Below are 54,135 nucleotides of genomic sequence, written 5' to 3'. Positions count from 1 at the left end.
ACCCTGAACGTGAGCCTGCCCTATCGGGGCGGCACCGATCCGTTGAACCTTCTGATCGATAGCACGGGCATCAAGGCCGAGGGTGAAGGCGAGTGGAATGCCCGCAAGCATGGCGGCCCGAAACGCCGGATTTGGCGCAAGATACACATTGGAATCGACGAAGAAACGCTGGAAGTTCGCGCCGTCGAAATCACCACCAGCAATGTCGGTGACGCGCCAATGCTGCCAGAGTTGCTCAATCAAATCCCAACCGATCAGACCATCGGGTCAGTGACCGCCGACGGGGCCTATGACACGCGCAAATGCCATGATGCGATTGCTGCTCGGAATGCCCATGCGGTCATCCCTCCGCGCAAGAACGCAAAGCCATGGAAACCAACAACTGCTGGGGCAATCGCCCGGAACGAAGCGGTCAACGCCTCACGTTACCTCGGTAAGGCCATCTGGCGACGGTGGAGCGGATATCACCGCAGAAGCCGTGTCGAGGCAAAGATGAACTGCATCAAACTGCTTGGACAATCCCTGATGGCAAGAGACTTCGACCGGCAGGTCGCAGAAATTCAGGTCCGTGCCGCGGTCCTCAACCGCTACACCGCTCTTGGCATTCCCGTCACAGAGACCGTAGGATAAATCCGTCCGGGGAAAGGGGAAGCACGGCCCTCAACTGATTTGTGCAACAAAGCCGTTTTGTGTCTAACTTTTGAAATTACCGATCAAAACAAGATTCAAAACATTGAAACCAAACAGTTTCATAGAGCGCATTGCGCGATCCAATTAGGTGGGCATGCAGTCAAGGTATAGTACGACAATGCCCGTGATGCAAAGGCGTTCTAGTACCTCAAAAGGCTGATGTAGAGACAGTCAATTGTCAGCAGGGACATCTTACCTTCACAATTCGAAAATGAACGGCTCATTGCTGCCTTTGACCAGCACGCATCATTGCCGCGTTTGCAGCCCGCTTAGCGGTCATTCGCAGCGAAGCAAGTCTGATCGGATTCAGTGGTGGAGACTCATGCTGAACCCGTACTTGGTGCTCCAGCAGGCACGAGTATGCATTGACGTAATGGGGGCTAATCCAAGTAGATCGCCCGATGTCGCCTGCAATCTCGCCGATCTGGCTTCCCACGGAGGGAACGGGCTCAAGGCTTGGATAGAAGAGATGAGGCCTGACATGGCGTTTAATTGCCAACGTGGCTGACCTGAAGAACGGCGACTGACGTTGGGAATCGAAGCACTCCGGCCGCAGCGATTTGGCAGAAAAGCTATTGAAAATAAGTGGTTTTCTTTAGCGCGACTTTAAACAGTATTGCGAGCGGCAAGACTACAACAAAGAGCCAAACAAGCGAGAGAAACGCTTCGCTGAAGGTCAGCAGTGCAACTTGCGACCTGACTGATTGCTGAATAGCTGCCAACGCAGCACCATCAATTAGACCAGGATCAAGGCCACGGCCGATGAAACCCTGAGACACGAACTCGGTTCTTTGCTGAAGTGCCGGATTGGATGGATGGAGATTACTGCCTAAAATCTGGAGATTGAGTGTGTTCGTCCGCTGTATGTATGTGTCTAAGCATGCAATGCCGATTAACCCTCCCAATTGACGCCCAAGGTTAAACAAACCTGTACCGGCGGAAACCAATTGCGGTGGCAATCCGATCAGTGTGACTAGCGTCAGACTCAAAAATAAGAAGCCCAGTCCCAGACCTCGCAACAACAGTGCGAACCACATGTCATGTGATCCGCTTTGCGGGCCTGATCCGGACAGCATCCACATGGACGTCATCACAAGAAGGACACCGATCGGGATGAATATCACTGGATTGGCACCGCGTGATGTCGTGAACCAACCGGCTATCAGCAGAGCCAACCCGATGGTCAAACTGGAAGGAAGAAGAAGCCGCGCGGTCGTATCCGACGGTAGGTGTAACACATTCAGCGCAAAAACCTGAATGAGGAAGGCGCTGCCGAACAGAGCAAAGCCAGCCACGAGACTGACCGCAAAGCCAAAGGCGAATTCCGGGTTGCAAAACACATCGTATCTGAACATGGCGCGGCGCGGTCGCATGTTCATTCGGACCACAAAGGCGATCAACCCAACGAGCGCCGCAGCAACCCACCAGCGCATGTGGGTAGTGTCGAGCCAGTTCCAGCGTGCACCTTCCGACAACGCATAACCCATTGCAGTCATTGCAATGGCAAACAGCCCCAGGCAGACCCAATCAAACTCCAACTCATCGTACTTCTGTGCAGGCAGGTAGTGCCGCACGGCAAACAGAATGAGTGATGCGGCCAACGCCACGCAGGCACTGAGGGCAAACATCCACCTCCACGAACCCCCAGCGATGAGTTCTCCGTGTAAGGCGGGTGCGGCAGATGCAGGCGCAACCACAACTCCAAAGGCAAACACAGCCTGGATCAGACCCTGCCGGCTTTTGGGAAACAGCTGGAAGAGAATTGTTTGGCATGACACGAGAAGGGCAGCACCCGTTGCGCCTTGCAAAATTCGAGAGGCCACAATGCTCATGATACCGGGACAAATCGCACATAACAGGGACGCTACGATACTTCCAACCAACGCAAACCAAAGGATAGGTCCAGCCCCGGCTCGATTGACGGCCCATGCGCAGGCGGGAAGAAGGGTAAGCTTTGCGGCCACAAAGGCGGTATTCAACCAGTTTGCAGTATCCTGAGTGACGGACAAGCTTTCCATGAACTGATGGCGGGCCATACCGTAAACTGTGCTGTTCAGCGCATCCACAGTAACCGCAAGCGTCAGTCCGACCACCACCAGCGCGAGAGCATATGCGTCCGGTCGATGACCGCTCGGGTTGGCCTGCAAACAAGTCAAGTTTGGATCTGAAGGCTTTCGGGTATCGAAAGACGTAGACTTGGCACCATGGTGGCTGACTTGCCTGTCTTCACAACCAGAGCCAGCTTCATCCATCTTTCTGGGTCCAGGAAGGCTCTGTGGAGATCTTGGTTACCGCTTCACTTGATGTTTTGCCCTCAGCTCCTGAGTGGGTATCAACGCGGACTTTGGCGGACATTCCAGCGCGAAGTCGGCTGAAAAGCGGGCTTTCGGACGCTATTGAAATTTTTACTGGTATCCTTTGGACAACGCGTATGAAGTTGCCAGTAGCGTTGTCAGACGGCAAAAGGCTGAACTCTGCTCCGCTGGCCGGGGCAATACTGTCTACATGTCCCGGAATTTCCTGACTTCCAAACGCATCAACGCGAATTGCAACCAATTGACCTGGAGCCAAGTTCTCCAGTTGAGTTTCTTTGAAGTTGGCCACAACCCATTTTTGTTCATCCGACACAACAGCCAGAAGTGGCGACCCGGCTCGCACAAACTGCCCCGGTTCGACATGCAGGTTCCCGACAAGCCCGTTTATTGGCGAGCGGACAATTGTGTCTTCAAGAGAGATTTCAGAGATCTGAAACAGTGCAGACGCTTGTTCGACAGACGCATCAAGTGCAGCTGCCTGGGCATCTAAAACACGAAGCTTTTGCTGGCTGGCCTTCAAAGCTGCTTGGGCCTGCTCGACGGATGATCGCGCCCTGACGGCGGTGGCGGTAGCGGTTTCCAGACGTGCTTCGGTTGCCCAGCCCTCATCTATCAGGCTTTTTGCCCTACGCAGATCCTTATTGGTTCGCTCGGCTTCAGCCAGCGCGGCATCTTTTCTGGCGCGGGCTTCGTCGGTTAACAGGACCTGCATGTGGCGTTCTTCATCAAGCCTTGCTCGGGCAGCCTTTGCGGCTGCCAATGCGGCTTTTGCTTGCCTGACATTTGCTTGATGGTCGATTGGATCAATACGAAGTAGAACATCTCCCGCTGCAACTCTTTGGTTGTCAGTGACGGCAACCTCAACGAGGTACCCTGCCACTTTTGACGCGATCGGCACTTTGTCGCTACGCACATAGGCGTTGTCGGTCCGGGCATAGTTGTTGCGGGTCTGCCAGTAGTTGTATCCACCAATAGCTGAGGCGAGGCATAGGGTTGCGGCACCCATGACGGCAATCTTCTTTGAAAGCCTAAGGACCATGTCAATCTTTCTCCTCGGAACCGGCATGTGCCGATGGATGGGCACAAAAGGGTACGAAACCGTACCGTTGTACTATATGGTACGATACCGTACCATTGCAAGCTCTCGTATCGCGTTCTGGAGGTCAATTTTGAGCGAAACACCAACAGCTTTGACAGCACGGCAAAAAAAGAAGCGAGAAGAAATAATTGAAATCGCGTCGGAAATATTTCTCCGGGAAGGGTTCGGTCGCACCAGCATGGATCAGATTCATGCCCGACTGGGCGGTTCCAAACGGACTCTCTATAGCCATTTCCCCAAAAAAGAGGCTTTGTTTCACACAATTGTCGAACGGATTTCGGGACGGGTCTTTGCAGCATTGCAGCCAAAACCGGCGGAGGGTGCATTTGAACGGGCTCTATTCCGGATGGGATACGAATATCTGAGCGTTCTTCTGTCGTCCGAGGGCATTGCTTTGTATCGTATCATGACGGCGGAAGCGCATCATTTTCCGGAGCTATCCCGGGATTTTTTTGTGCGCGGTCCTGCCGTTGCAAGTAAAGGATTGGCGCGCTTCTTTGAAGCCAATCAAACGGCAGGCAACCTTGTAACCTCAGACGCCCGAACAGCGGCAGAACAGTTCTTGGGTGCCGTTCGAGGGGATGTGCATCTTTCAGCAGTGCTGGCGGGTGAACAGCCTTCCCAAGTGGTTTTAGAAGACAAGGTGGCGTGCGCGGTTAGATTGTTTGCCAAAAGGCCGGGTATTGAAAAAGCTTCTGACTCTCCAACTCAATTGTAGTCGTTCAAGAAGCGGCATGGATAAAAGCGCACTGCCCCGAACCGGTTACTTTGGCAATGCGTCTTACTCAGAACAGCATCAAAGCCTGGGAGACTGCGTCCGCCCTTGCAGTTCCTCGAATGATCATCTAGCGATACAAAACCTGTCGAAGGAGATTTATGCGCAGAAGCCGAACCTGAACCGCAGCTGCGGTGGCAATAAGTGCCAGTTTTGGCACTGTTTCTCTGTGCAAAATTTCTGCAGGAATATCATGGAAAACATCAATACACGCATCCGTGCCTATATGGCGTCGGACAATGAAAAGCTTTCGACAATCTGGCTTGATGCCTCTCTTTCGGCGCATGCCTTTATTGGAGAAGAACGGCTGCGTGAGCAGCAAAGACTTATCGAGACGACGTATCTCCCCGACTCGGAGACCTGGGTGGCCTGTCAATCGGGGGAGCCGATTGGCTTCATCAGCCTGGTGGACAGTTTCATCGGCGGCTTGTTTGTCGCGCCGCATTACCAGATGCAGGGAATCGGTCGGATTCTGGTCGGCCATGCAATGGCCCTGAAGGAGGAGTTGCGGTTAGAGGTTTACGTGGACAACCACCGGGCACTTGCCTTCTATCAGACGCTTGGGTTCGAAGAGCTATCAAGACGGGCAATAGATGATGATGGATTGCCCTTCGAGACTGTCCAGTTGCGACTGAAAAGCTGACGAAAGAGCTGGGCGACGACATACAACGTCCCGCCCAGCATTTCCCAACCACACCAAGCTGTCATCATACCTGGGGTAGATAGACCGTTTAGTATCGCCCGCTTTCGAACAATCTGAGCCGCGGTTTATGCCGTGCACGGTAAAGGTATCGGGCCCAGAGTGCAAACACGGGTGTCAGCATACCGGCATCGATCTCGATGCGATCATGCAATCGGCTGCCGGTCTCGATCTTCGTGACCTTAAGGCTGTGCAGCCATGTCTTTACACCGGCACCCCGTTCGGAAGAGCGAAGGATCATGCGCTGATTGTCGCATTCCAACACCTCCATGCGATAGGGTTGCGCAGGGAGTTTGCCGAAGAGCGACACCATCACTTCAAGCCTCTGCCCAGTTTGGGTGCGCCCGGCTGGCAACCCCTCAAACGAGACCAATCCTTCCATAACCTCGCTCAGCGCCGCGTAATCGGTGGCCAACGTCCACAATCTTGACGCGCTTACGGGATAGTCGTTCTGTAAAGTGACAATCCTCATGCGAGCCTCGTCAGTTCCTGCGCGCAATACATCTGATCTCGATGCAAGCGCCTTCCCGGACAAAACCCGCGACTTCAATCGCTGTCCATGCAGGGAACGGTTCCGACACATATTTCGCCCGTATGTCTTTGAACGCATTTAGATGATCACGCAGACCAACGTGATAGCTGGTCATCTCCACCAGATGTTCGAAGCCCAGTCCGGCTTCGGTCAGCACCATCCCGATCTTCTCAAAGACCGCCTCAATCTGATCGGTCGGGTTGTCAGCCAGCAAGCCGTCCGCATCAGCACCTGTGAGGCCGGTCATGAAGACAAAGCCATCGTGCTCAAGCCCCGGTGACATCATCCAGTCCGTCACGTAGCTTTGGAGGCTTTTGGGGACAATAGGTTTCGGCATGGTCTACCCTTCCAGGTGCATTGTGTCTTTGTAGATGTTATCGCAGTGCATCAGGGTTCTAGCTGCCAAGCAAAAGAAGTGCTGAACAGACGAACCAGACAAGCCAGTGTGGCAGTCGCCACAGGCTGACCGCAGTGTTGCACAGGACCTTCATCTGGACGATCCAAACCACGCCCCACAAAAAGAACAGCACTCCGAAAAACAAGATCGCCGGACGCTCCAACGGACCCAGGTTCAGGACGGCGATGCCGAACAGCGCCGCCGCCACCACCAGAAGATCGACAGACAGCATCTGAAAGGCGCACATGGCCTGAACCCAATTGGCGTTGCGTTGCGTCTCCGATCTGGGTGGGGCGAGTGTGGCAGTCTCTTTTGTACCGATGACGACATGAGCCAGAAAGGCGGCCAGCGTAATGCAGGCAACGATGAAAACCCAAATGTTCAAGTGATATCTCCGCTATGTGAAACGTGGCAAGGCGAGTCAGTCGTTGGAGGCCGATGCTGGCCGTAACCCGGCGCCAAGCATTGAAATTGCCTCGCGGACCAAACGCCTGTGCCGTCGCCTTGTTATGTCAAACAAACTCATATGCAATACTACTCCATCCATCATGCTGGCCAGCGCGCGGCCCATCGAGGCGGCATCATAGTGCTCTGCAACCTGCTTTCGGTTTTGAAGATGTGAGATCTGGTTGGCGTAGTGGGCGCCCAGACGATCAAAAAACCGGGCCACATGCTGCGAGAAATCCTCCGATGCAAAACTTGGGCCGAACACCTCGAAGAAGACACGAAGAAATGAAGCCTGCTCGGTCGGGATATCCATCGTTCGGTTGAGCTCGTCGAGAAAGGCATCAAGCGTCTCGCAAGTCTGGCCTTGTGTGATCCGGTCTTCCAACATTGCAAAATGGCGATCGACAATTGCCGTCGTCATCGCGTCCTTGCTGTTGAAATAGATGTAGAGTGTACCTTTGGCCAAGCTGGCAGCGCGTGCAATATCGCTCATCGATGACGCATGATAACCCTTTTCAACAAAGACCTTCAGGGCGGCATCGAGGATTTCACCTCGCATTTTCGCTTTGTCCACGACCTTGGGCATTCACCTGCAACCCTTGCTGCTTTCTTTCGTGCCCATCATAGACACAGAATTATTATGACCGGATGGTCATCTTTGTCGCATCCACTTTAATGACTGGTTGGTCATTATAAATCAATTCTGAAAACGACCTCGCCATCATTTTTTGCTGCGACGGTAAACACAAAACCCAAAGTCATGGGTAAATCACAGGCTCTAAGGAGAAGACATGCAAACCGCACCGATCAACTGGACTTACTCAGGCAGCATTGATCCGCTTTGCGGGACAGGGGCCACAGTGGCTGAACGTGTCCTGGCATATGGTATGGCCACTATTTTCACCGGCATCATTCTGACTACGGATTAGACCCATGATGTGCCCCTCGCCGAGGGTTGGAAAATCGCGCTGCTTGCATTTTTCGCGTTTGACATCGCCGGTGGCGCGGTCGCAAACATGCTCAACTCTTGCAAACGGTTTTATCACACGGACCTGCAACCAGGTGAGGGCCTAAGCGCCCGGCTGGCAAAGAATCCGATGCTGTTCACCGCTATACACATGCACCCGATCATCATCGCCTACTTTTTGAACCGCCACCTCCTGAATGCGGCGATCTGGTATGCGCTGCTTCTCGTCAGCGTGACAACATTGCTGGTGATGCCCCTATATCTGCGCCGTGCAGCTGCAACAGGCCTGACCGTGCTTGCCCTGCTTAGCGACCAGCTTCTTCTGCCGCTTGGGGACGGGTTGGAATGGTTTATCCCCTGTCTTTTCATAAAGATGGTTCTCGGCCATGCGGTCCAGGAAGAACCATATGGAGCTGGTTAACAGCAATGTGGGCCATCGTTCGCAAGAGATCAGATCACATCAAGCCGAGCGAAGGAGCATAATGTACCAATCCGAGCAGCATTGGCACATCTGGAGCTCACATCAAGGCAGCCTAAACGAAAACCAAATCTGGGCTGCCTTGCTTAGATCAAGATGCTAAGCGCTTCGTACCCAGATTTGACGCAGAACACGGAAAGAGATCGCCGATGCCAAACCACATCCTTGCTCCAGTCCTCAGCACTGACCGCTTTATCCTAAGAGGTCACCGGACCAGCGACTTCGATGACAGTGCTGCGATGTGGGCTGATCCAGAGGTGGTTGCCATGATTTCAGACGAGCCATCCACCGAAGTGCAGTCTTGGACTCGACTTCTGAGCTATACTGATCACCGGTAGCATCTCGGCTTTGGATATTGGGTCGTTGAATGCAAGAATACCGGCGTATTCCTTGGAGAGGTTGGGTTTGCCGGCCACCGACGCGATACGGCGCCTTCCCTGGGTGGAAATCCGGAGGCAGGCTGGGTGTTCAAAACGAACGCACAAGGTAAAGGCTACGCCACCGAGGCCGTTACAAGGATGTTGAAATGGGCAAATGAATGAATGGAGTTCGATCGAACATCCTGCATTTTTTATCCAGAACACTCCAACTCCATCAGGGTTGCTGAAAAGACTGGATTCTCGAACAAGATCATGGGCACCTATGGCACCCTCGAGACGCTTTTCATGCGACGAGCGCGCCAGTTTCGCTGATCTACCGGATGCATTAACAAGGGGCGGCCACTGGTCAACGTTGTGCTCTAAAGATCCAGGGACAGGGCGCCTGGTAGTGATGACACGCATGGGGCATCGGTGGCGGCTTCAGTTGTTTCTCTGCCTTTCTGATAGCTGGACGTCCGCTTCTGCGAACTCCATAGGCACTTACCATGTCTGCAGCGAATGTCTGCTGTCCGCCGTTCGTGCACAAAGCGTGGACGTCAGTTGGCTGACTGAGATTACTCTGGAGGTGACACGTTTCGCGCGACCAGAGGCAACATATCTGACCAAAAAGGCAAAACTATGTGATCATTTACAATTGGAAGTTTGGTGGAGCCTAGGGGAGTCGAACCCCTGACCTCTTGCATGCCATGCAAGCGCTCTCCCAACTGAGCTAAGGCCCCATCCGGCCGCCGGGGCACTGGTGCGCCTTGCGGTGTGAGAGGTCGTTTAAGCCGACTCTGTTGGGGCTGCAAGAGGAAAATGGGCGGGGCCTGCGTTTTTTGGTAAAATTTCAATAGCCGGGGCGAGCCTGGCAATTATACGCAAAGGTTGGGGCAGGGGGCGTTGGAAGGGGCCAGTCTGCCCATCGCGCCTGAGACGGACCAAAGCCTGGCGCAGACCAAAAAAGAGGAGGCGCGGGGCCTCCTCTTGTCGAGCCATCTGACAGGCGGGCCGGGTGCGGCGGCCCTGCGTGTCCAACAGGTCTTAGGTTTCGTCGTCGGGTGCGGACATGTCGGTCAGGTCGTCCAACGACACGTTGTCCTCGTCGTCGTCATCATCCAGGATGTCATCTCCCAGATCCACATCAACCGCGTCATCGTCATCATCCAGAACGACATCTTCGGAGTCTGTGTTCTCTTTTGCTTTTGCGCTGGCCGCATCTTCGGCATCCGCTTCGATCATGCGCGATTTGCCGGTGTTCAGCTCAACGATCTCGCCCGTATAAGGGCTGACGATCGGGTCCTTGTTCAGGTCGTAAAAACGCTTGCCGGTGGTCGGGCAGACGCGTTTTGTACCCCATTCTTCCTTGGGCATGTGATGTCCCCTTGATTATGCTGTGAGTCGTATCGACGATTCAGGTGCCTTGCCATATGCAGGTTTGACTGTCAAAGCCTTTGCGAACAAGGGACATCGAATGAGCAACCAACACCTTCTTGGCGACCCGCCGATCCCGCTGACCCTGCGCCGCTCGGCGCGGGCGCGACGGATTTCGCTGCGCGTGTCAGCCCTGGACGGACGGGTGACCGTGACACTGCCCGAGCGGCTGCGGACCGAGGCGGCGTTGGAGTTTGCCTCTGAGAAGGAAGACTGGATCCGCAAACATCTGGCACGCCAGCCTGCGCAGGTACAGGTGGGGATTGATACGCTGCTGCCGGTGGATGGAACCCAGCGCCGGGTGGTGGCCGCAACGGGGCGTCGGGTGGAATTGGGGCCTGACACCATCGCCGTGCCTCCCGCCGCGCTGCATCGCAGCCTGGAACGGTATCTGCGTGAGTTGGCCCGCGACCGGCTGGCAGAGGCCTCGGATTTCTATGCCGCCCGTCTGGGGCGCAGCTACGCGCGGATCACCCTGCGCGATACTCGGTCACGGTGGGGGTCCTGTACGTCAGATGGGGGGCTGATGTATTCGTGGCGGCTGATCCTGGCGCCGCCCGATGTGCTGCGCTATGTGGCCGCCCATGAGGTGGCGCATCTGGCCGAGATGAACCATTCCCCAGCCTTTTGGAACCACGTGCACAGGCTGTTTGGCAATTACGAACCCGCCCGCAATTGGCTGCGCAGCCACGGTGGAGAATTGCATCGGTTCCGCTTTGACGGGCCTGAGCGGTCAGGGGAATAAGGTGACCGGATCACCGTCGACCCATTGCGGGTATTTTGTCATGATCCCAGAAAATCGATCCGAGGTCAGGAACCGCTCCAGCCAGCCCTGCAGCGCGGGCCAGTCTTCTGCGTCAAACCGGGCTTTGTCGATAAAGGCAAACTGGCGAACAAAGGGTAGGATCGCATAATCTGCAAGCGTCGGCCGGTCAAAGATCCACGTGTCGATCTGCTCATCCAGCCGGGCCAGAAACGCATGCGCCACAGCCCGGTGATCCTCGGGGTCTTCACCTGGATAACGGGTGGCGTATTTGGTCCGGTCCAGCGCGTGTTTGAACGGGCCATCGGCTTCGGTGATCCAGCTGTGCCCGGCCTCTGGCATCTCCAGCCAGCCCTCGGGGTCTGATTGGGCCAGGGCCCAGGTCATGATGTCAAAGCTTTCATCGATCACCTGCGATCCCGCCACCAGACAGGGCACCGTGGCCGAGGGGGAGGCCGACAGGAAGGCTGTGGGTTTGTCGCGCAAAACCACTTCGCGTAGTTCAACCGCCACGCCAGAGGCCGCCAGCCCCAGGCGGGCGCGCATCGCATAGGGGCAGCGGCGAAAGGAATACAGGATCGGCATCTGGGTCATCACCCCTGTGATCTAACGCAGGTTTCGCGGGCAGGCAACGCGGTCAGGGCTCACAAAACCGTCCCCGTCGCAGATTGCGGTTGACCCGCGCCAGATTTGTGATCACATGCAAGGCCATGTTACGTACTGCCCGCAATTCCACGCACCCGACCGAAGTCACCGCTGCCGCGCATGACCGCGTCTATCGCGCCTTGCGCACACGGATCATGCACGGCGAGATTGCTCCTGGTGCGGCCCTGACCCTGCGTGGGATCGGGCGGGAATATGAGGTCTCGATGACGCCCGCGCGCGAAGCCGTGCGCCGTCTGGTGGCTGAAGGGGCGCTGTTTTTGTCCTCGTCGGGCCGGGTGTCGACACCCGAATTGAGCAATGAGCGGATCGAGGAACTGGCGGCCCTGCGCGCGTTGATCGAGGTGGAACTGGCCTCACGCGCTTTGCCTCGGGCCCATATGGCGCTGATCGATCGGATGCAGGATATCAATTCCAACGTGGCTGAGGCCGTCGCGAAACGCGATGCTGTGGGGTATATTCGCACCAATCTGGAATTCCACCGCACGCTGTATCTGCGGGCACAGGCCCCAGCCATGCTGGCGATGGCGGAAACCGTCTGGCTGCAGCTGGGGCCCACCATGCGGGCGCTTTATGGGCGCCTGCGCCGGACCGAGCCACCACAGGACCATCGCTTGATCATCGCCGCGCTCAAGGCAGGGGATGAGCCCAGCCTGCGGCTGGCGGTGCGCTCGGATGTGACCAAAGGGCTGCGTTTGCTGGCGGGGTAGAAACCCCAACGGTTCACTTTGCGCGTAAATATTCCAATGCAGCGCAGCTTTGTCGCAGCATGTCCAAGGATGCGCCAGCACGCGCCATGATCCGATGCCCGACATATTGGTTGACCAACAGATGGGCGAGGCTTTGGGCATTCTGGGGGTGGCTGGAGTCTTCTATTGCGGAACAAAACCCACCATGCATGCGTCCGAGTGCGCTGGCTACAGCCGCTCCAATCTCTGGGTCAATGGCTGCAGGGCCCGCGGCAGCCGAACACAGAAGGCAACCGCGTCGGTCCCCCTGTTCCACCACATCCGTGATTGCCCGAAACAGCTCTTGGATCCGGACCCAGCCATCAGTGCCCGGAGCGGTGAGCAAAGAAACCGCCTCATTGACTGCTTTTTCATCATATTGCTCCAGAACACGCAGGTATAACGTCTTCTTGTCAACGAATGCCTTGTAAAGGCTCCCGCGTGTCAGCTTCATGCCCTCCAGAAGATCGGGCAGGGATGCATCATCATAGCCCTTTTCCCAAAACACATCGAGCGCCCGCGCCAGTGCTGTGTCGATGTCAAACTCCCGGGGTCGTGCCATGTGCTACCTCGTCTCACCCATTAATTCGGAACCATTTGGTCCACTATCACGCAAATGCGATTTGGAACTGATTGGTTCCCAATGTTATGCATCCGGTACAGAGTTTTCAACCGGCAAACATTTGCCTCAAGTCAAAGTCAGGACCACGATATGAAATCGGTTTTTGTAAAATCCCTGGGCATCGCTGCGGCTGCGATGATCGCCTTTGCACCGCTCGCTGCAACTGCAGGCCAGTCCAAAACGCATGGTGAGTTCACCGGTGCCAGCGATCACGTCACCACTGGCGGTGTAAAGATCATCAAAACCAAAGACGGCGGCGCGGTTGTGATCCTGGACAGCGATTTCAGCCTGGATGGCGCCCCGGACCCACGTGTGGGCTTTGGCAAAGACGGTGAATTTGTCGACACCGCAGACCTTGGCGCGCTGCAGAGCAAGACCGGCACCCAAGTCTACATCGTGCCCGCCAGCGTCAATGTAAATGACTTCAACGAAGTCTATATCTGGTGCAAGAAATTCTCGGTTCCGCTGGGCGTTGCCGCGCTGAAGTAAGCTGCGACCTTTAACAGTTGGACAGGGGAGGGCGAGCCCGCCCCTGTCCTCCCGGTCTTGCAAGGCAGGTCACCCGCATGACCCTGACCTGCAAGGCCGGAGCCTCAGGCAGAATGCCGGTTCCAAGCCACGCCCTCTGCCAGCTTGTACCCCCACGGCAGGCCCCGGTTACGCCAGCCATTCACGGCCCGCGCGCCATTGCCGTTCTTGTCACCTTCAAACCCTTCGGTCAGGTTCCAGACATTGGTGAACCCAGCCTTGATCAACAGGCGTGCAGCTGTGGCCGAGCGGCTGCCGGACCGGCAGGTTACAAACAGCGGCGCGGATTGGCTTTTGCCTTTGCTGCGGAACAATGCCTCAAATTCGGCAACCACATTGGGGTTTGCCGCCATCTGGTACTGACCGCTTTGCGGATGCACCGCATGGGTGGCCACATTCAACGGGATGATCTTGTCCAGCCCTTGGGGGTGGCCGACAAAGGTAATCTCAATAGGGTCCCGCACATCGACAAACAGGATCTCGGGATCTTGCACCATTGCCTGATGGGCGGCCGTTGGCGACAGATAGAGCCCAAGGGGGGTGGTTTTCGACGCTTTAAGCGTGCTTGCCTGAATATCCGAGGTGATCACCCCCGCCATTGCCCCGGACGCTGCCAAGGCAACACCTGCGCCAATAAACCCCCTGCGTGACATCTGATCCATGTCCTGCCCCTTTGCTCTGCGTTTGCGCATTCCGGCGCATTTCCGTTTCCGTTGGCCACAGGCATATCAGGGGCAGGTCCGCGCCCCATGTGACTCTGTCACCAAGGGGGTGCGCACAGTTTTGTGAGCGGGGAGGGCTGGCCCGTCGCAAAAGGTCACGGAAAAACCCGGCACAGGGCCGGGTTTCACAGATGGTTAGCTTTGGACCGTGACGAAGGGTGCGTTACGCCGCCAGCCCTTTGGAGCCGATTGCGATAAACTTCTCGCGCCGGTCTTTGATCAACGCGGCTGCGTCCATGTCGCTCAGTTCCGCCAGCATATTGGTGATGGCCCCGCGCACCGCCGCCAGCGTGGCTGTGGTGTCGCGATGTGCGCCGCCCATGGGTTCGGAAATGATCCGGTCGATCACATCCAGCTCCAGCAGATCCTGCGCGGTCAAACGTAGGGCTTCGGCAGCTTCGCGCATCTTTTCGGCGTCTTTCCACAGGATCGAGGCGCAGCCCTCAGGACTGATCACCGAATAGATCGAATGCTCCAGCATCGCGACACGGTTGGCCGTGGCAAAGGCCACAGCGCCGCCGGAGCCACCTTCGCCAATGATCACGGAAATCAACGGTACACCGATTTTCAGACACATCTCGGTTGAACGCGCAATGGCCTCAGATTGGCCACGCTCTTCGGCGCCTTTGCCGGGATAGGCGCCAGCCGTGTCGACCAAGGTGATCACGGGCAGGCCAAACCGGCCGGCCATCTCCATCAGACGGATCGCTTTGCGATAACCTTCGGGGCGGGCCATGCCAAAGTTATGGGTGATGCGCCCCTTGGTGTCAGAGCCTTTTTCATGGCCGATCACAACCACAGGCTGGTCGTTGAACCGGGCCAGACCACCCATGACGGCCAGGTCATCGGCGAAGTTGCGGTCGCCGGCCAGAGGCGTGTATTCGGTAAACAGCTCTGCAATGTAATCTTTGCAGTGCGGACGGTTGGCATGACGCGCCACCTGGCATTTGCGCCAGGGGGTGAGGTCCTGATAGAGGTCCTTCAGAAGCTGCTCGGCCTTGGCATCCAATGCGGCGGCTTCCTCGGTCACATCCATCTCTTCATTGGCCCGCGCCAAAGCCCGCAGCTCTTCCGCTTTGCCTTCGATCTCCGCAAGGGGTTTCTCGAAATCGAGATAGTTGGTCATGGATGCCTCTCTGCACACAGTTTGCGAAGGCTATATGACCCTGAGCGCGACCAATTGCAACCGGGCAAGCAGGGGGGAGGGGGTGGGCGTGATCAGAAGGGGGCCAGGAGAGGGGGGCGTGCTGCGGGATCGGCGGCAAAAAAAGCGCGCGGCAGGTGGGGTGGCACAATCAAATGTGGCATCCAGGATCAGCGCAGCCCTCCCGCCCACGCGGGCCACGTCCCCTTGGGACGGACCCTTGCGGTTGGGCGTAGCGCCGCGCCAAAGGCGCGGCGCTACGCCCAAAATCCGCCACTCGCTCTGGCCGCAGGCCAGGGGGTGTGGCGGATGCGGGAGCGCCCTGAACGACCTGTGCCGACTACCGTAACACCGCTTGCTGGTCAGGGCAGGGAAGGGACAGTGGACTGGAACATCAAAACCCAACGCGCAGCAGTTCAGCAAGATTTGGTAATCGGCTCCATGTCAAGGGTAAGGTGAGACTGACAAGACGCATTTGAAAAAACCGGCAAGGGAGACGCGCAATGAAAGATCGGGAAAACCGCCAGGCAGAGCCCGCAGTCATCGCCGAGAAGGCGCAGAGCATCCATGCGCGCAACATGGAAAAGCGCCTGCTGCGTGTGGTGGAACACATCCATTCTGCGCAGCCGCAAGAACTGTCGTTGGACCATCTGGCCGATATCGCAGCCATGTCCCGGTTCCACTTCCACCGGGTCTTTCACGCGGTGACCGGAGAGACCGCAGCCCAGGCTACGCGGCGCATTCGCCTTTATCGGGCGGCCATGCAGCTGGTGCAGGGCAGCTGTCCCATCGATCAGATCGCGGCAGAGGCAGGCTACGCCACCGTGCCCGCTTTCTCCCGCGCCTTTCGGGCCCGTTTTGATCTGCCGCCTGGTCAGTTTCGCCAACGTGGACAGCTGGGCCCCGCGCCTCGGCCCCCTCTTATAGGAGAAACCAAAATGTATGACGTCACCCTTGAAACGCTTCCGGACCGCCGCCTTGCGGGGCTGGACCATCGTGGAGATTACATGGCCATTGGCGAGACCTTTGAAAAACTGAACGTGCTGGCCAGCAGTCGCAACCTCTGGCCCAAGGTTCAGGGGATGCTTGGCATCTATTATGATGATCCCGACGCTACCCCCGCCCAGGACCTGCGCAGCTTTGCCGCGCTTGAGATTGCGGCCGATGCGGATGTGGCCGAACCGATGGAACGCGCAAGCATTTCCGGTGGTGCAACCGCGGTCCTTCTGTTCAAAGGGCCTTATGCCGGGCTTCATGACGCTTACAAATACCTCTATGGCGTCTGGTTGCCGCAATCCGGCCGGGAAGCGCGCGATGCGCCCTGCTATGAGGTCTATCTGAACAGCCCGTCCGACACCGCGCCCGAAGAGCTGCTGACGCAAATCTGCCTGCCGCTGGCGGCCTGAGGTTTACTTCAGCAGAAGGGCTGCACCCAGTGATGCGACCAACATGCCGGCCATGCTCCAGTTGAAGACGCGCAGGCGGGCCGGGTTGGTCAAGATGCGGCGCAGCTGTTGGCCCAGAACCGTCCAGGTGGTTGTCGATATACAGCCCATCATCACATAGGTCCCCGCAACCCAAAGGATCGCACCCAACGTGCGGTCCGTTGCATAAAGCGTGATCGCTCCAAGCGCCATCGCCCAGGCCTTGGGGTTGACCCATTGAAAGGCCACGGCCTGCAGAAACGTCATCGGACGCCCTTCGGTGACCCCTTCGCCAGGGGTCGCCGCATGGGCCACTTTCCACGCCAGCCACAGCATATAGACAACTGAAACCACCTCCATCACCCGGACCAAGGGCGGAAATAGGGTAAACAGCTGCATAATGCCCAGGCCCACGGGCACGATCATCATCGGAAAGCCCAGCCCCACGCCCAACATATGCGGGATAGTGCGGCGAAAACCAAAGTTAGCCCCCGAAGCCATCAGCATCAGATTGTTCGGGCCCGGTGTGATCACCGTTCCAAGGGCAAAGCCTGCCAGCGCTATGAAGATCTCAAAAGTCATTGGGTGAATATGATGGTGAACGCGTGGAATGAAATTGTGTTTTGCGGCGTGTTGCGTCATGTTTTGCAACAAATGACTAAGATGGATCGAATTAATCAGCAAATATTGCAGGAGCTGTCACGCGACGGCCGGGTTTCGAATCTGGAGCTGGCCGATCGGGTGGGGCTGTCCCCCTCTGCCTGCCTGCGCCGCGTCCAAGAGCTGGAGCGTGCAGGTGTCATCACCGGCTACCGCGCGGTTTTGGACCGCAGCAAGCTGGGCGCGGGCTTTGTCACCTATATCGGTGTCGGTCTGGGCGAACATAACAAAGAGGCGCAAGAAGCCTTTGAACGGGTCATGGACCGCGCGCCAGAGGTGGTGGAATGCCATAATATCACGGGCACCATCGAGTATCTCTTACGCGTGGAATGTGCCGATCTGCCAAGCTACAAACAATTTCACACGGATGTGCTGGGGACGGCCCCGTTCGTGACGTCGATCACCTCCTATGTGGTGATGGGAACCCCAAAGGATCTGCGGCAATAGGGGGGCGGCGTTGCGCCCTGGGCGCGCGGTGGGCTTGGCAGATGTTAAGCTGCATCTGTCACTTTGTCGGCGATCGATCACCGGGGCACGTCTGACACGCGCGCCTCACCTGGAACTGGCCCCCGATCTGGCACATCGGGGAGAGAATGGACGTCTGTTCTGTGGGATATCCCACCCGCTTTCCGATTTGGCGGCGCCGCCACCTTATCAAAAGGCTGTTCGACAGAAACGCGAGCCTGGGCTGCGGGATCTCCCAGAGAGGCTTCAAAGCACTACAAAATGGTCGTCGAGGCAGTGTCCGTCGGCTCCAAACGCATGCACTTTTGCTTTGCGTTGTTTGACTGCAGCTTTGCGTTGTTCAAAGGAGGCGCGTCGTTGTGCGCAGGGCCAAATGCAACAGATGCAGGGAAGAGTAAGAGGTTTTGCGCTGCGCGATGCGCATCGCCAGGGGGCGGGGGCCGCGCCAAAGGCGCGGCCCCCGCCCGGCCCAACGCTTTTCAAGGGGCCGTTGGCGCATTGAAAAAGGGGCGGGAGCGCTTCGCCCGCCGCAGGCGTTTTGAACCGGGGCCGTCGTGACGACCGTTTGCTTACCCGGCTTCGGCGATCAGCTCTGCTTGGGCCACAATCACCTCGGCCTGTTTGATCGAAGCGATGTCGACCAGGCGCCCTTTGTAAACGGTGGCACCAGCACCAGATGCCTTGGCCTCTTCCATGGCGGCCAGGATTTCCCGTGCTTCTGTTACCGCCTCTTCAGAGGGAGTGAAGACTTGGTTGGCGAGCGCAATCTGTCTGGGATGGATCGCCCATTTGCCCACCATGCCCAGCGTGGCAGAGCGTTTGGACTGCGCGATATACCCCTCATCATCCGAGAAATCGCCAAACGGCCCATCCACCGGCAGAACACCATGGGTCCGGCAGGCCGCAACAATGGCCGCCTGCGCCCAATGCCAGGGGTCAGACCAGTGTTTGTCACCCTCACGCAGCATATAGTAATTCTCTTGTGTGCCGCCGATCCCAGTGGTCTGCATGCCCATCGAGGCCGCAAAGTCCGCAGCCCCCAGCGACATCGCCTGCAGGCGCGGGCTGCTGGCTGCAATCTCTTCCACATGGGCGATGCCCGCCGCAGATTCGATGATCACCTCAAAGGAAATCGGCTTGGTCCGGCCCTTGGCGGTTTCAATCGCGGTCACCAGCGCATCCACCGCATAAATATCCGCGGCACAGCCCACCTTGGGGATCATGATCTGATCCAACCGGTCGCCTGCCTGTTCCAGAACATCCACCACATCGCGGTACCAATAGGGCGTGTCCAACCCATTGATGCGCACGCTCAGGTATTTATTGCCCCAATCCACTGTGTTGATCGCCTCGATCACATTGGCGCGGGCCATCTCTTTGTCTGAGGGCGCAACCGAATCTTCCAAATCTAGGTTGATTACATCCGCTGCCGAAGCTGCCATTTTGGCAAACAGTTTGGTGTTCGAGCCGGGGCCGAACAATTGGCACCGGTTGGGCCGGGCGGGGGCAGTGGGTTGAATGCGAAAGCTCATGTTGGATCTCCTCCCACGCGTTGAGCGCGTAACGATATGTCGTATGACTTTGAGATATTGGTATAAAATTTCAGACCGCTTCGCAATGGCCATTTTGCAACCGCAGCATTGTTTACAAATCGCCTAATTTGTAAGCATCTTTGATCCGAAGACTTCACCAGAATATCGCCCTCTTTCGGATATTTCTTGCTTTTCTTCGGGCATGAATCGAAGAAAATTCGATGCGTTCCATAAAACTTGGTACAATGCCGGGAGCTCCTCGCGTGCGCATTTGCATACAATGGCCGAAACAATGTTACCTATGTGGAGCGCTTTGACATGATTGAGACCCCTTATCTCCTGTTCCTGGGCGATGCGCCCGATATGTTGGCAGCAAAAGTGGCCATCGGGATCCGCGACTGGCGTCCGGATCACGCGGTTGGCCAGATCTCTTTGCCCGGCTGCGGCGCGGATCTGGGCCTGACCGAAATGACACTGGAAGAGGCCAAAGAAGCCGGTGCTAAGACACTGGTGATCGGCGTGGCCAACCGCGGCGGCGTGATCTCTGCGGCGTGGAAAGAACTGCTGGTCAAAGCGCTGGAGATGGGCTTTGACATCGCATCCGGCTTGCACAACCTGCTGCGTGACGAAAACGAGCTGGTCGCGGCGGCTCAGACCCACGGCTGCACCCTGCACGATGTACGTATCCCCACCGTGGCCTACCCAATTGCAAACGGTAAGAACCGCACCGGCAAACGTTGCCTGGCCGTGGGTACCGATTGTTCCGTGGGCAAAATGTACACTGCGCTGGCCATGGACACCGTGATGCAGGAACGCGGGATGAAATCCACCTTCCGCGCAACCGGTCAGACCGGCATCCTGATCACCGGTCAGGGGGTTCCGCTGGACGCCGTGATCGCGGACTTTATGGCGGGTGCGGTCGAATATCTGACCCCCGACAACGATGACGACCACTGGGATCTGATTGAGGGGCAGGGCTCCTTGTTCCACATTTCCTACTCGGGTGTGACCATGGCGCTGGTCCACGGTGGTCAGCCGGACGCGCTGATCCTGTGCCACGAGCCAACCCGCGAGCACATGCGCGGTCTGCCGGGCTTTGACCTTCCGACCCTGCAAGAGCTGCGCGACACCGCACTGCCGCTGGCGCGGAAGTCCAACCCGGCCTGTCAGGTTGTCGGCATCTCCGTGAACACGCAGCACCTGAGCGAAGAGGAGGCGATTGCCTATCTGACAAAGGTCGAAGAGGAAATGGGTCTGCCGGCGGTTGACCCCTATCGTCAGGGTGCGGGCCGACTGGTCGACGCACTTGCCGCGATCTGATGAGACTCTTTCCGATCGGGGGCGCCTGCGGTGATCGTGGGTGCCTCCGGCGGAAGTATTTTTAAAAAGATGAAAGACGGGTGGCCCTTTCACTAGGTGCGCCCTAGGGTGACCGCCGAAAAGGCGCATCCGATTGGGGGTATTACATGCAGTTGAGTGTCACCGCAGACGTATTCAAGCTGGCACAGGTCTTTACCATCTCGCGCGGGTCGCGGACCGAGGCCAAGGTGCTGACGGTCAAAGTTGAGAAAGACGGTCATGTGGGCTGGGGTGAATGCGTGCCCTATGCGCGTTATAATGAAACGCTGGATAGTGTGACCGACGAAATTCGCGGCCTGCCCACGGATTTTGATCGTGCGGATCTGCAAGGGCTGTTGCCATCCGGGGCCGCCCGCAATGCGGTCGATTGCGCGCTGTGGGACCTGGAGGCCAAACAGGCCGGGAAACGCGCCTGGGAGCTGGCTGGCCTGCCCAAACCGGGCCCGGAAATCACCGCCTATACGCTGTCACTTGCGGAACCGGCAGAGATGCAGGCGCAGGCGGCCAAAAATGCATTTCGTCCGCTGTTGAAAATTAAACTGGGCACGCCGGACGATATGGCGCGTTTGGAAGCTGTGCGGGCCGGTGCGCCGGACAGCACCATTATTGTTGACGCCAATGAAGGCTGGTCAGCAGAGGTCTATGCGGATCTGGCGCCGCATCTGGTGCGTCTGGGCGTGGCGCTTGTTGAACAGCCTTTGCCCGCAGGCGAAGATGACGCGCTGATTGGTATGGACCGGCCCGTGCCTGTCTGCGCCGATGAAAGCTGCCATGACCGTGCGAGCCTGGCCAAGCTCAAAGGCAAGTATGATGTGATCAACATCAAACTGGATAAAACCGGCGGTCTGACCGAAGCGTTGAAGCTGCGCGAAGCGGCCTTGGCTGAGGGCTACAAAATCATGGTCGGCTGCATGGTCGGCTCTTCGCTTGCGATGGCCCCAGCGACCTTGGTGGCCCAAGGGGCCATGGTCACAGACCTTGACGGCCCGCTTCTGTTGGCCGAAGACCGTGAACAACCGTTGACTTTTGATACGGCAGGCGTGCACCCGCCGTTGGCCGATCTGTGGGGCTAAGGAGACTGAGATGACCCGTACAGTATATGTAAATGGCGAATACCTGCCAGAGACCGAAGCCAAGGTCTCGATCTTTGATCGTGGTTTCCTCTTTGCGGATGCGGTCTATGAGGTGACATCCGTTCTGGATGGCAAGCTAATTGACTTTGAAGGGCATGCCGTGCGCCTGCAGCGTTCTCTGGACGAGCTGGACATGAAATCCCCCTGCAGCAAAGAAGAACTGCTGGAGATCCACCGCAAGCTGGTGGCGGAAAACGGCATCGTCGAAGGTCTGGTGTACCTGCAGGTGTCCCGTGGGTCCGATGGCGACCGTGATTTTGTCTTCCCCTCTGAGGACACGCCGCCGTCCTTGGTGCTGTTCACCCAGAACAAGCCCGGTCTGGCCAACAGCGAAGCGTCGAAAAAGGGTGCCAAAGTCATCTCGATCGAGGATATCCGCTGGGGGCGTCGCGACATCAAAACCGTGCAGCTGTTGTACCCGTCCATGGGTAAAATGATGGCGAAGAAAGCCGGCGCCGATGACGCTTGGCTGGTGGAAGACGGTTATGTGACCGAAGGCACGTCGAACAACGCCTATTACGTCAAAGATGGTGTGATCGTGACCCGCCCGCTGTCAAACGATATCCTGCATGGGATCACCCGTAAGGCGGTTCTGCGAATGGCAAACGAGGCGCAGATGAAAATCGAAGAGCGTCTGTTTACCATCGAGGAAGCCAAAGAGGCGGATGAAGCCTTCACCACCTCGGCTTCGGCCTTTGTGATGCCGGTTGTAGAAATTGACGGTGTTCAGCTGGGTGACGGCACACCGGGCCCAATCGCCAAGCGCCTGCGTGAGATCTATCTGGAAGAAAGCCTGAAAGAGGCGATCTGATCCCGTTGTCCCAAGAGGACAAGATTTTAAAAGGGCCGTTCCTGAAATAAGGAACGGCCCTTTGTCGCTGACACGCCAGAGTGAGTGGTGGTTTGGTCTGTTTTGGTGAGTGTCAGCAAAGCCTCCTGTGCAGGAAGGCTATTCTTCTAGGCGGCGTCTGGCCTGCTCGATGGCCTTTTTGGCATCCTCATAGTTCCAATTGCGGGCGCAATCGATTGCGTGATCAACCAGCGGCTTTAACCCCCCAGTTTCCACCTCTCGCGATCCGGTTTCGGATTGCGCCGAGGTGTTAAGTTTGGAAGATTTTGAATACAACATTACCGCTCGCAGTGGTTTTACCCTTTAGATTTCTTTACACTTTGCGGTAATTGTTCGGACAAAATCAATCGAAGCGGCAGATTATTACATGATGAAAATCGATGTGTCCCAGATCAATGGTCAAACATTGCGCGTTTTTCTCGCAGTGTTCGACGAAGTCTCGGTCAGTCAAGCTGCTTTATCCCTTGGGGTGAGCCAATCCAGCGTCAGCCATACGTTGGAAAAACTGCGGGGCACCTTGGGGGTGGAATTGTTCCAGAAATCCGGGCGCGGCATTGTGCCAACCGCCGCCGCCACACGGATTGCGCCGCAGATGCGCAAGATCATGGCGGATCTGGAAGCGCTGGGAGAGGCGGAGGTTTATCAGCCGAACCAGGATCCGCGCCCCATTGTGATCGCGATGAATGGCGGAGCCATGGCGGTAGCGGCGCGGGCCATTCAAAAGGCGTTCTGGCGCGAAGTGCCGATGAAGCAGGTCACCATCCGGGAACTGGGTGCGCGCGACAATCTGGAAGAGAGCATGTACCGCATGGATCTGGATGTGGCCATTGTACCGCGATTGAACAGCTATCCAACAACGGTGCGCACCTCGGCGCTGTATGTCGATCAGTCGTCCGTCTTTTACGATGCAGATGTGCGGGAGCCTATCCAATCGGTGCCGGACTATGGGGCGGCCCATCACATCGTGCTGGATTTCGGCGGGCGCACCAAAAGCACAGTAGAGCAACGTCTGGAAGAATTTGCCATTCAGCGCAAGGTGACGGTTGGGGTGCCAAATGTCTGGCTTTTGGCCGAGGTCATGGAGGGCACCTCCATGGTCGCAACTTTGCCGGACAAACTGCACAAAGGGGTTCTGTCTCGTTTTGCAAAATGCCCGGTGCCCTTTGTGGTGCCAGATATCTCATTTGATCTGGTCTGGCACCTGCGGCACGAAAACTCAGCCCGTCAACGCTGGATCCGCGATGTCATCAAAGGGTGTTTTAAGTGCTGATCCTCAGCTCTTGTCGGTGACGTTTTCCTTGAAGGCGACTTCAAAGGCGGCCTGTGTTTCGGCGCTGGCTTCGGTCTGGTACTTGGATTTCCACTCATCCATGGTCATGCCATAATAAATCTCGCGCGCGGTGTTTTTGTCCATATCAATGCCGCGGTCGTTGGCGGCTTCCTGATACCAACGAGACAGGCAGTTGCGGCAAAAGCCCGCCAAATTCATCATATCGATGTTCTGCACATCGGTGCGATCTTGCATCAGATGCTGTTGCAAGCGGCGAAAGGCAGCAGCTTGCAGTTCAATTTCGGTCTGGGGGTCGATTTTTGGCTGGTCCATGACGCGCTCCGTCGAAAATTTGCTACGTTTAGAGGTAACAGGCCGAACTACCGCTCGCAACGGGATCACAAAAGACTGATCGCATTTTCGAAATGGCCGCAGGCCTGTGTTGGAACTTGGGAAATTGTCATGAAACTGTCTTTGTTTAGTGGTGCAGCTTTACGGGAGTTGCCAGATAAGGCGATTTAAGCGATAAGAGCCGCAAATAATGTTTGCGTTAACATTTGCGGGTTCATCATGGTCAGGAGGTGGCGCGAGGCCGAAGGGCCGGTTCTGTTTCGGCAGCGCGTTGAGGACATGGTGACCAGAAACACGAAGGAGAACGTCGATGCGACGACAGCGTAATGTGAAAATCGTGGCCACTCTGGGCCCCGCATCCAACGATTATGACACCATCCGTGCCCTGCATGAGGCTGGGGCCGATGTGTTCCGTCTGAATATGTCGCATGGCAGCCACGAAGAGATTGCCGAACGGCACCGGATTATCCGCAAAATCGAAGAAGATCTGGACAGCCCGATTGCTATCCTGGCGGATTTGCAGGGCCCCAAGCTGCGGGTTGGTGTTTTTGCCAATGACGCCGAAGAGCTGGAAGAAGGTGCCAAATTCCGTATGGATCTGGACGAGACGCCGGGTGATGTGGCCCGCGTGCAGCTGCCGCACCCTGAGATCTTTCAAGCGCTTGAACCCGGTGCTTCGCTCTTGGTGAATGACGGTAAGATCCGTCTGAAGGTCGAAAGCTGCGGCGATGATTTTGCCGATTGTGTTGTTGTGACCGGCGGCACCATCTCCAACCGCAAAGGTGTGAACGTACCGGATGTGGTTCTGCCCCTGGCGGCTCTGTCGGAAAAAGACCGCGCGGATCTGGAATTTGTCTGCGCCCTGGGCGTCGACTGGCTGGCGCTGTCCTTTGTGCAGCGTGCCAAGGATGTGTTCGAAGCCAAAGGGTTGGCAGACGGTCGCGCCGCTGTGGTGGCCAAGATCGAGAAGCCTGCGGCCGTTGAAAACATTGATGAAATCCTCGATGCTTGCGATGGTATCATGGTGGCGCGCGGGGATCTGGGTGTGGAACTGCCCGTCTCGGCCGTGCCGCCGATCCAGAAACGTTTGGTCCGCAAATGTCGCAATGCCGCCAAGCCGGTGATTGTCGCGACCCAGATGCTGGAAAGCATGATCGAAAGCCCGATGCCAACCCGCGCCGAAGTTTCGGACGTGGCGACCGCGATCTATGAAGGCACCGATGCTATCATGCTGAGCGCGGAATCCGCGGCTGGTCAGTATCCGATCGAAGCGGTTCAGACCATGGACAAGGTCGCCAAAGAGGTTGAGGCGGATCCCACCTATCGCGATATTATTGCCGCCTCGCGCTCTGCCAAGGGCAGCACGGTTGCGGATGGTATTGTGGCCGCCGCCCGTGAGATTGCCGAAAAGACCGACATCAAGGCGATTGCCTGTTTCACCCAAAGCGGCACCACTGCCTTGCTGACCGCGCGCGAACGTCCTGCGGTGCCGATCCTGGCGATGACGCCGATGCGCGACACCGCCCGCCGTCTGGCGCTGAGCTGGGGTTGTAACTGCATCGAAACTCATGCGGTTGAGCGGTTCAAAGGCGCGGTTGTTGGCGCAGTCCGCGCCGCGCGGGCCGGTGGTTTTGCCAGCGAAGGCGACCAGATTGTGGTCACTGCGGGGGTTCCGTTTAACGTTTCGGGCACCACCAATATTCTGCGCATCGCCCCCTGCGACGAGCGCCAGATCTATGCCACTGATCCGGAATAACGAGGGTCAATCGCAGGCCTGTCCTGCGGTTTGAACTGTTTGGAAAACCACTGTGGGGAACAGATCCCACAGTGGTTTTTCGTATCCCGGCAGGGGAGTGTGGCAGGAAAGAAAGGATCTGTTTACATTTTTTTCCATCCATTGCCGACGGGGCTCCTATATTGGTAAACTTTGACCAGTGATGTTTTTGGGGAAGGGCAAGTTATGGATCCAGATCTTTGCCTGATTGTCGGGCTTGGCCTTGGGGTGTTGTCGGTTCCTGCCTTGTTGTCTGCAATTAGCGATTCACGCGCACCGCGCAGTGGAGGGCTGACTTTGTTGGTTGCAGTTAGTTTGATTGCCTTTGCGGTTAATCAAAAGCCTGGTGGATACTCGATCGAACAAATCCCGGATGTGTTCTTCGGGGTTGTTGGGCGGTTTTTCTAACACGGTTTGCCACCTGAACCCGGTGTAAGAAGAAAGGGGCACGCATCCCTGCGCGCCCTTTTTCAGTTTCGTTTAACCTGATGCGTGCTGCGGCGGTTATCCCTTGTTTGAGATCAAGCGCGGCCTTGGCGGCGGTGCAGAACGGCAAATGCGCCCAAAGCGGCGGCCAGCAAAGGCAGGCTTGCAGGCAGCGGGATCGGCGCCGGAGCGGAGACCACGTTGGACAGTTCGTAGGTTTCAACCGGCAGACCACCGGTGCCTTCGCTTAGCGAGAAGCTCGTGAAAGCGGTGTCCGACAGAAACCCAAAAAAGCTGCCTGCGGTCTCTGGTGCGATGGTTTCCGCAAGCGCAAAGGATGCGTCGCCTACTGTCACAGTCAGAGAAATCCCGGCCCCTGCACCAAAGGGTGACAGATCAAAGAGACCGCCAAACCCAAGCACCGCCTGATTAAAGGTAAACACGGTGTCCGGCGCATCGTTTAGGTTGATACGATCCCGCAGAACGCCATCGTTAAAGCGGACATCTGCACCTGTAATGGTCAAAACGCTGCTGTCTGCCGAAAGTTCAACGGGGGTAACATTACTCGCCTGGGCAGCGAATGCGTCCTGGTCGTCAAATATCGTAAATGTTGCAGCCTGTGCTGAGACCGCCGCCGCAAGGATTAAGGGTGCTGCTAGGAAAAGGTGTTTCATGTGAAATCGTCCCTCGTGTCATCGAGATTTGCTGTGCGGTCGACTCATTGTTCCATTTCTGGTCTCGCGTTAACTTTTTGTAAATCTTGAGCGGAAAAGCAATATTCGATGAGGTGAATGTGTTGTGGCGTGTGAAGCCGCGACAAAAAGAGCGTAAGTGCGCGTCTTGTGGCACAGGCGAATTAAAAATTCGGCGTACGTTATCCATCAGGTTATTTGCGCAATTTGCCCCAACCGCGCGGCCCGTTGGGGCCTGCAGCGCCATAACTGACCGGTGGTTTTTTGGCTTTTCGGGCCTGTCGGGCTTGCCATTGCCTTTCAAAGCGTCTAAACGGCGCCACTCATCGCGCGTCCGGCTAAGTGGCATGCCGAGTCGCGTGGATTGCGAACCCGCATTGAAGGAGACGGAAATGCCCAAAATGAAGACAAAATCGAGCGCCAAGAAGCGCTTTAAGGTTACCGCAAGCGGTAAGGTCAAAGCAGGTCAGGCCGGCAAGCGCCACGGCATGATCAAGCGTACCACCAAATTCATCCGTGATGCCCGCGGCACCACCACCCTGTCCAAGCCCGACGCAAAAACCGTCAAGGGCTACATGCCCTACGACCGTTAAGAGGAGATCTGAGATATGTCCCGCGTTAAAGGTGGTACCGTCACTCACGCCCGTCACAAGAAAGTCATCAAGGCTGCAAAAGGTTATTATGGCCGCCGCAAGAGCACCTTTAAGGTCGCGCGCCAGGCCGTCGATAAGGCCAACCAATATGCAACCCGTGACCGTAAGAACCGCAAGCGGAATTTCCGCGCATTGTGGATCCAGCGTATCAACGCCGCCGTCCGCAGCCACGACGAGGCGCTGACATATTCGCGTTTCATCAACGGTCTGAACCTGGCTGGTATCGAAGTCGACCGTAAGGTTCTGGCGGACCTGGCGGTTCACGAACCCGAAGCATTTGGTGCGATCGTGAAACAAGCTCAGGACGCTCTGGCAGCCTAAGCTGTTCAGCAACGAAAGATCTGAGACCCGTCGGAGCAATCCGGCGGGTTTTTTTTTGCGATACGGGGAGAAATCGGCAGAGTTCTCCTTAATTTTACCTAAATCTTCCGTAATTCTTTTTTAGTACTTTAACGGAAGCGCACATGGCTCGTATCAGTGAACTGCATTATTCAAACGCCTATGCCAATCGGTCTGGCGTGTCCGAATTCCTTGAGGTGGCCTTGTCCCCTGCGGATGATCCGGCGGATTTTACGGTGTCCTTTTACCAGGCCAACGGTCAGGTCGGGCTTGAGGTGCCGCTGACCCATCCGGATGTGCAGGTTTCCATCGATCCTGACAATGGTGAGGTGATCTTTGTCATCTCGGCGGATAACTTCAACATCCTGCTGACGGATCCTGATGGCGGGGGCTCCAACAATTATGAAGCCTATGCGCTGACCAATACAGCGACGCCCGAGGTGGTGGATTTTTATGACATTGGTGGCGGGACGCAGAATATCCAGGCGGTGGATGGTCTGGCAGCGGGGGCTGTGTCCGACAACCTACCGGTTCTGGTGGGGCCCAATGCGACCACGACGACACTGCAGTTCAATCAGCCCAATCCGGATCAGCTGGTCTATGACGATCTGGGGCCAGGCGATACCGGGATTGCCTGTTTCACCGCCGGGACCCTGGTTGACACCCCGTCCGGTCCACGCCGGGTCGAGGCGCTGCGGGCCGGTGACCGGGTGATGACACGCGATCACGGGTCGCAGGTTCTGCGTTGGGTGGGACAGACAACCGTGCGCGGACAAGGTGCGTTTGCGCCGGTGCGGATCGCCCAAGGCACGCTGGGGGCAGAGGTGGATCTGCGGGTCTCTCCGCAGCATCGGCTGCTGATAACGGGCTGGCAGGCCGAGCTGCATTTTGGCGTGGATGAAATTCTGGTGCCTGCCAAGGCGTTGATCGATGGTCGCGCCGTGACGCGCGCGCCGCAGGATCTGGTGACCTATGTGCATCTGCTGTTTGATACCCATCAGCTGGTGACCACCCATGGTCTGATCTCCGAAAGCTTCTTTCCCGGGGTGGAAGGCATGAAAGGCTGGTCCCATGACACGGCGGCCGAGATCTTTGCCCTGTTTCCGGGGCTGCGTGCGGGGCGGGCTGGATTTGGGGCCACGGCTCGCCCGGTGGCACGGGGGCGCGAGGCGGGTGTTTTGGTTGGAAGCTTGATGGGATCTGGCGCGCTACGCCTCTGTGCCTGAGGGCAGGCGGGGCTGCAGCATCACCGGCAGAAAGCGCAAGGCAAAGGCCAGAAAGGCCAGGATCCACAGGCTGGCTGACAGATGCAGCAATGGCGTGCTGAACAGGCCCAGGGCCGACAGGATCCGGCACACTCCAGACGCGACAATTGCAGTCAGATAGAACCACTCCACCGGTGTGGCGGTCAAAGCGCGGCCAGAATGGCCCAGGCTTGCGCGTGCCATCACCGTCAGCGTCATGGTGCCGATGGCGCCTGCGGTCCAGGCGTGCAGCCCCGCAACCGGGTCAACCTGATCGCTCAGCGCCGCAAGCCCTGTGAGGACACAGCCCAATGGCACAAAGCCATAGCCCATGTGCAGACCGCTGAGCAGAGGATCACGCAGGGTGCGCAGGCCTTGCCAGCGGCTCATCCGCCACAGGTGGGCGAGGCCCAACAGGATCATCGCGGCTCCGGTGGCGGCGTGATCGGGCAGGGCGCACCAAAGGAACAAAGTGGCGGTGCTGGTCATCAGAACTGCGCCATCGACCGGGCCGAACTCGGGCGGCTGCGGGGCTGAGATCTGGTGGCGGCGGATCCAGTTGCGGGTGAACAGCGGCACGATGCGCCCACCAATCAGGCTGATCAACAGGATCAAAACCGCCAGCCCAATGCGTGCACCCAGAGCGGTGTCCACTGGCGCTGCCTCTTGTGCGGCCAGAAGAAACAGGAGATTGGCCAGGGTGAACCCAGCACACAGCAGGATCACCGGCAGATTGCGCCAATTGCCGCCGCGCGTGACCTCATAGGCCGCAGTCAGGGTGAAGGTGACCGGAAAGGCGAGAGCCAACAGCGTGGTCACCGCCGCTGGTAGCCCAAGGGCTGCGATCACCGTCAGACGTCCCAGCAGCCAGACCAGAAACAGCCCGGCCAAAGGCCAGCCCGACACCGGCGCGCGCCCGGTCCAGGTGGGGATCGCCGTCAGCAGGAACCCAGCCAGAACCGCACCGCCATAGCCAAACAACAGCTCATGCACATGCCAATCCAGCGGGGTCCAGGCCGGTGACCATTCGGTGAACCCCGTCCAGAAAAGGACCCACAACAGCATGGAGGCGGCCGCCCAAAGGGCTGCGCCCAGAAACATCGGGCGAAACCCGGCAGAGAAAAACGGGATGGGGGCTGTCATATGCTGCGTGCTCCGGACGCCGGGATCTGAGCCTGCAACATATGCCCGATTTCAGCAGCGGCAATGGGACAGTTTGCCCGTGCCCCTCGTTGACTGTGGCCCCCGTTTGCCCGTGTCCGCAGTTGCCCGTGTGCTCGGCTGATCGCGCGCCTATTCCTCGGCGGGTTTGCTGCCCCGCAACAGGAGGCTGTAGGCCAGCAATGCCCCAACCGGGAAGATCGCCCAGGGGCCAGAAAAGCTCATGATATTGATGCCGATCAGGAAGACCATCAACAGCCAGATCCGCACCGGGATGGTTTTAAACGGGCGCAAACCCAAAGTGGTCTCCCCATGGCGGAAACAATAGAGAAAGGTCAAAACCCACAGGGGCCAGGCCACCCAAAAGCCGCCACCCGATATCACATTCAGCGCCACAGCACCGCCCACAAGCCCACCGATCCAGCGCCATTTGCGGATCTGGTCCGGGGTGAGCGGGCCAAAGGGGCGGTCTGAGAAACGGGCGGTGTTGGGGCCCTGGTCCGATCTGTCGTCTGACGCGCTGTTGTAGCTGTCGAAATTGTCGTTCCAGACCTGGGCGACTTTGCTGGGGCGTTTGCGCGGGGTGGGCTTGGCCTTGGGGCGGACCCGGTTGATCTGCGCGTCCTGAGCGCCAATGGAAATCCGATAGACGTCGATCTCCTCAGGCAGGTTTTTGGCCTGTTGTTCGCCCAGATATTCAAATCCGATGGTCAGCTTGTTGTGGACCTGTTCATAGACCTGGCGCGAGATCAGAATGCCGCCGGGTTCCGCCATGGCCTGCAGACGCGCGGCCAGGTTCACCCCTTCGCCGATCAGATCGTCGCCGTCACAGATTACATCCCCCAGGTGGATGCCGATGCGGAAATTCAGCCCGTTGTCTTCTGCGGCCAGATCCTGTTGCACGGCAATGGCGCAATGAACCGCCTCCACCACCGAGGGGAAATCGGCAATCAGCCCGTCGCCTGCAGTATTGGCGATGCGGCCTCCGTGGCGTTCGATCAAACGTTGAAACACGGCGCGGGCGGATTTCAGCGCGCCAAAGGTGCCAACCTCATCCGCTTCCATCGCGGTGCTGAACCGTTCGGCGTCTGCCGCCAAAATGGTGGTGAGCTTGCGCGTAATCTGGGCGGTCATAACGGATCCTCAAAAGGCGAGGGGAACAAGAATGTTCCAAAGATGGCGCGCGTAGCCCGCGCCTGCAAGGGTTCAGCGTTGTTTTTTCCGAGCACGGATGCACCCGGTACCGATCAAGGGCGGCGAAGCGGACACGTTCCGTCGAAGAAGGCGCAAATGGGATGCGGGATCCCCTTGCTTTCACGCGCGGCTATGATAGCAGGGCCTAAGCAGAATTCGGGGGACCGTCATGGACGATCTTAAGGCAAAATACCTGGGCCAGATTGCTGAGGCCGCAGATGAGGCCGGGCTGGAGGCGATCCGCCTCGCCGCAGTGGGCAAAAAGGGCGAAGTGGCGCTGAAGATGCGCGAACTGGGCAAGATGACCGCCGAGGAACGCCAGGTGGCGGGTCCGGCGCTGAATGCCCTGAAGGATGAGATCAATTCCGCACTGGCTGCCAAAAAATCCGCGCTGGCCGATGCAGCGCTGGACGAACGCCTGCGCTCGGAATGGCTGGATGTGACCCTGCCGACCCGCCCGCAGCGCCGCCAGGGCACACTGCACCCGATCAGCCAGGTCAGCGAAGAGATCACTGCGATCTTTGCAGAGCTTGGCTTTTCCGTTCAGGAAGGTCCGCGTATCGACACGGATTGGTATAACTTTGATGCGCTGAACATCCCCGGCCATCACCCCGCACGGGCCGAGATGGACACATTCTATATGAGCCGCGCGGAAGGCGATGATCGCCCGCCGCATGTGCTGCGCACCCATACCAGCCCCGTGCAGATCCGCTCGATGGAGAAACTGGGCGCGCCGTTGCGCATTATCTGTCCGGGCGGTGTGTACCGCGCCGATTACGACCAGACTCACACGCCGATGTTCCACCAGGTCGAAGGGCTTGCGCTGGACAAGGACATCTCCATGGCGAACCTGAAATGGGTGCTGGAAGAGTTTGTGAAGGCCTTCTTTGAGGTTGATGATGTGGAGCTGCGCTTCCGTGCCAGCCACTTCCCCTTCACCGAACCTTCTGCCGAAGTGGACATCCGCTGCTCCTGGGAAGGGGGCACGCTGAAAGTGGGCGAGGGCGATGACTGGCTTGAGGTTCTGGGCTCCGGTATGGTGCACCCCAAGGTGATCGCGGCCGGTGGGATTGACCCCGAGGTTTATCAAGGCTTTGCCTTTGGTATCGGGATCGACCGTCTGGCGATGCTGAAATACGGCATCCCTGACCTGCGCGCCTTCTTCGACAGCGACCTGCGCTGGCTGCGTCACTATGGTTTCCAATGTCTGGACCTGCCAACGCTGCATGGAGGTTTGAGCCGGTAAGTGTTTGCCTTTGGCTACTATCTCGCGCGTTACATCGATTGGTGTGATGCGCAAGTGAAGCGGTTGAAACTGTGGCAAGCCATCGCGATCGAAATGCTTGCGGTGGTACTTATTTTCTTGGTTGTAGAAAATGCGCCTGGCTGGCTGGCGGCCTTAGTGTTTGTGATACTTGTACCATCTCTGTGGGTGTTTGGTTTTGTGGCCCACCGCCATTTCAAACAGGTGTATGTGAAGAAGCGCACTGCTGAAAAGCAATTGCGTAAGAACCAAAATATGTTGAAGGGATTTCGCAAGTAGTGCGCTTAGCACAGGTGACAGGCCGGGCAGCGCCCGACCCTCCGCGTCAAACCTTTGGTTTGCGTTCGGCCAAACGGAGGGCGCTTTCGCACCCACCCAGGATCGGGCGCTGCCCTTTGTGGAGTGCACATAGGTTCGCATTTTCGCCGTTTTTAGGTGGCGACGGCTCCGCACTAACCCACATGTGAAGTGACTGTGCGCGCAAATCTTTTAGGGTCCGGGGCATGAGATACACCTTTGCCCTTTTGGCCGCTTTGGGCCTGATCACCGTTGCGCCACAGGCTGATGCCATGGGGCCGTGGAAGAAATCGGATTGCCATCTGGATCAGCCCTGTGAACTGGGGGCGCGATCCTATCATGTGATGGAGCCGGATGGTTGGGATGGTGAGACGCCCTTGCCGGTGTTGGTCCATTATCACGGCTGGGGGCGCAATGGCATCCATGCGCAGAAAAGCGACCGGATCGGGGCCTCGACCAAGCGGCGCGGTGTGTTGCTGGTGACCCCCAACAGCGTTGGGCGGGCCTGGAATTACTGGAGCCCCGACAGCACCGAGGTCGATTTCACCAATCTGGTGCTGGAAGATGTCGCCAAACACTATCCGGTTGATCTGGAGAAGATCTATGTCTCGGGCTACTCATTGGGGTCGGTGATGGCCTGGCGTTATGCCTGTGAAAGCGGCGACCATGTGGCGGCCTTGCTGGCGATTGCCGGGACGATGCGCACGGATGTGGAATGTGCTGAGGCCCCCCATGAGGTGCGCCATGTGCATGGGCTGGATGATAGCGTGATGGGGTTTCCGACCGGGCCCGGCAATGATCCGAGTTATGCCGTGGGCCTGTGGCGCGCGCGGCTGGGTTGTGGCGCGGGGCAGGACGGGGGCGACTGGCAGGTGCGCGAATTTCTGACCTTCCACCGTGAGGCCTGGGAGTGTGACGCGGGCAAGGTGGTGCTGGATCTGCACCCCGGCGGCCATTTTGTCCCCCATGGCTGGATCGGCCGGCAGCTGGACGAGCTTTTGGGTCTCACTCCCTCATATCCTTGAAGCTGGGGGACGACCAAGGCTTGCACCTTGGGCCAATCTTTGCCATTGCCTGCGGGAACACGCATGGCTTGCCAAGGGATCCTTGACCGATGAAATTCACGCTGTCCTGGCTGAAAGAACATCTCGACACCACCGCAACAGTGGATGAGATCTGTGACGCACTGACCGACCTCGGCCTTGAGGTCGAAGAGGTGGTGAACCCGGCGGACACGCTGAAAGCCTTTACTCTGGCCAAGATCGAAGCGGCTGAACAGCACCCCGATGCGGATCGTTTGCGGGTCTGCAAGGTGATCACCGATGAAGGCGAAAAGCAGATCGTCTGTGGCGCGCCAAACGCGCGTGCGGGTATTACGGTTGTTCTGTGTAAACCCGGTGATTATGTGCCGGGGCTGGATTTCACCCTGTCGGTGGGCAAGATCCGCGGCGTTGAAAGCCACGGGATGATGGCATCCTGGCGCGAATTGCAGCTGGGTGAGGATCACGACGGGATTGCCGAACTGGACAGCGGCGACGTGGGCGACAAACTGGTGGATTGGCTGGCCGCCAATGACCCGGCCAAAGTGGACCCGATGATCGAAATTGCGATCACCCCGAACCGCCCGGATGCGCTGGGGGTTTATGGCATTGCCCGCGATCTGGCGGCGCGGGGTCTGGGGGAGTTGAAATCCCGCGATTACAGCCCGTTGCCGGGCAAGTTCCCATGCCCGATCAAAGTGACCATTGACGACGACACGCTGGATGGGGCGCCGGTCTTTGCCGGTCGTGTGATCCGGGGCGTGAAAAACGGCCCCAGCCCGAAATGGCTGCAGGACCGGTTGACCGCCATTGGTCTGCGCCCGATTTCGGCGCTGGTGGACATCACCAATTTCTTCACCTTTGATCAGAACCGCCCGCTGCATGTGTTTGACGTGGCCAAGGTCGCGGGCAATCTGCGGGTGCACCGCGCCAAGGGCGGGGAAACCCTGCTGGCACTGGATGAGAAGGAATACACATTCTCTGCCGGGCAGATGGTGATTTCGGACGACAATGGTGTTGAAAGCATCGCTGGTATCATGGGCGGTGAGGTCACCGGCTGCACCGAGGAGACCGTTGACGTCTTCCTTGAAAGCGCGTTCTGGGATCATATCCAGATCGCGACCACAGGCCGTGCGCTCAAGATCAACTCGGATGCGCGGTATCGGTTTGAACGGGGCGTCGATCCGGAATTCACCGTCGAAGGGTTGGAACGCGCGTCGCAGATGATCCTGGATCTGTGTGGCGGCGAACCCTCTGAGATTGTGATTGCAGGCGACGTGCCAAATCACGCGCGTGCCTATGCGTTAAAGCCTGAGCGGGTGCAGTCCCTGGTGGGGATGGAGATCCCCGAAAGCGATCAGCGCCAGACCCTGACCCGTCTGGGTTTCCGTTTGGAGGGCAATCTGGCCCATGTGCCCAGCTGGCGCCCCGATGTGCAAGGGGAGGCCGATCTGGTGGAAGAGGTGGCGCGGATTGCGTCGCTGACCAAATTGCAGGGCAAGCCCTTGCCGCGTCTGACGCCGGGCATCCCCAAGCCGGTGATGACCCCGCAGCAGCGCCGCATGCAGATGGCGCGCCGGACCTCAGCTGCGTTGGGGTACAATGAGCTGGTGAGCTATACCTTTATCGACCAGGCCGCAGCGGCGCTGTTTGGCGGTGGCGATGATGTGACCAAACTGGCGAACCCGATTTCATCCGAGATGAGTCATATGCGCCCTGATCTCTTGCCGGGTCTGTTGCAGGCAGCCGCCCGCAACCAGGCGCGCGGCTTTATGGATCTTGCGCTGTTTGAAGCGGGTCCGGTGTTCCATGGCGGTGAGCCGGGTGAACAGCGCGAGCAGATCGCGGGCTTGTTGGTCGGTAAAAACGGTCCCAAGGATGTGCACGGTGCCTCGCGCGATGTGGATGTGTTTGACGCCAAAGCCGATATCGAGGCGGTGCTGAGCGCAATCGGCGCACCGGCCAAGGTGCAGATCCTGCGCGATGGCGACGCCTGGTGGCATCCGGGCCGTCACGGTCGCATCTGTCTGGGCCCGAAAAAGACGCTGGGCGTCTTTGGCGAGGTGCATCCCAAGGTTCTGGCAGAGCTGGGTATCAAAGGCGCAGCCGTGGCCTTTACCATCTGGCCCGAAGAAATCCCGCTGCCGCGTAAATCGGCCACCACCCGCGCGGCGCTGGACATCAGCGACCTGCAAGCGGTGGAGCGTGACTTTGCCTTTGTCGTGGATGCCGGTGTCGAGGCGCTGACGCTGGTCAATGCCGCGGCTGGTGCCGACAAGGCGCTGATCACGGATGTCCGCGTCTTTGATGAGTTCATTGGTGGGTCACTGGGCGAGGGCAAGAAATCCCTAGCCATCACGGTGCGCCTACAACCGACCGACAAGACGCTGAAAGAAAAGGACATTGAAGCGGTGAGTGAGAAGATCATCGCCAAAGTGACCAAAGCCACCGGCGGTGAGTTGCGTGGGTAATCTCCGCTGTATTTTCAGGTGAATAAAAAGCGCGCCCGGTTTTAGGGCGCGTTTTTCGTTCTGTGTCCCAGAACCTCGGCCATCACATCAAACACAAAGCGGATCTTGCGGCTGGTGTGCAATTCGCGATGAGTGGTGAGCCAGATCGGAAAGAGCACTGGTGTCATTTGTGGCAGAAGGCGAATCACACCAGGGGTGTTGTCTCCGGCCTCGGATGCCATCAGTGAGATGCCAAATCCCTGACGGACCAAATCCCAAGCAACCAGCCCATTGTGGGAGTTGAACCGAAAGTTTTTGGCCGTAAGCGAAATACCCAAGGGTTCTAGGAAATCGATAATCCGGCCCAGATCGCCAAATCCGATGAATTCATGCTGGCTGCAGTCAGCCAGTGTTTGTGGCGCACCATGCGCGTGGACATAGGTTTTGGCCGCATAAAGATTTGCCTGCGCGTCCTGAACCCGACGGGCAACCAGCTCAGGCTGTTCTGGGCGGACGTGGCGCAGGGCAATATCGGCCTCTCGCCGCATCAGATCTCGCAGGCCATTGTCGGCCACGATCTCGACCTGCAGCTGGGGCGAGCGGTCGGCCAGCACTTTGAGAACGCGGGGCAGGAGATAGACCGAAAAAATGTCGGAAGCGGTGATGCGGACCAAGCCTTCGATCTCTTGGCTTTGGCTGCTGGCGGTAAGGGTAAAGGCTTCAGCCGCTTGCCCCATCTGCTTCGCGTGGCCCAAAAGCTCATGCCCGGCCTCGGTTAGCAGCAAGGCCCGCCCCAGCCGTTCAAACAGCAGAACACCCAGCTGCTCTTCCAAGGCGGCCACCTGTCGCGACAGGGTCGGTTGGGTCAGCCCCAGCTGCCGGGCCGCCGCCGACAAGGATCCGGTGTCAGCGGTGGCGAGAAAGGCGCGGATATGGGTCCAGTCAGGTGCGGTCATACATCTGTGTATATGGGCTCTGCGGATTTAGGCAATTCATCTGTATTGGGAACCGCCTTAAGCTGCGGCCAACCAAGGAGTGTGTGTATGTCGGGTGATCAGAAATTCTGGGACAAAATTGCGGATCGATACGCGGCCAGCCCGGTGCGTGATCCGGCGGCTTATGCGCATACGCTGGACAGGGTGCGTGCACATTTGCGCAGCGATCACAGCGTGTTGGAGCTGGGGGCGGGCACTGGTTCCACGGCGGTCACATTGGCACCGGAGGTGGCCACGATCTGTGCCAGCGACCTTTCTCCTGCGATGATAGAGATCGCGAGGGGTCGCGCTGATGCGGCCGGGCTTGTGAATATGACCACGGCTGTGGGCGCTGTGTCGGCTGCGCCAGATGGTCCGTTTGATGTGGTTTTGGGGATGAACCTGTTTCATCTGCTGCCCGATCTGGATGCAGCCTTGGCAGATGTTGCGGCACGGGTCTGTGACGGCGGCTTGTTTATCTCTAAAACCCCCTGCCTTGGCGATATGGAGGGGTGGAAATGGCGCTTGATGCTTTTGGGCCTGCCCCTTGCGCAGCGCCTGGGCAAAGCGCCTTCGGTTGTGCAGAAATACACTGTCCTGCAGATGGATCAAGCTGTGGCGGCGGCCGGGTTTGAGATCATCGAGACCGGCAATTTCCCGGCCGATCCGCCAAGCCATTTTATTGTGGCCCGAAAACGATCCCCAGTGGCATGAGCTGCGCGCCTGCGCTAGGAGATTGGGGAGCATATGTATCCGCCCCGCAGGGGCATGGCACAAAGGACAGATCCCATGATGAGCGTTTATCTTTCCGGTGAGATCCACACAGACTGGCGTGAGCAGATCATTGACGGGGCCGAGGCGCTTGGCATCCATTTCAACGCCCCGGTTACCGATCATGACGCAAGCGATGATTGCGGCGTGGCGATCCTGGGCGGCGAAGACAGCAAATTCTGGCACGATCATAAGGGTGCCAAAATCAACGCCATCCGTACCCGCAAAGGCATCGAAGAGGCGGATGTGGTTGTGGTCCGCTTTGGTGAGAAATACAAACAATGGAATGCAGCTTTTGATGCCGGCTATGCAGCGGCCCTGGGCAAATCGATCATCGTGTTGAGCCCGCCGGAACATCAGCATGCGCTCAAAGAAGTGCATGCGGCGGCGCTGGCTGTGGCCGAAACACCGGCGCAAGTGGTTGAGATCCTCACTTATGTGGTCGAGGGCACATTGCCCAAGTGAACCAGTGGCCATGACCCCGCCTGAGATTCGCTCCGACCGGTTGATCCTGCGCGGCCACGGGCTGGCGGATTATGGTGATGTGCTGCGGGTCTGGTCCGATCCGCAGGTGGTGAAACATATCAGCGGCGTGCCGGATACGGCGGAAACCGCCTGGGCCAAGCTGATGTTCCACATGGGTCACTGGACCGCCCTTGGCTTTGGCTATTGGGCGGTCACAGCGCGGGATGGTGGCTATTTGGGGATGGTAGGCTTCTGTGTGCTGCCGCGCCTGTCAGAACCGCCGCTGAAATCCCTGCTAACCTCTGACCCGATCGAGGCCGGATGGGCCTTTGCCCCGGGGGCGCAGGGGCAGGGCTTTGCAACCGAGGCGATGACAGCTGCACTGACTTGGGCGGACCAGCAGCCTTGGCCGGAAACGGTCGCGCTTATTGTAGATGACCATGCTGCCTCCCACCGTTTGGCAGCGCGGCTTGGCTACAAGGCCTGCGGCGATGTTTCTTACAAAGGGCGCGCCAACACCCTGCTGCAACGCCCGCGGGCCCGAACGCGCACTTCACCACACACCTGACGTCCTTTGGTTCGCGCAACCCGCGCCAGAAAGGACCCGCGCCCTGTCGCAGACAGGGCGCCATGCCCAACTGTAGCGGGCCCCGGCAGGGGCCCAGAACAGGCGGGAGCGCTTGCGATTGAGCCGCGCGATCAGCCTTTTTTCAACGCGTCGCGGATCTCAAGCAGAACATCCAGCTCGCTTGGACCCTTGGGGGTTTCTTCGGCAGGCTCGTCCTGTTTCTCCATCGCCTCTTTGGCCTTGTTCACGGACCGCACCAGCATAAAGACCACAAAGGCGATGATCAGAAAATTCAGCACCGCCATGCCAAAGGCGCCATAGGCAAACACCGCAGCCCCCGCTTCGCGCGCCGCCTCCAGCGATGCGTAGTCGCCGTCGCCCGACAGCACAAAGAAATTATTGGTGAAATCCACGCCGCCGGTGAACAGGCCAATGATCGGGTTGACCAGATCATCCACCATGGATTTGACAATTGCCGTAAAGGCCGCGCCGATAATAATGCCGACGGCCATGTCCATAACATTGCCGCGGGCAATGAAGGATTTGAACTCGCTAAACATGTGACTTCCCCTTGTTCTGTCGTCGCGCGCATTGGCGCGTTCTGGTCTTTTTGGCTGTCCCAAAAGATAGCCAAAAGTAAGGGGGCTTTGCACCACCTGTAAACGGTATTCAACTTTTACGTTTGGGGAAAGAAAGAGCGTTTTGCGCAGCCATTGTCGGAAAGACCGCCGTCGGCTGCGCAAAACGCCCAAGTTGCACACCCCCGGACATGAAAGGGGGTGCGCAGGAGTGTTTATTGAATGGCGCTCTCGGCTGAGATCACATCCAGACCCAGGGCTTCGCCTACGGCCGCATAGGTCAGCTTGCCCGAATGGACGTTCAGACCGTTCAACAGATGCGGATCATCGGCGCAGGCTTTTTTCCAGCCTTTGTCAGCCAGGTTCAGCAGGAAGGGCAGGGTTGCATTGCCCAACGCCAGGGTTGACGTGCGCGCAACGGCGCCAGGCATATTGGCCACGCAATAATGCATGATGCCGTCGACCTCATAAATCGGATCCGCGTGGGTGGTCGCTTTGGAGGTTTCAAAGCAGCCGCCCTGGTCGATGGCAACATCCACCAGAACTGCGCCCGGTTTCATTTCAGACAGATCCGCGCGCGAGACCAGTTTCGGCGCAGCCGCGCCGGGGATCAGAACCGCACCAATGACCATATCCGCGTCCCGCACCAGCTCGGCAGTCGCGCCGGCGGTGGCGTAGCGGTTTTTGAAATCACGGCCAAAGACGTCATCCAGATATTTCAAACGGTTCAGCGAGCGGTCCAGCACGGTGACATCCGCACCCATGCCTGCGGCGACTTTGGCTGCGTGGGTGCCAACAACACCGCCGCCGATTACCACAACCTTGGCCGGGGCCACACCAGGCACGCCGCCCATCAGAACGCCACGGCCGCCGTTGGCCTTTTGCAGCGTATAGGCGCCAACCTGCGGAGCCAGACGACCTGCAACTTCGGACATCGGAGCCAGCAGAGGCAGGCCACCGCGGGCATCGGTCACGGTTTCATAGGCAATGGCGGTGCAGCCCGAATTCAGCAGATCATGGGTTTGATCCGGGTCGGGGGCCAGGTGCAGGTAGGTATACAGCAGCTGACCTTCGCGCAGCATCTTGCGCTCAATCGCCTGGGGTTCTTTGACCTTTACGATCATGTCAGCGGTGGCAAAAATTTCTTCGGCCGTGTCCAGAATGGCCGCACCGGCCGCCTGGTAGTCCGCATCTGCAAACCCAGCGCCAAGGCCGGCACCTTGTTGGATATACACCGTATGGCCGTGGTTGACGGCTTCACGGGCGGCGTCCGGGGTCATCCCAACCCGGAATTCCTGTGGTTTGATCTCGGTCGGGCATCCAATTTTCATGGCAACTCTCCTAAGCGCTCATTTTTATTCCCAATGCATTCAGCATGCCGGAGGTGCGACAAAATGTGCTGCCTTTGTGGTTCTGTTTACAAACCAGGCATGGTGGAATATTCGAAGAATAAGCGGTCTTAGCGGGAGGATCTTCGACAAATGGCCTTGGATGAAACAGATCGTAGGATTCTGAAGGTCCTGCAAGACCGGGGGCGGATTTCCAATGCTGACCTGTCTGAGGAGGTGAACCTGTCGCAATCTGCTTGCCACCGGCGCGTACAGCGGTTGGAGAATGAGGATTATATCCGGAAATATGTCGCCCTTCTGGATGCGCGCAAACTGCAGGTGCCGACCACGGTCTTTGTCGAAATCACCTTGTCGGGTCAGGCAGATGAAGTCCTGGATGCGTTTGAGCGCGGGGTTGCCTTGATCCCGGACGTGTTGGAATGTCATTTGATGGCCGGTACGGCGGATTATATATTGAAAGTTGTCGCGGAAAACACCGAAGACTTTGCCCGCATCCACCGCCAGTATTTGGCCCGGCTGCCGGGGGTGGCGCAGATGCAAAGCTCTTTTGCCTTGCGCACGGTGTTCAAGACGACGGCGCTGCCTGTTTAGGGGGCCGCCGGTGCCGGGCAGGTGGAATTGAGGCCGAATGCCGGTTGAGCTTTCAACCTTTGCATGTTCTATTTGTGGTTCTGGATGTGAGCGGTGTGCCAAGCTGCTGTTTTTTCACCCGTTGACATGAAACGATCATATGGGAGCGCTATGGCCTCATATGTGAAGAGTATTCAAAAAGGAGATCCCCGTGACCGGCGAGATGGACACAAAATCCCTGGATTGGCTGGAAGCTGAACTGCAGGACACGCTGGATGAGGATTTCGAGATCGAGTTTGCCGAGCCCATGCTGTCCATGGAGCTGCGCAAGATCTACAGGGCGCAGCATCCTGAGATGTTGGATCGCAAGGTCTATTTCCAAAACCTTCTGCGCCTGCAGGCGGAGTTGATCAAGGTGCAGGACTGGGTGCAGCATACCGGCGCCAAGGTCTGCATCCTGTTTGAAGGCCGCGACAGCGCGGGCAAAGGGGGGGTGATCAAGCGGATCACCCAACGTCTGAACCCACGTGTTGCGCGTGTTGTGGCCCTGCCGGCACCCAGCCGTCGCGAACAGAGCCAATGGTATTTCCAACGCTATGTGCCGCATCTGCCGGCCGCCGGTGAAATCGTGCTGTTTGACCGGTCGTGGTACAACCGCGCAGGTGTGGAACGGGTGATGGGCTTTGCCTCGGACGACCAGGTGGAACAATTCTTTCAGGACGTTCCGGAATTTGAGCGCATGTTGACCCGCTCGGGCATCATTGTGCTGAAATACTGGTTCTCGATCACCGACGAAGAACAGCAGTTGCGATTCTTGATGCGGATCCATGATCCGATGAAACAGTGGAAATTGTCACCGATGGATCTGGAAAGCCGGATCCGTTGGGAGCAATACACCAAGGCCAAGGAAGAGATGTTTGAACGCACCAACATCCCCGAAGCGCCCTGGTTCATTGTGGAAGGCAACGACAAGAAGCGCGAGCGTCTGAACTGTATTGAACATTTGCTGACCAAGATCCCCTATGAGGATGTGCCCAGCGAAAAGGTCAACCTGCCGGATCGGGAATATAATCCTGATTACGAACGCCGGGTGCTGCCGGACGAGCTGCACGTGCCCAAGATCTATTGATCTGGCATTGATCGAAAAAAAGGCCCGGCCATTGGCCGGGCTTTGCAGTTGTGGACAGGTCAGAAGACGCATGAACGACCTGTCCGGGGCGTGAGGGTGAACCTCCCGCCTGAGGGCTTGTGTGCTTGGGGGCAAAAGGGCCCGCAGGCGGGGAAGTTCAGAGAGGTCCCGGTGTCGGGACGCTCGGGTGTATGGGGCCATGCTGCTTGAGGGACGTGATCAGCACATGGACCGTCGTGCCGCAGGGCACGAAACCGTTAGAAGAGAAAGTCTGACGATTCGAGGTCGCTCAACTCGGTGTTTCTGATAATCAGCCGGTCGCCATCATCATCGGTGATGCGCAGGTGACCATTGGCCAGTTCTGTTGCGTGGTTGTTCACCAGGTCGGTGAAGCTGTTGATGCCATTGGCCGCGCTCAGATCGATAAAGTCATCGACGCCGCCGCGGTTGAAGTCAGCGACCCTGTCCGCCCCCTCAGAGAACACAAAGGTGTCCTGGCCGTTGCCGCCAACCAGCAGATCATTGCCTGCGCCCCCGTCCAGGGTGTCGTTGCCGTTTTGACCTTTGAGGATGTCGCGGTCGTTGCCGCCAGACAAGCTGTCGTAACCTGCGCCGCCAAACAGCCGGTCCAGACCGTCACCACCCGACAGGTTGTCGCTGTGACGTCCGCCGATCAAACGGTCCGCTCCGTCATTGCCAATCAGGTCGTCGCGACCATCGCCACCGCGGATGGTATCATTGCCGTCTGATCCGGTACCAAAATCCCGTCCCGCAAGCAGGTTCAGCTCACCCGCTGTGTCCAAGGTGATATTGTCGTTGCCATTTGTTCCGGTCGTGGGGGCATCCGGCGTTGGCTCGGGATCGGCTGGGACCGGGTCAGCGGGCGCTGGATCCTGAGGTGCAGGATCTGATGGCGCCGGGTCTGTGCCTGTGCCCTCATCCAGTTGCAGGTCGGCGGATGTGCGGGCAAAGTTCTGGGTGACCATGACGGCGTTGAAGCCGTTGAATTCACCCAATTCGATGCCAATTCCGATCACGGTGACATTCGGGTCCAGAATATTGGCACGGTGGCCGGGGCTGTTCATCAATGCATTGTGGAGGTTGATGACATCATCCTCCAGACCGGGTGCACCGCGTTCGCTTTGCCATGCGATGTTTTCACTCCAGCGCCAGTTGCCGGAAAACACAAAGCCGGCATCGGCCATCCGATCGCCCGCAGAAGATCCCCCTTCACCGGTATGGGAAAACACGTCCTGCTCCAACATCCAGGTGCTGTGGTCTTCGGCTGAATCGTTCAGGCGCAGTTCCAGCTGCACGGGTGACAGCCCGTTTGCAGCACGCTCTGCGTTGATCAGCTCCAGCATCTGACGCTCAAGGGCGCTTGCTTCGCTCATAGGTAAGTCTCCTAGGTTGCCTCTTTGCTGAGGTCCTTTCGTTAACCTCTACGATGGGAATATCGCGGAAATAGGGCACGGCGCTTGTGAGATATTTAAATTCGTAAAGAACCGGTAAATCTCTGCCTGCACCCTGTGTCGGTGTCGGCATAGATTTGCCTTTGCCAAAGGTAGAGGCCTTTTTGAGCGTGAAAACGCCGATTTGTTTTCAGAAAACGAGTATTTTTGCGCTCACTTTGCGATACGTGAGCGAAGATGAGATTCGTAAAACACGTGGCGATTTGTGTAAATATGGCGAGTTTCAGGCGAATTGAGGCAGTTGTTTGGGAGACCTGCCCATTTGGATGGGCGAAAATTAAGAGAGATTACCCGGTTGTTTCCGCCAAGACGCGCGACCGGGAGCAAAAACAAACCCCCGAAGCCAGGGGCTGCGGGGGTCGTTATACTTTACAGCATCCAGAACCAAGCTGGAGAGGCGCCGCTGGGACCGGTCCTGCCGGTCCTCGGGCCACAGAAAGATGCTTAGAGCATGCCTTCGCGCTGGGCTTTCTTGCGTGCCAGTTTACGGGCACGACGGATCGCTTCAGCTTTCTCACGCGCTTTTTTCTCGGACGGCTTTTCGAAATGTTGCTTGAGCTTCATTTCGCGGAAGACGCCTTCGCGCTGCAGCTTTTTCTTCAGGGCACGAAGCGCCTGATCGACGTTATTGTCGCGAACACTAACCTGCATGTGGTTGTCACCACCTTTCTAGATATGAGTTGCAAGGAAATTGCAGGAGGTGGCGATATAGCAAGATGATGTTACCTTGTCTAGTGCGGGGCGAGCGAGTCCTGATATGTACAACGCAAGAGTCAGGGAGATTGGTATGACAGAAGCGGATCAGGACGCGGTAAAGGCCAAATTGTTGGAGGCTGCCGTGATGCATGTGCCGTTTGACGGGTGGAGCGAAGCGAGCTTTCAGGCCGCGATTCGCGATGCGGATGTTGCGGCCCCGCTGGCGCGGATGGCCTGTCCGCGCGGTGCGGTGGATCTGGCGCTGGCCTATCATGCGGCCGGGGATCGCGCCATGGTCGCGCGCCTTGCGGCGGCAGATCTGGAGGGTCTGCGGTTTCGGGACAAGATCGCGCAAGCCGTGCGGTTTCGCCTGGAAGCGGTTGAGGACAAAGAGCTGGTGCGCCGTGGGACCACTTTGTTTTCCTTGCCGCATCACGCCGGAGACGGCGCGCGGGCGATCTGGGGTACCTGTGATGCGATCTGGGATGCCTTGGGTGACACGTCAGAGGATGTGAATTGGTACAGCAAACGCGCCACCCTGTCGGGGGTCTATTCGGCGACGGTGCTTTATTGGTTGGGGGATGACAGTATGGACCATCAGGCGACCTGGGAGTTTCTGGAGCGGCGCATTGATGACGTGATGCTGCTTGAGAAGGTCAAAGCAGGGGTGCAGAAAAACCCGTTGCTGAAGCCTTTGCTGGCGGGACCCAATTGGCTGGCCAGTCAGATCAAGAAACCAGGGACGCGGGATGATCTGCCTGGAACGCGCGGCTGAGCGCGCAGGAACGGCGCCGTGCGCCGGCCTTCGGCGAGAGTATTTTTGAAAAGATGAAAGCGGGTGGCCGGATCGCAGCTGTGCGGTTTGGCTGGCGTTTTATGTAGGAACAGAGAAGGGCAGGTCATGACAGAGATGATGCGAGCGGTGGAGATTGCTGAGCCGGGCGGGCCAGAGGTGTTGAAGCTGTGTGAACGGCCGGTGCCAGTGGCGGCGGTGGGTCAGGTTGTGATCAAAGTCGCTTTTGCCGGGGTGAACCGGCCGGATGCGTTGCAGCGTGCTGGATCTTATGCGCCGCCACCGGATGCGAGCGATTTGCCGGGGCTGGAGGCCGCAGGGGAGATTGTCGCGGTGGACGCTGGGGTCAGTGGGTTGTCTGTGGGCGATCAGGTTTGTGCCCTGCTGCCGGGGGGCGGTTATGCGGAATATGTGGCAACGCCTGCGGCCCATTGTTTGCCGGTTCCAATGGGAATGGACCTCAAACAGGCGGCGTGTTTGCCGGAGACGTTTTTCACGGTTTGGAGCAATGTGTTTCAGCGGGGTGGTTTGAAGGCTGGCGAGCGGTTTTTGGTCCATGGGGGAACGTCTGGGATTGGCACAACAGCGATCCAGCTGGCGCGGGCCTTTGGGGCGCGGGTTTTTGCAACCGCTGGATCGGATGAGAAGTGTCAGGCCTGTCTGGACCTTGGGGCAGAGCGGGCGGTGAATTATCGCACGGATGACTTTGTGGAGGTGATGCGCCGAGAAGGGGGGGCGAATGTGATCCTGGATATGGTCGGCGGAGACTATATCCCGCGTAACATCAAAGCGCTGGCGGATGATGGGCGACTGGTTCAGATTGCGTTCTTGTCCGGTCCCAAAGTGGCGGTGAATTTTGCGCATGTGATGATGCGGCGTCTGACGATTACGGGGTCAACTTTGCGTCCGCAAAGCGATCTGGCAAAGGCGGAGATCGCGGAGGCATTGCGACACAGCGTCTGGCCGTTGTTGGCGGCAGGGCGGATTGGACCCGTAATGGACGAGTGTTTTGAACTGGCGGATGCGGCCAAAGCCCATGCGCGTATGGAAAGTTCTGCCCATATTGGCAAGCTTGTTTTGAAGGTGGCGGGCTAAAGTCGGCTGCGGGTCTTATGTCACAGGAGGGGTGTTGTTCCGATAGGAGCAAGAGCGCCGCGGGAGCGGTGGCAGGGCGCTGATGCGCCCGGCCACCGCTCCCGCGGCGCGCCCGCCTTTGGCGGGCGGGTGCCACTTAAAACGGGGCGGCAGGCGACTGTCAGACCACTAAGCGGCGGTACAGATGCCATGTGGCGTGGCCCAGGACGGGTACAACCAGAATGAGCCCTGCAAAGAAGGGGATCGACCCCAACACAAGCGCAAAGCCCACGATAAATCCCCATGTAAAGGTCACCCGCAGGTTTCCGCGTACGGCGCGCAGGGATGTGACCACTGCAACAGGCAGGCCTACACGGCGATCCAGTAGCAGCGGGAAAGAGATCAGCGCGGTTGCAAAGCCCACAAAAGCAAAGCAAGCGCCAACTGCCATGCCGGAGATGGCCATCAAGCGGCCTTCTGGGGTCATCACCACATCTCTTAGGAAAAGCGCCAGGCTGTCCGGTGTCTCTGGCCCCATCGTGTGCAGAAAGATCATATTAGCGGCCACGAGCCAAAGAATGAAAAGCGCTGCCAGAAATAGCGCCAGTGTTAGAACGGGCAAAAAGGCGGGTGAGCGGATCACGTTCAGCGCGTCGCTCCATTTGGCCTGAAACCCTGCCTCGCGCCGGGCGGACATTTCATAAAGGCCAACGGCGGCAGCTGGGCCCACGATGGCAAAACCCAGGATCATGGGCACCAGGAGCGGAAACAGCTGCTCGGATGTGGCGGCGGCAACCATGGCCATGCCGATCAGCGGGTAGAGAAACACAATGAACATTGCGTCACTGCGGCAGGCGGCAAAATCCTGCAAACCCAGCTTGAGCGCCGCTTTGAGATCCTGCATTGCCAATCGTCGGATTTCGGGCACTTCGGTTGAGCGCGATCGAATCTGATCCACCGATCCGCCCAGATGCTGTCCGGCCTCGCCAAATTGTTTTGCCAGCCAGCTGGCTGGATTGCCAATTGTATGCGCCATCACTTTCCCCTCCTGAGTAAAAACGTCCTCCACAACGTGCTGCCGCGGTGGCCACTCAGAGATCACAAGAGCAATGGCGGCCAAAGGGGCAGCTCTGCCATCAGTGTAGCATAAAATAGAGTTTCAAGCGCTCACAGCTGCGACAGGGTTCTGTGATGTCATCGCCCTGCGTTATTCGATCGGGGTAAAACGCGCATCTTTAAGCGTGCAATCCCGGATCGTGTCGCGGCCACAGGGCACTGGGTCCAGGTCCCGCGACAAGCAGATGCGCGCTTCTTGGATGTAGCCGTCGCGGCAGGTGATGGTGAGGCTGTCGCGCGACAGGTCTGGATTCTCCTTGAGAAAGGCGTCTTCGATCACCGAGGCGGGCAGGGACACGGGTTTGTCCAATTTGCGAAACACGGCGGGGCGGGTCACAGCGTCATAGGCTTTGCGGGAGAGGTCAAAGTAACCTTGGGCCGAAAGGCCCGAACAGCTGCCGTGTTTCTTCCACTGGTGCCAGGCCAGGCCTGAAGTGCCCATGATATCAGCCATCTCGGCCGTCATGCGCCGGGTTGGGGCTGGGGTATTGCTGCGGCAATAGCTGGGCCAGCCGCGATGGTATTGGGGCCAGAGCCCATGCAGGGTCCAGCCATGATCCTGGCGGGGATCACATTGTTCGGACCCTTTGGCCTTGCCTTCCACTGCGCACCAATTTGGCGACCAGCTGAGGGCGAGCACATAATAGTCAAATCGCCCTGACTGATACTCTTGGGCGGAAATTGGGGCTGCGGCGGCCATAAAACCGGATAAAATGACATAAAACAGGAAACGCATTGACCTCTTTCCTTATGAACTGAAGGCGACTATATAGAGCATAAGTTCCCCGACAACGGCAACCTGTCCCCATCAGCGGGACCGCCTCTTTCAGGCGACGGGAAAGCTATATCCGGGGATAAGGCACGCGTGAAGGAGAAGACGCATGGCAAAACCGTTGATGGCCAAGGCGACCGCCGTGTGGCTGGTGGACAATACGATGATCAGCTTCAAGCAGATCGGCGATTTCGTGGGCATGCATGAGCTGGAGATCCAGGGCATTGCAGATGGCGAAGTGGCCGTGGGCGTAAAGGGCTTTGACCCGGTTGCAAACAATCAGCTGACCCAGGAAGAGATCGACAAGGCAGAGGCCAGCCCGATGCACAAGCTGCGCCTGAAGTTCAACCCGGCTGCTGCAGGCGAAGAAAAGCGCCGTGGCCCGCGCTATACCCCGCTGTCCAAACGTCAGGACCGTCCGAATTCGATCCTGTGGCTGGTGAAATTCCACCCGGAACTGAGCGATGGTCAAATCGCAAAGCTGGTGGGCACCACCAAGCCGACCATCCAGTCGATCCGTGAGCGGACCCATTGGAACATCTCCAATATGCAGCCGATTGATCCGGTTGCGCTCGGCCTGTGTAAGCAATCCGAGCTGGACGCGGTTGTTCAGAAAGCGGCAGCGGCCAAGGCGGCCGAAGGTGGCGTGATGAGCGATGACGAGCGCCGCAAGCTGGTGTCAACCGAGCAATCGCTGGAGATGGATGCAGAACCCAAGATGCCAAGCGGCATCGAAGGGCTTGAGGCCTTTACTCTGGGTGGGAACCCGGCGGATGATAAGCCCAAGGAAGAAGATCCGATTGTGGATGCAGACAGCTTCTTTAACCTGCCATCCGGCGGTGAGGACGATGAAGACGAAGAAGAAGGCCGGTTTTAATCCGGTCTTTTGACCGGCTCTTTTGCACTTCTATTAAAACATCAAAGCCGCAGCATGAGAATGCTGCGGCTTCTTTTGCGGATTGGCGTGTGCGAGTTTGCTTGGGGGCTAAACGGCAACATCATCCGCAAAAAACAGAATGTGACAATCTTTTAAATAGCGGCCAAAAGCGCAAAGACAAGAAAACACATCTAATATATGCAATGTATCGGCTCTACCATCGCGAGAGTTGCATGTCACATCACAAATTTGCTATATTTTGAGTTGAGTGCTCTGCCCCGCTTGTTTCCCATGTGGTGTCGGCCCGCCAGCGCAGTTGTGTCCAGAAAATCGAAATTCCAATGGGCCAATTCGCCTGAGTGTACGCGGTACAATCGGGCTTTTGCCATGCGCGTGTCGACAGATGTATGACAAGGATGACTGCGAAAGTCGCCGCAGCTACATCAGGCGCAGACTGAGGAAGAGTAAAGTGAGCCAATACAGCGCAACACAGGACAGAAACAATACTGCACCGTCTTTGGTAGACTTGCGCAGCGACACGGTTACGCGCCCGGATCCCGCGATGCGCGCGGCTATGGCGGCTGCCGAAGTTGGCGATGATGTCTATGGCGAGGATCCCACTGTCACGCGGCTTGAAGCGGTTCTGGCAGAGCGGCTGGGCAAGGACGCAGGCCTGTTTCTGCCCTCGGGGACGCAAAGCAATTTGATCGCGCTATTGTCGCATTGCGGACGCGGCGAAGAGGTGATCACGGGTCGGGATTACCACATCTTCAAGTATGAGGCTGGCGGGGCTTCGGTTTTGGGCGGCTGTATGTTTGACCCTTTGACCGTTGCCCCGGACGGCGGATTGGAGGCCGAAGATGTCGCCGCCGCCATCAAGGAGGATGATCCGCATCATCCGGTCAGTCGCCTGCTGTCTTTGGAAAACACCCACAATGGCAAAGCGGTTCCGCTTCCGCGCTGTACGGCTGCGACTGAGGCTGCGCGGCAAGCGGGTCTGTCCACCCATCTGGACGGCGCGCGATTTTTTAATGCAAGTATTGCGCTGCAATGTGGCGAGCAGGCTTTGGCGGCGCCGTTTGATACGGTCTCAATTTGCCTGTCCAAAGGGTTGGGCGCGCCGGTGGGATCCGTGCTGGTGGGGGAGGCCGATCTGCTGGCCAAAGCGCGCCGCCTGCGCAAGATGCTTGGCGGTGGCATGCGGCAGGCGGGAGTTTTGGCAGCAGCAGGGCTTTATGCGCTGGACCATAACGTGAGCCGCTTGGCCGAGGATCATATGCGGGCCCAGACTTTGGCCGAGGCTTTGACCCGCGCGGGTGTGGGAGATGTTGCGTTTGGCACAAATATGATCTTTTGGACCCCGATGGAGGATACGCGGTCAGAACTTGTAAACCGCTTGCTGGATGCGGGGGTGACGTTGAATGTTCCGGCAACGGGTCCTATCCGCATGGTTCTGCACAAGGACGTCACGGAATCGGATTTTGAAGCTCTGCTGCAAGTTATCCAAGGTGTTTGATTGGAGGCTGAGGCCAGCGTCATTCGCCCAATCCAAAGCTCTCCCGCCCGTCGTCGGCAATCACAGATTGCTGTCCTCCCGTTGGGCGTAGCGCCGCGCCGAAGGCGCGGCGCTACGCCCAAGGTTTCACGGGGGTCTGGCCAAAGGCCAGGGCATTGTTGAAAGCGCGGGAGCACTTCTCCGATTCTTGCCGAAGCAAGTGCAGCGCTTGAAGTCAATTGCGTGCCGCAGACGAGCTGGCCTTACACCGCTTTGCGCGAATTCAGCGCCGCTGTAATTGTGCCTTCATCCAGGTAGTCGAGCTCCCCGCCAATCGGCACCCCTTGGGCGAGGGAGGTCAGGGTCACGCCGGACGGCAAGTGATCCATAATGTAATGGGCCGTTGTTTGCCCATCTATGGTGGCGTCCAGCGCCAGAATGACTTCATGCACACTTTCGCTGGCCATTCGGTCCACCAGCTGTGGAATGCGCAGGTCATCGGGTCCCACACCATCGAGCGCAGACAAAGTGCCGCCGAGCACATGGTAGCGTCCTTTAAACGAGCCAGCCCGTTCGATGGCCCAAAGGTCCGAGACATCTTCGACCACGCAAAGCTCTCCATTGCCGCGGGCCTCGTCGGCGCAGATCGGGCAAATGTCAGATGTGCTGATGTTTCCGCAATTGAGGCAGCTGCGCGCGCTGGCTGCCACTTCCTGCATTGCGTTTGCCAAAGGGGTTAGCAGCAGGTCTTTTTTGCGGATCAAATGCAGGACCGCGCGCCGGGAGGAGCGGGGGCCAAGGCCTGGCAGCTTTGCCAGAAGCGCAATCAGATGTTCGATCTCAGCAAGGGTGTTTTGCGACACGGGGCGTATGGTGTCCTTGGGTGTGAGGGGCCTGTGGGTATTGTCCACAATCACAAAGTCGCAGCAAGGGAAATGTTCGAGTTTTGTTTCCCTTGCCGGATGGGTATTGTGCCATCGGTTTTGTGCAACCGATACCGCAAAGAGCCTTAAAACGGCAGCTTCATATCCGCGGGCAGACCCATGCTTTCGGACAGCTTTTTCATCTCGTCCTGGGCTTTTTGAGCCGCTTTCCCTTGCGCGTCTTTGACCGCTGCGAGGATCAGGTCCTCGACCACTTCCTTGTCATCGCCCGAGAAAATCGAGGGATCAATATCCAGCGCGGTCAGCTCGCCCTTGGCGGTTGCAGTGGCTTTGACCAGCCCTGCGCCTGCTTCGCCGGTCACGGTGAGATTGGCCAGGTCATCCTGCATCTCAGCCATTTTAGTTTGCATTTCTTGGGCTTTTTTCATCATCCCGGCCATATCGCCGAGAGCACCGAGGCCTTTGAACATCGCGGTCTCCTTGTCCTGTCCATGTTGCATGGGGTCATGCGCTGAGGCTTTAGATACGGAGCCTTTGGGGCTTCGGCAAGGGGCGCAGGGCGACCCAATTGGTTGATTAGGGGGCGCTGCCCCCAGTGTTCGCCCCTTTTGGGGCTCACCCCCCGAAGTATTTTTGAAAAGATGAAAAGGCGATGTCGTCTGGTCTTAGTCGTAGGCGGCGGTGACGATCATCTCAACTTTGAGTTCTGGTCGGGCCAGTTTCGCTTCGCCGCAGGCACGGGCCGGGGCGTGGCCTTCGGGGACCCAGGCGTCCCAGACTGCGTTCATCTCGGCAAAGTCTGCCATGTCGGCCAGCCAGATGACCACTTGCAGCATTTGCTCTTTGGAGGATCCGGCTTCTTCGAGCAGGGCCTCGATCCGGCGGATGCATTCGCGGGTTTGATCAGCCACGCTGTCGTCAGCATTGCCAACCTGACCGCAGAGGTAGGCGGTGCCATTGTGCTTGACGATTTTGCTCATCCGTTGACCGGTGTGAAGGCGTTTGATCATAGGGCTTCTTTCTTTGCAAAGCTGTGCGTGTGTGCGGCGTTATTCTTCAAACGGATCCCATTCATCCTCGACCTCTGGGAGGGCGTCGGCCTGAACCTCAGCCTCCAGTTCTTGGGAGGTGCGGATGCGTTTGATTTTGGCTTTTGGGAAGGCAGCCAGCACGGCCTGTACCAAGGGATGGGCGGAGGCTTCGGCCTTGAGCGCGTTGTCCGCGGCGTCGCGGACTTCGGCGATTGTTTGCGCCGCACAGCCTGCCACGATGGTGACCACCCAGCGGTTGCCTGTCCAGTTCTGCAAGGCGGTGCCCAGACGGGCGGCCAGGTCGCGGGGGGCGGTGTCTGACGGGGTAAATTCGATCCGACCGGGTTGATAGGCTGCCAAACGCACGCCGCCTTCAACCTCAACCAACAATTTGACGTCTCGGTGTTTGCGCACCAGTTCGACCACATGTTCAAAGGTTGGATAGCGGGCCAAGGCCAGGTTGGTTTGCGGGGCCACAGCGGTGCGTGTGGTTGCCCCGCCTTGCGCCATCGTGGGAGCGCCATTTGGTCCACTACCGGGAGAGCCTTGCGGCGCGGCTGAGGCGTAAGCCGAAGCCGCG

General features: G+C 58.0%; 58 protein-coding genes, 1 tRNA gene and 3 pseudogenes (1 of these 62 only partly in view). 33 read left to right on the top strand and 29 right to left on the bottom strand.

What is annotated here, in order from left to right; translation table 11 throughout:
• A pseudogene (locus GFB49_RS18625) lies at positions 1-630 on the top strand (IS5 family transposase); it begins 341 nt to the left of the window's first position.
• Between the two features lie 632 nt (positions 631-1,262).
• On the opposite strand, the gene GFB49_RS18620 reads toward GFB49_RS18625, so the two are convergent.
• Together GFB49_RS18620 and GFB49_RS18615 are read right to left on the bottom strand one after the other, a co-directional pair.
• On the bottom strand, positions 1,263-2,942 hold the full coding sequence (locus GFB49_RS18620; protein WP_153217468.1) for an MFS transporter: 1,680 nt from the start codon (positions 2,940-2,942) through the stop codon (positions 1,263-1,265).
• A complete protein-coding gene (locus tag GFB49_RS18615) occupies positions 2,935-4,044 on the bottom strand; it encodes an HlyD family secretion protein (RefSeq protein WP_153217466.1) in 1,110 nt (369 codons plus the stop codon). Before GFB49_RS18615 ends, GFB49_RS18620 begins: the two co-directional genes overlap by 8 nt.
• A 130-nt stretch (positions 4,045-4,174) precedes the next feature.
• On the opposite strand from GFB49_RS18615, the gene GFB49_RS18610 reads away from it, so the two are divergent.
• The gene (locus tag GFB49_RS18610; protein ID WP_246149795.1) at positions 4,175-4,822 is read left to right on the top strand and encodes a TetR/AcrR family transcriptional regulator; all 648 of its coding nucleotides are present in this window, start codon (positions 4,175-4,177) and stop codon (positions 4,820-4,822) included.
• Between the two features lie 250 nt (positions 4,823-5,072).
• The gene (locus tag GFB49_RS18605; RefSeq protein WP_153217464.1) at positions 5,073-5,522 is read left to right on the top strand and encodes a GNAT family N-acetyltransferase; all 450 of its coding nucleotides are present in this window, start codon (positions 5,073-5,075) and stop codon (positions 5,520-5,522) included.
• Between the two features lie 88 nt (positions 5,523-5,610).
• Here GFB49_RS18605 and GFB49_RS18600 read toward each other — a convergent pair whose 3' ends face one another.
• From GFB49_RS18600 to GFB49_RS18585, 4 genes are all read right to left on the bottom strand, one after another.
• On the bottom strand, positions 5,611-5,994 hold the full coding sequence (locus GFB49_RS18600; protein WP_153217463.1) for a hypothetical protein: 384 nt from the start codon (positions 5,992-5,994) through the stop codon (positions 5,611-5,613).
• Positions 5,995-6,061: 67 nt separating this feature from the next.
• Entirely contained in the window at positions 6,062-6,448 is a 387-nt protein-coding gene (locus GFB49_RS18595) for a Rid family hydrolase (protein ID WP_153217461.1), read from the bottom strand.
• Positions 6,449-6,506: 58 nt separating this feature from the next.
• Complete coding sequence (locus GFB49_RS18590; protein WP_153217459.1) at positions 6,507-6,893, bottom strand: hypothetical protein; 387 nt, start codon at positions 6,891-6,893, stop codon at positions 6,507-6,509.
• 36 nt (positions 6,894-6,929) lie between these two features.
• A complete protein-coding gene (locus tag GFB49_RS18585; protein ID WP_153217456.1) occupies positions 6,930-7,541 on the bottom strand; it encodes a TetR/AcrR family transcriptional regulator in 612 nt (203 codons plus the stop codon).
• A 205-nt stretch (positions 7,542-7,746) separates the two neighbouring features.
• On the opposite strand from GFB49_RS18585, the gene GFB49_RS18580 reads away from it, so the two are divergent.
• The 3 genes and pseudogenes from GFB49_RS18580 to GFB49_RS21310 all read left to right on the top strand — a co-directional run.
• Positions 7,747-7,884 carry a hypothetical protein gene (locus GFB49_RS18580; RefSeq protein WP_153217454.1) on the top strand — a complete coding sequence of 46 codons (138 nt, stop codon included), beginning with the start codon at positions 7,747-7,749 and terminating at the stop codon, positions 7,882-7,884.
• Positions 7,885-7,893: 9 nt separating this feature from the next.
• Complete coding sequence (locus GFB49_RS21120) at positions 7,894-8,343, top strand: hypothetical protein (protein WP_214644985.1); 450 nt, start codon at positions 7,894-7,896, stop codon at positions 8,341-8,343.
• A 413-nt stretch (positions 8,344-8,756) separates the two neighbouring features.
• Positions 8,757-8,942 (top strand): annotated as a pseudogene (locus tag GFB49_RS21310) (GNAT family N-acetyltransferase); the annotation flags it as partial.
• 481 nt (positions 8,943-9,423) lie between these two features.
• On the opposite strand, the gene GFB49_RS18565 reads toward GFB49_RS21310, so the two are convergent.
• A tRNA-Ala gene (locus GFB49_RS18565) sits at positions 9,424-9,499 on the bottom strand.
• 304 nt (positions 9,500-9,803) lie between these two features.
• A complete protein-coding gene (locus GFB49_RS18560; RefSeq protein ID WP_153217450.1) occupies positions 9,804-10,133 on the bottom strand; it encodes a TIGR02300 family protein in 330 nt (109 codons plus the stop codon).
• 100 nt (positions 10,134-10,233) lie between these two features.
• On the opposite strand from GFB49_RS18560, the gene GFB49_RS18555 reads away from it, so the two are divergent.
• Positions 10,234-10,938, top strand: a complete 705-nt coding sequence (locus GFB49_RS18555) for a M48 family metallopeptidase (RefSeq protein ID WP_153217448.1) — start codon at positions 10,234-10,236, stop codon at positions 10,936-10,938.
• On the opposite strand, the gene GFB49_RS18550 is transcribed toward GFB49_RS18555, so the two are convergent.
• Entirely contained in the window at positions 10,927-11,550 is a 624-nt protein-coding gene (locus GFB49_RS18550) for a glutathione S-transferase (RefSeq protein ID WP_246149794.1), read from the bottom strand. The two genes, GFB49_RS18555 and GFB49_RS18550, sit on opposite strands and share 12 nt — an antisense overlap.
• Positions 11,551-11,666: 116 nt before the next feature.
• On the opposite strand from GFB49_RS18550, the gene GFB49_RS18545 reads away from it, so the two are divergent.
• Positions 11,667-12,329 carry a GntR family transcriptional regulator gene (locus GFB49_RS18545; RefSeq protein ID WP_153217446.1) on the top strand — a complete coding sequence of 221 codons (663 nt, stop codon included), beginning with the start codon at positions 11,667-11,669 and terminating at the stop codon, positions 12,327-12,329.
• Between the two features lie 13 nt (positions 12,330-12,342).
• Here GFB49_RS18545 and GFB49_RS18540 read toward each other — a convergent pair whose 3' ends face one another.
• Entirely contained in the window at positions 12,343-12,909 is a 567-nt protein-coding gene (locus GFB49_RS18540) for a TetR/AcrR family transcriptional regulator (RefSeq protein ID WP_153217444.1), read from the bottom strand.
• 150 nt (positions 12,910-13,059) lie between these two features.
• On the opposite strand from GFB49_RS18540, the gene GFB49_RS18535 reads away from it, so the two are divergent.
• Positions 13,060-13,458: a DM13 domain-containing protein gene (locus GFB49_RS18535; protein WP_153217442.1), complete on the top strand. Its 399-nt coding sequence runs from the start codon at positions 13,060-13,062 to the stop codon at positions 13,456-13,458.
• Between the two features lie 104 nt (positions 13,459-13,562).
• Here GFB49_RS18535 and GFB49_RS18530 read toward each other — a convergent pair whose 3' ends face one another.
• Together GFB49_RS18530 and GFB49_RS18525 are read right to left on the bottom strand one after the other, a co-directional pair.
• A complete protein-coding gene (locus GFB49_RS18530; RefSeq protein WP_194269397.1) occupies positions 13,563-14,159 on the bottom strand; it encodes a rhodanese-like domain-containing protein in 597 nt (198 codons plus the stop codon).
• A 223-nt stretch (positions 14,160-14,382) separates the two neighbouring features.
• A complete protein-coding gene (locus tag GFB49_RS18525) occupies positions 14,383-15,345 on the bottom strand; it encodes an acetyl-CoA carboxylase carboxyltransferase subunit alpha (RefSeq protein ID WP_153217439.1) in 963 nt (320 codons plus the stop codon).
• 521 nt (positions 15,346-15,866) lie between these two features.
• Between GFB49_RS18525 and GFB49_RS18520 the strand changes: the two genes are divergently transcribed.
• Positions 15,867-16,769 (top strand): AraC family transcriptional regulator, encoded by a 903-nt coding sequence (locus tag GFB49_RS18520; protein ID WP_153217437.1) that lies wholly within the window; start codon positions 15,867-15,869, stop codon positions 16,767-16,769.
• 3 nt (positions 16,770-16,772) lie between these two features.
• Here GFB49_RS18520 and GFB49_RS18515 read toward each other — a convergent pair whose 3' ends face one another.
• On the bottom strand, positions 16,773-17,369 hold the full coding sequence (locus GFB49_RS18515) for a LysE family translocator (protein WP_153217493.1): 597 nt from the start codon (positions 17,367-17,369) through the stop codon (positions 16,773-16,775).
• 72 nt (positions 17,370-17,441) lie between these two features.
• On the opposite strand from GFB49_RS18515, the gene GFB49_RS18510 reads away from it, so the two are divergent.
• Positions 17,442-17,894, top strand: a complete 453-nt coding sequence (locus tag GFB49_RS18510; RefSeq protein WP_153217435.1) for an Lrp/AsnC family transcriptional regulator — start codon at positions 17,442-17,444, stop codon at positions 17,892-17,894.
• A gap of 587 nt (positions 17,895-18,481) precedes the next feature.
• On the opposite strand, the gene GFB49_RS18505 is transcribed toward GFB49_RS18510, so the two are convergent.
• On the bottom strand, positions 18,482-19,444 hold the full coding sequence (locus tag GFB49_RS18505; RefSeq protein WP_153217433.1) for an L-malyl-CoA/beta-methylmalyl-CoA lyase: 963 nt from the start codon (positions 19,442-19,444) through the stop codon (positions 18,482-18,484).
• 318 nt (positions 19,445-19,762) lie between these two features.
• Here GFB49_RS18505 and dgcN point away from each other — a divergent pair, with 318 nt between their 5' ends.
• The 4 genes from dgcN (at position 19,763) to GFB49_RS18485 (ending at position 24,056) form a co-directional block, all read left to right on the top strand.
• Positions 19,763-20,764, top strand: a complete 1,002-nt coding sequence (gene dgcN / locus GFB49_RS18500) for an N-acetyltransferase DgcN (RefSeq protein ID WP_153217432.1) — start codon at positions 19,763-19,765, stop codon at positions 20,762-20,764.
• 146 nt (positions 20,765-20,910) lie between these two features.
• A complete protein-coding gene (dgcA, locus tag GFB49_RS18495; protein WP_153217430.1) occupies positions 20,911-21,876 on the top strand; it encodes an N-acetyl-D-Glu racemase DgcA in 966 nt (321 codons plus the stop codon).
• A gap of 10 nt (positions 21,877-21,886) precedes the next feature.
• Positions 21,887-22,747, top strand: coding sequence for a D-amino-acid transaminase (locus GFB49_RS18490; protein ID WP_153217428.1), 861 nt, complete (start codon positions 21,887-21,889; stop codon positions 22,745-22,747).
• A gap of 406 nt (positions 22,748-23,153) precedes the next feature.
• Positions 23,154-24,056: a LysR family transcriptional regulator gene (locus GFB49_RS18485; RefSeq protein ID WP_153217426.1), complete on the top strand. Its 903-nt coding sequence runs from the start codon at positions 23,154-23,156 to the stop codon at positions 24,054-24,056.
• A 3-nt stretch (positions 24,057-24,059) separates the two neighbouring features.
• Here GFB49_RS18485 and GFB49_RS18480 read toward each other — a convergent pair whose 3' ends face one another.
• Entirely contained in the window at positions 24,060-24,374 is a 315-nt protein-coding gene (locus GFB49_RS18480) for a DUF1244 domain-containing protein (protein ID WP_343032636.1), read from the bottom strand.
• Between the two features lie 343 nt (positions 24,375-24,717).
• Here GFB49_RS18480 and pyk point away from each other — a divergent pair, with 343 nt between their 5' ends.
• Both pyk and GFB49_RS18470 read left to right on the top strand, forming a co-directional pair.
• Positions 24,718-26,163 carry a pyruvate kinase gene (gene pyk / locus GFB49_RS18475; RefSeq protein WP_153217422.1) on the top strand — a complete coding sequence of 482 codons (1,446 nt, stop codon included), beginning with the start codon at positions 24,718-24,720 and terminating at the stop codon, positions 26,161-26,163.
• Positions 26,164-26,367: 204 nt separating this feature from the next.
• Complete coding sequence (locus GFB49_RS18470) at positions 26,368-26,589, top strand: hypothetical protein (protein ID WP_153217421.1); 222 nt, start codon at positions 26,368-26,370, stop codon at positions 26,587-26,589.
• A 113-nt stretch (positions 26,590-26,702) separates the two neighbouring features.
• Here the strand turns inward: GFB49_RS18470 and GFB49_RS18465 are convergent, their stop codons facing one another.
• A complete protein-coding gene (locus tag GFB49_RS18465) occupies positions 26,703-27,281 on the bottom strand; it encodes a VPLPA-CTERM sorting domain-containing protein (protein WP_153217420.1) in 579 nt (192 codons plus the stop codon).
• 410 nt (positions 27,282-27,691) lie between these two features.
• Here GFB49_RS18465 and rpmI point away from each other — a divergent pair, with 410 nt between their 5' ends.
• The 3 genes from rpmI (at position 27,692) to GFB49_RS18450 (ending at position 29,517) form a co-directional block, all read left to right on the top strand.
• Positions 27,692-27,892 (top strand): 50S ribosomal protein L35, encoded by a 201-nt coding sequence (rpmI, locus tag GFB49_RS18460; RefSeq protein WP_153217419.1) that lies wholly within the window; start codon positions 27,692-27,694, stop codon positions 27,890-27,892.
• 15 nt (positions 27,893-27,907) lie between these two features.
• Positions 27,908-28,273, top strand: a complete 366-nt coding sequence (gene rplT, locus GFB49_RS18455) for a 50S ribosomal protein L20 (RefSeq protein WP_153217418.1) — start codon at positions 27,908-27,910, stop codon at positions 28,271-28,273.
• 143 nt (positions 28,274-28,416) lie between these two features.
• Positions 28,417-29,517, top strand: coding sequence for a Hint domain-containing protein (locus GFB49_RS18450; RefSeq protein WP_153217417.1), 1,101 nt, complete (start codon positions 28,417-28,419; stop codon positions 29,515-29,517).
• Here GFB49_RS18450 and GFB49_RS18445 read toward each other — a convergent pair.
• Together GFB49_RS18445 and GFB49_RS18440 are read right to left on the bottom strand one after the other, a co-directional pair.
• Complete coding sequence (locus tag GFB49_RS18445; RefSeq protein WP_153217416.1) at positions 29,500-30,678, bottom strand: NnrS family protein; 1,179 nt, start codon at positions 30,676-30,678, stop codon at positions 29,500-29,502. The genes GFB49_RS18450 and GFB49_RS18445 overlap by 18 nt on opposite strands.
• A gap of 150 nt (positions 30,679-30,828) precedes the next feature.
• Positions 30,829-31,830, bottom strand: a complete 1,002-nt coding sequence (locus GFB49_RS18440; RefSeq protein WP_153217415.1) for an adenylate/guanylate cyclase domain-containing protein — start codon at positions 31,828-31,830, stop codon at positions 30,829-30,831.
• A 229-nt stretch (positions 31,831-32,059) separates the two neighbouring features.
• On the opposite strand from GFB49_RS18440, the gene pheS reads away from it, so the two are divergent.
• The 4 genes from pheS (at position 32,060) to pheT (ending at position 36,962) form a co-directional block, all read left to right on the top strand.
• A complete protein-coding gene (pheS, locus tag GFB49_RS18435) occupies positions 32,060-33,136 on the top strand; it encodes a phenylalanine--tRNA ligase subunit alpha (protein ID WP_153217414.1) in 1,077 nt (358 codons plus the stop codon).
• A complete protein-coding gene (locus tag GFB49_RS18430) occupies positions 33,137-33,433 on the top strand; it encodes a hypothetical protein (protein ID WP_153217413.1) in 297 nt (98 codons plus the stop codon).
• A gap of 224 nt (positions 33,434-33,657) precedes the next feature.
• Positions 33,658-34,476, top strand: coding sequence for a CE1 family esterase (locus GFB49_RS18425; RefSeq protein ID WP_153217412.1), 819 nt, complete (start codon positions 33,658-33,660; stop codon positions 34,474-34,476).
• An 89-nt stretch (positions 34,477-34,565) separates the two neighbouring features.
• On the top strand, positions 34,566-36,962 hold the full coding sequence (gene pheT, locus GFB49_RS18420; RefSeq protein WP_153217411.1) for a phenylalanine--tRNA ligase subunit beta: 2,397 nt from the start codon (positions 34,566-34,568) through the stop codon (positions 36,960-36,962).
• A 41-nt stretch (positions 36,963-37,003) separates the two neighbouring features.
• On the opposite strand, the gene GFB49_RS18415 is transcribed toward pheT, so the two are convergent.
• Positions 37,004-37,897 carry a LysR family transcriptional regulator gene (locus GFB49_RS18415; RefSeq protein WP_153217410.1) on the bottom strand — a complete coding sequence of 298 codons (894 nt, stop codon included), beginning with the start codon at positions 37,895-37,897 and terminating at the stop codon, positions 37,004-37,006.
• Between the two features lie 87 nt (positions 37,898-37,984).
• On the opposite strand from GFB49_RS18415, the gene GFB49_RS18410 reads away from it, so the two are divergent.
• From GFB49_RS18410 to GFB49_RS18400, 3 genes are all read left to right on the top strand, one after another.
• The gene (locus GFB49_RS18410; RefSeq protein ID WP_153217409.1) at positions 37,985-38,629 is read left to right on the top strand and encodes a class I SAM-dependent methyltransferase; all 645 of its coding nucleotides are present in this window, start codon (positions 37,985-37,987) and stop codon (positions 38,627-38,629) included.
• A gap of 75 nt (positions 38,630-38,704) precedes the next feature.
• Positions 38,705-39,151 carry a YtoQ family protein gene (locus GFB49_RS18405; RefSeq protein ID WP_153217408.1) on the top strand — a complete coding sequence of 149 codons (447 nt, stop codon included), beginning with the start codon at positions 38,705-38,707 and terminating at the stop codon, positions 39,149-39,151.
• Between the two features lie 10 nt (positions 39,152-39,161).
• Positions 39,162-39,719, top strand: coding sequence for a GNAT family N-acetyltransferase (locus tag GFB49_RS18400; protein ID WP_153217407.1), 558 nt, complete (start codon positions 39,162-39,164; stop codon positions 39,717-39,719).
• Between the two features lie 131 nt (positions 39,720-39,850).
• Here the strand turns inward: GFB49_RS18400 and mscL are convergent, their stop codons facing one another.
• Both mscL and ald read right to left on the bottom strand, forming a co-directional pair.
• Positions 39,851-40,279, bottom strand: coding sequence for a large conductance mechanosensitive channel protein MscL (gene mscL, locus GFB49_RS18395; RefSeq protein ID WP_153217406.1), 429 nt, complete (start codon positions 40,277-40,279; stop codon positions 39,851-39,853).
• A gap of 233 nt (positions 40,280-40,512) precedes the next feature.
• Complete coding sequence (ald, locus tag GFB49_RS18390; RefSeq protein ID WP_153217405.1) at positions 40,513-41,628, bottom strand: alanine dehydrogenase; 1,116 nt, start codon at positions 41,626-41,628, stop codon at positions 40,513-40,515.
• A gap of 150 nt (positions 41,629-41,778) precedes the next feature.
• On the opposite strand from ald, the gene GFB49_RS18385 reads away from it, so the two are divergent.
• The gene (locus GFB49_RS18385; protein ID WP_153217404.1) at positions 41,779-42,237 is read left to right on the top strand and encodes an Lrp/AsnC family transcriptional regulator; all 459 of its coding nucleotides are present in this window, start codon (positions 41,779-41,781) and stop codon (positions 42,235-42,237) included.
• Positions 42,238-42,439: 202 nt separating this feature from the next.
• Complete coding sequence (ppk2, locus tag GFB49_RS18380; protein ID WP_153217491.1) at positions 42,440-43,345, top strand: polyphosphate kinase 2; 906 nt, start codon at positions 42,440-42,442, stop codon at positions 43,343-43,345.
• A gap of 257 nt (positions 43,346-43,602) precedes the next feature.
• Here the strand turns inward: ppk2 and GFB49_RS18375 are convergent, their stop codons facing one another.
• Together GFB49_RS18375 and rpsU are read right to left on the bottom strand one after the other, a co-directional pair.
• Positions 43,603-44,739 carry a CAP domain-containing protein gene (locus tag GFB49_RS18375; RefSeq protein ID WP_153217403.1) on the bottom strand — a complete coding sequence of 379 codons (1,137 nt, stop codon included), beginning with the start codon at positions 44,737-44,739 and terminating at the stop codon, positions 43,603-43,605.
• Positions 44,740-45,261: 522 nt separating this feature from the next.
• Positions 45,262-45,468: a 30S ribosomal protein S21 gene (gene rpsU / locus GFB49_RS18370; protein ID WP_008207378.1), complete on the bottom strand. Its 207-nt coding sequence runs from the start codon at positions 45,466-45,468 to the stop codon at positions 45,262-45,264.
• Positions 45,469-45,604: 136 nt separating this feature from the next.
• On the opposite strand from rpsU, the gene GFB49_RS18365 reads away from it, so the two are divergent.
• Both GFB49_RS18365 and GFB49_RS18360 read left to right on the top strand, forming a co-directional pair.
• Positions 45,605-46,288, top strand: coding sequence for a COQ9 family protein (locus GFB49_RS18365; RefSeq protein ID WP_153217402.1), 684 nt, complete (start codon positions 45,605-45,607; stop codon positions 46,286-46,288).
• Positions 46,289-46,414: 126 nt separating this feature from the next.
• Positions 46,415-47,401 carry an NAD(P)H-quinone oxidoreductase gene (locus GFB49_RS18360; protein WP_153217401.1) on the top strand — a complete coding sequence of 329 codons (987 nt, stop codon included), beginning with the start codon at positions 46,415-46,417 and terminating at the stop codon, positions 47,399-47,401.
• 160 nt (positions 47,402-47,561) lie between these two features.
• Here GFB49_RS18360 and GFB49_RS18355 read toward each other — a convergent pair whose 3' ends face one another.
• Complete coding sequence (locus GFB49_RS18355; protein ID WP_153217400.1) at positions 47,562-48,416, bottom strand: DUF2189 domain-containing protein; 855 nt, start codon at positions 48,414-48,416, stop codon at positions 47,562-47,564.
• Positions 48,417-48,587: 171 nt separating this feature from the next.
• The gene (locus GFB49_RS18350) at positions 48,588-49,196 is read right to left on the bottom strand and encodes a ribonuclease T2 family protein (RefSeq protein WP_425505245.1); all 609 of its coding nucleotides are present in this window, start codon (positions 49,194-49,196) and stop codon (positions 48,588-48,590) included.
• Positions 49,197-49,377: 181 nt separating this feature from the next.
• Here GFB49_RS18350 and GFB49_RS18345 point away from each other — a divergent pair, with 181 nt between their 5' ends.
• Positions 49,378-50,145 (top strand): DUF1013 domain-containing protein, encoded by a 768-nt coding sequence (locus tag GFB49_RS18345; protein WP_153217398.1) that lies wholly within the window; start codon positions 49,378-49,380, stop codon positions 50,143-50,145.
• 469 nt (positions 50,146-50,614) lie between these two features.
• The gene (gene ltaE, locus GFB49_RS18340) at positions 50,615-51,661 is read left to right on the top strand and encodes a low-specificity L-threonine aldolase (RefSeq protein ID WP_343032634.1); all 1,047 of its coding nucleotides are present in this window, start codon (positions 50,615-50,617) and stop codon (positions 51,659-51,661) included.
• Between the two features lie 242 nt (positions 51,662-51,903).
• Here ltaE and recR read toward each other — a convergent pair whose 3' ends face one another.
• From recR to GFB49_RS18320, 4 genes and pseudogenes are all read right to left on the bottom strand, one after another.
• A complete protein-coding gene (recR, locus tag GFB49_RS18335; protein ID WP_343032633.1) occupies positions 51,904-52,503 on the bottom strand; it encodes a recombination mediator RecR in 600 nt (199 codons plus the stop codon).
• A 146-nt stretch (positions 52,504-52,649) separates the two neighbouring features.
• Positions 52,650-52,994 (bottom strand): YbaB/EbfC family nucleoid-associated protein, encoded by a 345-nt coding sequence (locus tag GFB49_RS18330; RefSeq protein WP_153217396.1) that lies wholly within the window; start codon positions 52,992-52,994, stop codon positions 52,650-52,652.
• Positions 52,995-53,189: 195 nt separating this feature from the next.
• Positions 53,190-53,534 carry a RidA family protein gene (locus tag GFB49_RS18325; RefSeq protein ID WP_153217395.1) on the bottom strand — a complete coding sequence of 115 codons (345 nt, stop codon included), beginning with the start codon at positions 53,532-53,534 and terminating at the stop codon, positions 53,190-53,192.
• Between the two features lie 39 nt (positions 53,535-53,573).
• A pseudogene (locus GFB49_RS18320) lies at positions 53,574-54,135 on the bottom strand (DNA polymerase III subunit gamma/tau); the annotation flags it as partial.

Source organism: Tritonibacter litoralis (assembly GCF_009496005.1).
GTDB classification, from domain to species: Bacteria; Pseudomonadota; Alphaproteobacteria; order Rhodobacterales; family Rhodobacteraceae; genus Epibacterium; species Epibacterium litoralis.
Note: the sequence above shows the minus strand (reverse complement) of the source record. Positions and strands in the feature narration are given on the sequence as shown.

Excerpts from the sequence above, each read along its gene's own strand:
- GFB49_RS18620 (WP_153217468.1), bottom strand. The coding sequence starts at position 2,942 with ATGGATGAAGCTGGCTCTGGTTGTGAAGACAGGCAAGTCAGCCACCAT.
- GFB49_RS18615 (WP_153217466.1), bottom strand. The coding sequence starts at position 4,044 with ATGGTCCTTAGGCTTTCAAAGAAGATTGCCGTCATGGGTGCCGCAACC.
- GFB49_RS18605 (WP_153217464.1), top strand. The coding sequence starts at position 5,073 with ATGGAAAACATCAATACACGCATCCGTGCCTATATGGCGTCGGACAAT.
- GFB49_RS18595 (WP_153217461.1), bottom strand. The coding sequence starts at position 6,448 with ATGCCGAAACCTATTGTCCCCAAAAGCCTCCAAAGCTACGTGACGGAC.
- GFB49_RS18585 (WP_153217456.1), bottom strand. The coding sequence starts at position 7,541 with ATGCCCAAGGTCGTGGACAAAGCGAAAATGCGAGGTGAAATCCTCGAT.
- GFB49_RS18580 (WP_153217454.1), top strand. The coding sequence starts at position 7,747 with ATGCAAACCGCACCGATCAACTGGACTTACTCAGGCAGCATTGATCCG.
- GFB49_RS18560 (WP_153217450.1), bottom strand. The coding sequence starts at position 10,133 with ATGCCCAAGGAAGAATGGGGTACAAAACGCGTCTGCCCGACCACCGGC.
- GFB49_RS18555 (WP_153217448.1), top strand. The coding sequence starts at position 10,234 with ATGAGCAACCAACACCTTCTTGGCGACCCGCCGATCCCGCTGACCCTG.
- GFB49_RS18550 (WP_246149794.1), bottom strand. The coding sequence starts at position 11,550 with ATGACCCAGATGCCGATCCTGTATTCCTTTCGCCGCTGCCCCTATGCG.
- GFB49_RS18545 (WP_153217446.1), top strand. The coding sequence starts at position 11,667 with ATGTTACGTACTGCCCGCAATTCCACGCACCCGACCGAAGTCACCGCT.
- GFB49_RS18540 (WP_153217444.1), bottom strand. The coding sequence starts at position 12,909 with ATGGCACGACCCCGGGAGTTTGACATCGACACAGCACTGGCGCGGGCG.
- GFB49_RS18535 (WP_153217442.1), top strand. The coding sequence starts at position 13,060 with ATGAAATCGGTTTTTGTAAAATCCCTGGGCATCGCTGCGGCTGCGATG.
- GFB49_RS18530 (WP_194269397.1), bottom strand. The coding sequence starts at position 14,159 with ATGGATCAGATGTCACGCAGGGGGTTTATTGGCGCAGGTGTTGCCTTG.
- GFB49_RS18525 (WP_153217439.1), bottom strand. The coding sequence starts at position 15,345 with ATGACCAACTATCTCGATTTCGAGAAACCCCTTGCGGAGATCGAAGGC.
- GFB49_RS18520 (WP_153217437.1), top strand. The coding sequence starts at position 15,867 with ATGAAAGATCGGGAAAACCGCCAGGCAGAGCCCGCAGTCATCGCCGAG.
- GFB49_RS18515 (WP_153217493.1), bottom strand. The coding sequence starts at position 17,369 with ATGACTTTTGAGATCTTCATAGCGCTGGCAGGCTTTGCCCTTGGAACG.
- GFB49_RS18510 (WP_153217435.1), top strand. The coding sequence starts at position 17,442 with ATGACTAAGATGGATCGAATTAATCAGCAAATATTGCAGGAGCTGTCA.
- GFB49_RS18505 (WP_153217433.1), bottom strand. The coding sequence starts at position 19,444 with ATGAGCTTTCGCATTCAACCCACTGCCCCCGCCCGGCCCAACCGGTGC.
- dgcN (WP_153217432.1), top strand. The coding sequence starts at position 19,763 with ATGATTGAGACCCCTTATCTCCTGTTCCTGGGCGATGCGCCCGATATG.
- dgcA (WP_153217430.1), top strand. The coding sequence starts at position 20,911 with ATGCAGTTGAGTGTCACCGCAGACGTATTCAAGCTGGCACAGGTCTTT.
- GFB49_RS18490 (WP_153217428.1), top strand. The coding sequence starts at position 21,887 with ATGACCCGTACAGTATATGTAAATGGCGAATACCTGCCAGAGACCGAA.
- GFB49_RS18485 (WP_153217426.1), top strand. The coding sequence starts at position 23,154 with ATGATGAAAATCGATGTGTCCCAGATCAATGGTCAAACATTGCGCGTT.
- pyk (WP_153217422.1), top strand. The coding sequence starts at position 24,718 with ATGCGACGACAGCGTAATGTGAAAATCGTGGCCACTCTGGGCCCCGCA.
- GFB49_RS18470 (WP_153217421.1), top strand. The coding sequence starts at position 26,368 with ATGGATCCAGATCTTTGCCTGATTGTCGGGCTTGGCCTTGGGGTGTTG.
- GFB49_RS18465 (WP_153217420.1), bottom strand. The coding sequence starts at position 27,281 with ATGAAACACCTTTTCCTAGCAGCACCCTTAATCCTTGCGGCGGCGGTC.
- rpmI (WP_153217419.1), top strand. The coding sequence starts at position 27,692 with ATGCCCAAAATGAAGACAAAATCGAGCGCCAAGAAGCGCTTTAAGGTT.
- rplT (WP_153217418.1), top strand. The coding sequence starts at position 27,908 with ATGTCCCGCGTTAAAGGTGGTACCGTCACTCACGCCCGTCACAAGAAA.
- GFB49_RS18450 (WP_153217417.1), top strand. The coding sequence starts at position 28,417 with ATGGCTCGTATCAGTGAACTGCATTATTCAAACGCCTATGCCAATCGG.
- GFB49_RS18445 (WP_153217416.1), bottom strand. The coding sequence starts at position 30,678 with ATGACAGCCCCCATCCCGTTTTTCTCTGCCGGGTTTCGCCCGATGTTT.
- GFB49_RS18440 (WP_153217415.1), bottom strand. The coding sequence starts at position 31,830 with ATGACCGCCCAGATTACGCGCAAGCTCACCACCATTTTGGCGGCAGAC.
- pheS (WP_153217414.1), top strand. The coding sequence starts at position 32,060 with ATGGACGATCTTAAGGCAAAATACCTGGGCCAGATTGCTGAGGCCGCA.
- GFB49_RS18425 (WP_153217412.1), top strand. The coding sequence starts at position 33,658 with ATGAGATACACCTTTGCCCTTTTGGCCGCTTTGGGCCTGATCACCGTT.
- pheT (WP_153217411.1), top strand. The coding sequence starts at position 34,566 with ATGAAATTCACGCTGTCCTGGCTGAAAGAACATCTCGACACCACCGCA.
- GFB49_RS18415 (WP_153217410.1), bottom strand. The coding sequence starts at position 37,897 with ATGACCGCACCTGACTGGACCCATATCCGCGCCTTTCTCGCCACCGCT.
- GFB49_RS18410 (WP_153217409.1), top strand. The coding sequence starts at position 37,985 with ATGTCGGGTGATCAGAAATTCTGGGACAAAATTGCGGATCGATACGCG.
- GFB49_RS18405 (WP_153217408.1), top strand. The coding sequence starts at position 38,705 with ATGATGAGCGTTTATCTTTCCGGTGAGATCCACACAGACTGGCGTGAG.
- GFB49_RS18400 (WP_153217407.1), top strand. The coding sequence starts at position 39,162 with ATGACCCCGCCTGAGATTCGCTCCGACCGGTTGATCCTGCGCGGCCAC.
- mscL (WP_153217406.1), bottom strand. The coding sequence starts at position 40,279 with ATGTTTAGCGAGTTCAAATCCTTCATTGCCCGCGGCAATGTTATGGAC.
- ald (WP_153217405.1), bottom strand. The coding sequence starts at position 41,628 with ATGAAAATTGGATGCCCGACCGAGATCAAACCACAGGAATTCCGGGTT.
- GFB49_RS18385 (WP_153217404.1), top strand. The coding sequence starts at position 41,779 with ATGGCCTTGGATGAAACAGATCGTAGGATTCTGAAGGTCCTGCAAGAC.
- ppk2 (WP_153217491.1), top strand. The coding sequence starts at position 42,440 with ATGGACACAAAATCCCTGGATTGGCTGGAAGCTGAACTGCAGGACACG.
- GFB49_RS18375 (WP_153217403.1), bottom strand. The coding sequence starts at position 44,739 with ATGAGCGAAGCAAGCGCCCTTGAGCGTCAGATGCTGGAGCTGATCAAC.
- rpsU (WP_008207378.1), bottom strand. The coding sequence starts at position 45,468 with ATGCAGGTTAGTGTTCGCGACAATAACGTCGATCAGGCGCTTCGTGCC.
- GFB49_RS18365 (WP_153217402.1), top strand. The coding sequence starts at position 45,605 with ATGACAGAAGCGGATCAGGACGCGGTAAAGGCCAAATTGTTGGAGGCT.
- GFB49_RS18360 (WP_153217401.1), top strand. The coding sequence starts at position 46,415 with ATGACAGAGATGATGCGAGCGGTGGAGATTGCTGAGCCGGGCGGGCCA.
- GFB49_RS18355 (WP_153217400.1), bottom strand. The coding sequence starts at position 48,416 with ATGGCGCATACAATTGGCAATCCAGCCAGCTGGCTGGCAAAACAATTT.
- GFB49_RS18350 (WP_425505245.1), bottom strand. The coding sequence starts at position 49,196 with ATGGCCGCCGCAGCCCCAATTTCCGCCCAAGAGTATCAGTCAGGGCGA.
- GFB49_RS18345 (WP_153217398.1), top strand. The coding sequence starts at position 49,378 with ATGGCAAAACCGTTGATGGCCAAGGCGACCGCCGTGTGGCTGGTGGAC.
- GFB49_RS18330 (WP_153217396.1), bottom strand. The coding sequence starts at position 52,994 with ATGTTCAAAGGCCTCGGTGCTCTCGGCGATATGGCCGGGATGATGAAA.
- GFB49_RS18325 (WP_153217395.1), bottom strand. The coding sequence starts at position 53,534 with ATGATCAAACGCCTTCACACCGGTCAACGGATGAGCAAAATCGTCAAG.